Genomic DNA, 55352 nt, shown 5'->3' on the forward strand with positions numbered 1-55352 from the left:
CCGTCGGAGTACCGCGAGGCGCACCGGGTGATCGACAGCCCGCTGCCCACCCTGATCACCGTCGGCAACCACGACACCCGTGAGGGGTTCCGCGAGTTCGTGCTCGGCGAGCCCGGTTCGGCGCCGGTCAACTCCGCACGCCTGATCGACGGTGTGCTGTTCCTCGTCGTCGACAGCTCCATCCCCGGCCGCAACGACGGATTCATCGACGACGACACGCTCACCTGGATGTCGGCGCAGATCACCGCGGCCGGTCCGGACACCCGGGTGCTGGTGGCCTTCCACCATCCGCCCGTGGTGATCCAGATGACCTTCATGGACACCATCCGCCAGACCGGGGAGGAACGGCTCGCCGAACTCGTCGACCGGCACCCGAACATCGTCGGATTCCTGTGCGGTCACGCCCATTCGGCATGTGTCACCCGATTCGCCGGCCGCCCGCTGTGCGTGGCGCCGGGCGTCGCCTCCACCCTCAACCTGCCGTTCGAGGGCCAGGACATCGTCAACCGCGGTCAGCCGCCGGGCGTCGCCTTCCACATGCTCGACGGCGATCGGCTGATCACACACTTCCGCTCGGTCATGTTCTGACCCCACCCGGTACCCGAGGGGCTCGGTCGGTACCCGAGGGGCTCAGTCGGGCAGTTCGCCGATGAACGTCCGCATGTCGAGCAGCGTCGAGTCGTCCGGGGCATAGGAGAGCCCCTCCGCGATCCGGGCGTCGGCGGCCTGCCGGTCGTCCTGCTGGTACTCCACCCAGGCAGCCGACGCACAGGCGGCCACCACCAGCGGAATCCACCCGTTGTGCCGGGCGGCCTCGAGCGCGGCCGCGAGCAGCACCCGCGCACCATCGGGATCCTCCGCCGCACGGAGGTCCGCGGCGGCGATGTCGACCTGCGCGCGGGTGTAGACGGTCTCCGGGCCGTCGGGCAGCACGGCCAGGAGCCGGCCCGCACGGGCGAGGTGGGCCTCGGCGACGGCGACATCGTGCAGGGTGTGCGACGCCATCGCGGCCCGGCGCAGGGCATCCACCGCATCGACCACCGCCCCGATCGCCTCGAAGACGTCGGCGGCCGCGAGGTAGTCGACGATCGCGGCCGGCGCGTCGTCGACCGCATCGCGCTCGTCGGCCCGGAAGCGCAGCAGCCGCGCCCTGTCGTCCTCGGGGGAGTCCGGCGGGAGCGTCTCCAGCACCGCGGTCACCGTCATCGCGGCCTCGGCGTGCAGGCCCGCCCGCGATTGGGCGGTGGCCATCACCCGCCGGCCACGATCGGCGTGATAGTCGTCGCCGAGGGCGGTCATCCGGTCGGTGACCGGTCCGACGATGTCGATCACCGACTGCGCGTCGTCTCCCCGTTCCACCATCACCCCCGCCAGATCAAGGGCGACGCTGTCGGCGGTGTGGGCGAGTCCTTCCACCGTGAGGACCGCCCGCGCATGCTCGGCATCATCCACCGCGCCGCCGAGATCGCCTGCCGCGAGCCGGATCTCGTAACGATGCATGAGCACCTCGGCACGCTGGACGTAGCGGGAGTGGGTCAGCGCCTCGTCCAGCAGCGGTTCCACCCCGGCCGGGTCCCGCTGCTGCTGATCGGCCGATGCCAGCCGCAACGCCTCGACCAGTTCGGCCCGCGCCTCCATCCGCTGATCCGAACCGGTCGCCGACGCCACGGCGCGACGGGCCGCCGACACCGCGGCGTCGGCGTCGTCGGCGAACTCGAGATCCTGCGACCCGCGCAGATTGGCGCGGGCACGGTGCATCGTGGCCTTGAGCATCCAGGAGTCGGCCACCGGTGAACCCGCGCCCTCACGCAACCGGACAGCGGCATCGGGATCGGCGAGGACGGCCAGTCCCCGGTCGAGGGTCGCGATCGCCGCCGACGTGTCGGTGCCCGAGATCAGCATGGCCCGGATGTTCCAGATATTCGCCTGCCGTTCGGGTTCCCAGCCCGGATCGGGGACGGCATCGGCCGCCGGCAGCGACGACCCGGTGCTCAGATCGACCTCGAGTGCGTCGGCGAGCAACCTCGACTGCATCGCCCAGTGCGGCCGGCCGATCGCCGACGCCCGCTCCGCGGCGGCACGCAGTTCGGCGACCGACAGGTCGGGATCGGTACGCCGACGATCCCAGGCCAGAGCCTGTTCGGCACGGACCCGTTCCAGCTTGGTGAGATCGGAAAGCTTGTCCCGCAACAGTTCCGCACACTGTTCGGCACGACGCTCCGAGACCGGGCGGAAGACGAACATCCCCGACAGCAGGCCGGCGGCATCCCGCCGGGCCACCGGGACCACCTCGGACTCCGGGTATCCGCCGCCCCGCACGGCCAGCAGCCGCTCGGTGCGGTCGGAGATCGCGGTGGTGCGATTGCGGATGTCGAACCGCTGCGCCAGTTCGCGGGCGCGCGTGGCGAATTCGTCGGCGAGTTCACCGACCGGCCGGACACGGGCGGGCTGCGACGGCGAGATACGTTGCGCCACCACGGAATCCGGATCGATTGCGGCCACCGACGCGAACACGGCACCGATCGCCGTCGCCTGCTGCAGCTCGGCCATCGGACTGAACGCCTCGTCGATCCGGTCGAGGTGGCGCAGGACCAGCTGATGTGCGGTGGCGAGCTCGTCGACGTGCAACAGGCCGATCAGCGACTCGGCGGCACGGCCGATCATCGCCGGATGACGCCACGCCCGGTCGACGGCGCGGACCGCGGTGACCACGTCGTCGCGGCGGCCGGCGCGCGCATAGGGACCGACCAGCGGATACGACGGCTCGGCCGGGAAGAACCCGCACCGGTTCCCGTTGTCGGCGAGTCCGCCCTCGCCGAGCGACACCGCGTCGTGGTCACGTCCGGCCTCGGCGTAGTACCGCGTGAGGCAGGCCTCGATCCAGTCGTCACAGAATCCCGGTGGCGGCGGCGCACCCAGCATCGGTTCCATGATCTCCACGGCTCGCCCCGGATCGCCCTGGTGGAGCGCGATCTCGGCCTCGACGTATGCCTCGACGGCCGCCGGGTCGTAGCCCCCGGCGGTGGCGCGCACGGTCCAGTCGGCGACCAGGGCCCGGATCTGGCCGAAGCCCATCGCCGGCAATTCGATCGCGTTCATCACGACGTCGGCGACGTTGACGTACACCTCGAACATCTCGTACTCGTGCAGTCGGAGTTCGGGTCCGCGCGCGTCGAGGTCGGCAAGCATCCAGGCCACCAGCGTCAGCTGGTCCACCGAGGGACCCCACGACGCCGCCGCCATCGCCGCATCGAGCCGGGCGGTGAACATCGTCCGCCGATCCCCGAGCGCGTCGGCCCGGGCGATCAGCGACGGATACGGGGTGAAGTCGTGTTCCCCGGGCCCGCCGTGCCCGTGGCGGGCCTCCCACAGGTCGCGCTGCAACCGCTCGAGCTCGTCGTCATCCCTGGACGGGCCGGCCATCGTCACCTCTCGAGGTCTCCATTCTTCATGAGTCCGACTGTGGCGAAGGTGGATTCACCACATCAACGCTCCGCGCGGCGAGATCGGCGAGGATTCCGAGTGCCTCGTCGACCTCCGCGGCCACCACCCCGCTGACCGGTCGGCGGGTACGGATGGCGGCCTGGCCGTAGATGGTCCGCAGCACCGCCCCGCGGACGAGCTCATCGTGGATTCCGTTGAGCCGCTGGATCAGTGGATTGGTCGTGTTGAGCACCAGGGTCGGCCGTCCGTCCACCGGCTCGGTGTCGGTGACCAGGCCCGCCAACGCCGACAACCATGCGTCGGCCTTGCCCTCGACATTGGCCAGCAACTGCTCACGATCGCGGTCGAGTTGTGCCGAATCATCGGTGATCAGCAGCGCGGCAACCGATTCCGGGTCGAAGGCGCCGGTCTCGGCACGGCAGTCGAAACGCAGCAGGGCACGCCGGGCGGCGTCGAGCAGTACCGCGAACGTGTCGGCGTCGTCGGTGCCGGCCACCCCGATCTGGCCCAGCAGGTACTGCTGGGTGACCGGCTCACAGCTGACGTCGGGGTTCGCGTGGAGCAGTTCCCGGATGACGGCGGTCTCGAAGGCATGACCGGCATTGATCAGTCCCACACCACGATGGGTGAGGATGTCGGCGAGCACCCGGAAGTCGTCGACACTCGAGGTGTATCGCAGCGTGCCGAAGCGGGCGCGGAACGCCGACAACGACATCGGCCCCACATTGGTCTCGTACCGGCAGTGCCGGTCGACGAAGCGGAGCAGTTCCGGTGTCCGGTGGGCGATCGACTTGATCCCCAGTTCGTGAACGGCGAGGAACCGTTCGCGCGCCGAGGTGTGATCACCGAGTCGGACGAGCCAGTCACTCACCTGGGCGGCAAGGCCGTCACGGACCTCGGCGAACAGTTCGTCGCGCACCAGCCCCTCCCGGGATGCGGTGAGCGCCAAGCCCTGTGCGTCGATCACCACCCGCACGAAATAGGCCCAGTCGGGCAGGAGGTCGGCGAGGTCGCCGACGAGCAGCCCCTTGACGTAGCACCGGTGCCCGGCCCGCTGGGTGGGATCCGACGCCGACGGCCGCACGTAGGCCACGCCACGCAACCCGGCCTGGGGCACCGACAACTCGAAGGTCTCGAGCGGGGTGAATCCGAATTCGTCCTGGCAGAAGGCGATCCGCCGGGCCGCACGCTCGCCTGCGTTGAGATCGGCACCGAACGGATCGGCCACGGGGGTGATGGTCTCACCGTTCACCCGGACCGGGGTCCGGCGCAGACCGATGTAGTCGGTGACCAGCCGCCGCACCCGATGGGGATGCAACCATTTCTCGCTGCCGCGCCGGGCACGCAGCCGGATGGTGGTGCCGGGCTCGGCGCGGGTGCCGTCGGCCACCGTGAACCGGCCGGCCACCGACCCCGACCATCCCACCGGCTGCCCGCCGGGCGTGCGGGAGTCGACGTCGATGGCGTCGGCGACGAGGAAGGCGCTGAGCAGCCCCACCCCGAACTGTCCGATGGTGTCCTCGGCGGCGAATCCGAGATCGTCGCGTTTGGAACTGCGCCCGATGGTGCCGAGCAGGTCGGCGATCACCGACCGCGACATCCCGCAGCCGTGATCGTCGATGCGGAACTCCACACCGTCTGTCTCGATGGCGATCTCGGTGTCGGCGGTACCGGCGACGGTGTGTGCGTCGAGGGCGTTCTGCACCAATTCGCGAACGTAGACACCCGGATTCGAGTACAGGTTGGTGCCGAGCACGTCGATCAGTGAGCGCAGGTCGACGTCGTAGGCGCCAGGTGAGCTCATGGCGGTCATCCTACGGTGAGCAGGATTCAGCCTCCGGAAGACCCTCCACTGCGCAACTGTTCGAGCACCTTGCCGCCGATCTCACCGAGCAGACCCGGACCCACATCGGGCAGTTCGTCGGTGGACAACAGCGGTTTGCGGGAGGCGGGAAGTCCGGCGGTGCGGGTGGCCTCCACCCGGATACCGGTCTGCTTGTCCTTGGCCAGCGGGGTGGTGTACTTCGCCAGATCGGTGGGAGTGGTCACGGTGCTCACCACTTTCAGCCCGGTCGATCCGAAATCGGCTGCCGCCCTGCGAATGTGGTTGGGCGAGGTGACGAGGACGATGTCGGTGATGCCGCGGGGCCGCAGGATCGGGGCGGTGTTCTGCGCATTCGACACGGTGGAGACCGACTGCTCCTCGGTGACGATCCGCGTGGCGTCGACACCCTTGCGGATCAGCCAGGCCCGCATCGCGCCGGCCTCGGTCACCCCGTTCTGCGGTTTGCCGCCGGTGACGACGATCGGCGCCGACGGCAGCACCTGCGCCTGCGCGAGCCCGGCCTCGAGCCGTTTGACCAGTTCAGGGGCCATCTCACCCTTCGGACTCAACCCGAATCCGAGGATGACGATGGCCGGGTTGCCGGCCACCTGCTGCGGCTGGGTGGCGGGCACGATGGCCGCGGCGGCCGTCACCGCCTCGGTGACCGTTCGCGCGGTTCCGGCGAGCAGCGGGTTGACCACGGCGAGCCGCCTCAGGGCGGCGGACGCGGTGCTCGCATCGTCGACCTGATCGCTCCAGATCGCCTGCAGGGCCAGCGATTGGCCGTCGGCCGGCGAGAGCGTGACCGCCTGCCGGAGGGCATCCAGGCCACCGGTCACGTCGCCGGTGCCGAACTTCTGCTGGGCGTCGTTGTAGAGCGTCGCCGGATCGGTGGCCACGGCCACGGTCTGTACCCGCGGATGCTCCCCCACGGGAATCGAGCCCACCGCGGCACCGGTCACGGCCGACGCCACGATCACCCCGGCCGCCACATAACGGAATCGCTTCACTCTGGTCACACCAGTCACTGGCGTAACAGTAACGGTCTTCGGCAACAGCCCGGCACGCATCCGGTGACGGTCCGATAACGCCGACCGCCCCGAGGCCAGTGGCCCCGGGGCGGTCGGAGGGTGTGTACCGCTACCGTACTGCGGTCCTACAGCGCCTTCAGCTCTTCGATCACCGCGTCGACGGACTTCTTCGCGTCGCCGAACAGCATCGACGTCTGATCGAGGTAGAACAGCGGGTTCTCGATACCGGCATAACCCGAGCTCATACCGCGCTTGAGCACGATCACCGAGCGCGCCTGGTCGACGTTGAGGATCGGCATGCCGTGGATCGGGCTGCTCGGATCGTTCCGCGCGGCCGGGTTGGTCACGTCGTTGGCGCCGATCACGATGGCGACATCGGTGCGGTTGAACTCACCGTTGATGTCGTCCATCTCCTTCATCGCGTCATACGGCACATCCGCCTCGGCGAGCAGCACGTTCATGTGCCCGGGCATACGGCCGGCGACCGGATGGATCGCGTACTTGACCTCCACGCCCTTGCTCTCGAGCAGGCTGGCCATCTCCTTGACCGCGTGCTGCGCCTGCGCCACGGCCAGACCGTAGCCGGGCACCACGATGACCTGGTTGGCGTAGGCCATCTGGATCGCGGCGTCGGCGGCCGAGGTGGCCTTGACGGTGCCGCCGGCCGCACCGGCCGCACCCGCACCACCCTCGTCGCCGCCACCGAAGGCGCCGAACACGATGGCCGGGATCGACCGGTTCATCGCCTTGGCCATCAGGTTGGTCAGGATCGAACCCGACGCGCCGACGATCATGCCGGCCACGATCATCGCGGTGTTGTTCAGCGCGATACCCGCAGCCGCCGCGGACAGACCGGTCAGGGCGTTGAGCAGCGAGATGACCACCGGCATGTCCGCGCCGCCGATCGGGAACACCACGAACAGACCCATCACACCGGAGGCGATCAGCAGACCGACGATCCACCACACACTCGCGCCGCCGCCATTGGCGGCGTCGACCGCGAGGAAGATCGCGATCGCCAGCGAGATCACCATCAGCACGATGTTGGCGAGCTGGAAACTCTTGGCCGCCTTGACCAGCGACTTCTCCAGGTTCTTGTTCAGCAGTTCCTGCAGCTTCGCGAAGGCGACCAGCGAACCCCAGAACGACACCGAACCGATGATCGCGGCGATCAGCGAACCGGCCACCACCGGACCGGCCGGGGTGTCACGGAAGTGATGGAACCCGTCGGTCTCGATGAACTCCGCCCACGCGATCAGCGCGACGGTGCCACCACCGACACCGTTGAACAGCGCCACCAGCTGCGGCATGGCCGTCATCTTGGTCTTGAGCGCCGGCGGGATACCCAGTGCCACACCGACGATCAGACCGACGGCGATGAGCACCCAGTTGATGGTCGGCGTCGACGCATCCGACCCGGCCGGGCCACCCAGCTCACCGTTGCGGATCGGGACGTTCAGCATGGTCGCGATGATCGCGATGATCATGCCGATCGCGGCGATCCAGTTGCCGCGCACCGCGGTCTTCGGGCCGGTCAGACCCATCAGACCGTAGATGAACAGACCGAATGCCAGGATGTAGAGCCCCGACACCAGATAGCTCCAGCTCGACGGAGCGGTCTGGGTGGGGACGATGAAGACGTTGAAGATGTCGATGTTCACTTGTCACCGTCCTTCTTCGGTTCCGGACGGCTCTTGAACATGCCCAGCATGCGGTCGGTGACGAGGAAGCCGCCGACCACGTTGAGCGTTCCGAAGACCAGGGCGACGAACGAGATCAGGTACACGCCCCAGCCCGCATTCGGCGGCAGCGAACCGATGACGGCGATCGCACCGAGCACCACGATGCCGTGGATGGCATTCGTGCCCGACATCAGCGGGGTGTGCAGGGTGTTGGGGACCTTCGAGATCACCGCGAAGCCGACGAAGCCGGCGAGCACGAGGATCGCGATGTTGGCCAACAGGCCGGTATACATTCCGGTGACCATCAGGCAGACACCTCCGAATCGCGGGTGACGCAGGCGGACGCGACCACCTCGTCGGTGAAGTCCGGCACCAGCGCACCGTTGTCGTCGAGCATCAGATCGATCAGCGCGAACACGTTCTTCGAGTACAGCTCGGACGCATGCTCGGGCATCGTCGCCGGCAGGTTCAACGGCGAGGTGATCGTCACGTCGTGGCGCACGACCGTCTCACCCGGCACCGTCAGCTCACAGTTGCCACCGGTCTCGCCGGCCAGATCGACCACCACGCTGCCCGGCTTCATGCCCTCGACAGCCGCAGCCGTCACCAGCCGCGGCGCCGGACGACCCGGCACCAACGCGGTCGTGATCACCACGTCGAAGCCCTTGATCGCATCCTCCAGCGCCTGCTGCTGCTGGGCACGTTCGGCATCGGTCAGCTCACGCGCATAGCCGCCCTCACCGGCGGCGTCGATACCCAGATCCAGCCACTGCGCACCCACCGACCGCACCTGTTCGGCGACCTCGGGGCGAACGTCGTACCCGGTGGTCCGACCACCCAGACGCTTCGCCGTGGCCAGGGCCTGCAGACCCGCAACGCCCACACCGAGCACCAGCACCGTCGCCGGCTTCACCGTGCCCGCAGCCGTGGTCAGCATCGGGAAGAACCGTGTCGACAGATCCGCCGCCACGATCACCGACTTGTAGCCCGAGACATTCGCCTGCGAACTCAACGCGTCCATCACCTGGGCACGCGAGATACGCGGGATGGCCTCCACGGCATATGCCTCGACACCCGCGGCCTTCAGCGCACCGATCTTGTTGTCGGAGTTCCGCGGCGCCAGGAAACCGATCAGCTTCTGCCCATTGCGCAACCGCCCGATCTCGGCATCCGACGGCGGCGACACCCGCAGCACCACATCGGCGCTGTAGGGATCACCGATCGTCGCGCCCGCATCGACGAAGTCCTGATCCGGGATCAATGCCCCCAGACCGGCTCCCTCCTCGACGATCACGGGCACCTTCTTGCCCACCAACGAGGCGACCACCTTCGGGACGAGCGCAACACGGCGCTCCCCCGGGGCCGTCTCGCGAACGACACCCACACTCATTATCTTGTTGTCTCTCACTTAGTCGGTTTTGTCGGCAGCGGCGAGCGGCCCGGTCGGGTCACGCTTCGGCCATGCGACGAGGATGCGCCGGGCACGACGCGGTCAGCCGCCGGCCCGACATTCAAGAAAAACGTCCGACGAACATAACATGCGGACATCCGTGGGAGATCACTCAGTTGGTTTGGTCACTTTAGTCTTGACTTACCCGCTGGTACACCAGCGTCCTGTGTTCATCTCGACGTCACCGAATCGGCCCCGACCTCGCGTTATGGGCGGTCGTCGCGAGCCGTGTACGGGTCGGTGTGCGGGACCGACAAAACCGCCGACCCCCCGAGCGGGGGGTCGGCGGGGCGGCGTCGGATGTCGGGGATGCCGGGTCGGCGGGGCGACTCAGTGAGCGGGATCGGCGTCGGCGAGACCCAGCGACACCCCGCGTGCGCCGACGGTGAGCGTGATCCCCGCGATGCTCACCGAGGTCCCGGATGCGTCCTGACGCACGGTCGGCATCGCGCCCGGATTCCGCGGGACCGGATTCGGGGAGACCTCGGCCTGCGGGGTGGAATTCTGCGGGGTGGGATTCTGCTGAGTGGGATTCTGCGGGGTGTGATTCTGCGGGGCGGTCGCCTGCCGCTCATGGGCGACGGCGTCGGGATCGGTGACCGGTGCCTGCAGCCCGAGCGAGTGCATCCACTGCTGCTGGATCTCGCGCGGGGTGGCGATGCGTCGCCCGGCCGCATCGTGTGCGGCCTGCCCGGGCACGGGTACCGGGACGAGCCGGTCGAGGGTGGCGTCGAAGTCCTTCGGGAGCCGAACTCCGTTGCGCCGCAGCTCGACCCCCCAGGGGTTGCCGGCGTCGAGCACCACATAGGTGGTGTTGCCGACCGTCCACGTCCGCTCCACCGGATAGGTGTTGACCTGGTCGCCGAGCTTGCCGTGGATGGTGGCACCCGGGATCAGGTAGAACGCCGAGGCGAACGGGTCGGCGAGCGGATTTCCCATGCCGCACACCGCATCCCCGCGCACGCAGTACTGGATGACGTCGATGTCGCCGGTGGCGGACTCGTCCCGCGGACCGTTGGTGAACAGACCCGGGATCACGCTCGGCATCACCGCCTCCACCCCGGTCTCCGGGAACCGGGTGTCGGCACCGGAGATCACGACGAGGTGGTCGTCGCCGATGGCGCCGGGGACACCGGCCTGCGACTGCCGATGGAGCCGGTAGGCGGCGTTCATCGCCACCGGGGCGCTCTGCGAGTAGCCGTTGAGGATGACAGATCCAGCGGAACCCTGTGCAGCCCAGGCCTTTCGGGCATCCGAGATCGCCTCCCGGGTGCCGTCGTCCACCGAGTCGTTGTAGGTGCCCTCACCGAGCAGATCGATCGTGCGACCGAATGCGTTGAACCCGAATGCCTGCGGGTAGTTCACGAAGCGGACATCGGGCCGGAACGGGTCGTAGAAGCCGATCCCCACGGTGCGGCCGTACTGCGCACCGCCCACCGCCGAGCCGCCACCGACGATGTCGGCACCGGTGACCGCGACCTCGTCGCCGGTCCCGGGGGTCAGGATCACCGTCGCGTCGCGGCCCAGGTCTTTCGGCAGCCAGCCCGGCTGGGCGCGCACCACGGGCGTCGCGGGCTCGTCGGTGGCCGCTCCCGCCGGTGCCCACGAGGACGCCGGTGCCCACAAGGACACTGCCGCACATGCCGCCGCGGCCGCCGTCGTGATCCGGCGCATGTCGCGGCGCCTGTCCGCACATCGTCTTTCCACAGCTAATTGTTTAGCAAAACGATCTTTTGCCGAGCCGGTCAGCTCAGGTCACGGTGAACTGACGGGAGTGCAGACCGGTCGCGCCGTCGGGCACCGGGTCGGCGATCTGCGAGGTCTGCACCCGCCCGTCCTTGCCCACCGCACGGCAGGCGACCCGGTGCACACCGGGCGTCGCAGCCCAGTCGAAACGCCACAGCCGCCAGGTGTCCTCGCTGTAGTCCGCGGCGAGCGTCGCCGGCTGCCACGGACCGTCGTCGACGCGGACCTGCACCGCCTCGATCCCGACGTGCTGACACCACGCCGTGCCCGCGATCACCACATTCCCGGCCGGCAGGTCCCCCCTCGACGACGGCCGGTCGATCCGCGAGGCGATCTTGATCGGGCCGGTCGCCGACCACCCGCGATCGGTCCAGTAGGCGCGTGCCTTGGAGAAGGTGGTCAGCTCCCAGTCGACGACCCACTTGGTGGCCGAGACATAGCCGTAGAGGCCCGGCACCACCTGCCGAACCGGGTATCCGTGTTCGATCGGCAGCGGCTCGCCGTTCATCCCGATCGCCAGCAGCGCATCCCGGTTGTCGGTGATCGCCGAGACCGGGGTGCCACAGGTCCAGCCGTCCGAGCTGGTCGAGAGCAGCATGGAGGCGCCGGGCCGCACACCGGCACGCTCGAGCAGGTCGGCCATCCGCACGCCCAGCCACCGGGCATTGCCGATCAGGTCGCCACCCACCTCGTTGGACACGCAGGTCAGGGTCACCAGACGTTCGGTCATCGGCATCGCGACCAGGTCGTCCCAGTCGAGGGTGAACTCCTCGTCGACCATCCCGTGTACCCGCAGGCTCCACCCCTCGGTGGTCAGCCGCGGTACCTGCAATGCGGTGTCGATGCGATAGAAGTCGGCGTTGGGGGTGACGAAGCGGGTGGCGCCCGGCACGTGCAGATCCGCATCGGCGGGAACCGGCGGCGCGGGGTGCGCCGGGGTCGGCAGCAGCACCCGGGCACGGTCGGCGACGGTCGCGGCCGCATCGGCGATCAGGGCCCGCCCGATCGCACCGACGGCGGCCGCACCCGCCGCGATCGCCGCGGCGGTGATGACGAAACGCCGCGACACCCCGGCGTCGGCGGTCTCGGTGGTGTCGGTGCCGTCGGTGGCGGTGGCGGTGGCGGGCGTGGTCCCGCGAGCCCCGATCAGCCCGATCAGGACGCGCAGCACCACCACGCCGACGATCGCAGCGGCGATCGAGGGCACCGCGAACGACGCCGTCGATCCGGGACGGCCGAGTGCGGCGAGGACCCCGAGGAGACCGAAGACCGCGATCACCACCGAACCCACCGGCGGCCACCGGCGTTCGAGCAGCCCGCATCCGGCGGCGATCAGGGCGATGATCACCGCCATCCCGGTGAACAGGGCGACCTTGTCGGAGGTGCCGAAGGTGGTGATCGCCCACTCCCGCACCGCGGTCGGGGTGTGGTCGACGACGGTGGAGCCGACGGCGAGGAAGGGGGTCGCGTCGGGTGAGACCATCACCGCGACCAGTTCACCGGCGGCCAGCGCCGCACCCACCGCGATCAGTCCGGCGACCAGCGCGGCCACCGTCGACGCGCCGATCCCGGTGGGTGATCGACGGCCGGTCGCGGATGTCATGTCCCCTTGATACGCCTGCCCGGCCACCGCGGACAGGTGCACCGTCCCGGCGTCGATCGGACGCGCGACACCGGCCCGCCACCCCCGGGACAAAACTGCAACAAGTTCTAGAACAAGTTCTAGTTCTTGGTTACGCTGTCGGCATGGCAGCTGGCACCGAGATCCCGGACACCGTCGCCCTCGGCGACGTCACAGAATTCAGCGACGAGGTCGACGTCGTCGTCATCGGCCTCGGCATCGCCGGCGGATGCGCCGCGGTCGAGGCGGCCTCGCACGGCGCCCGGGTCGTCGTACTCGAGCGGGCGGCGCAGGCCGGGGGCACCACCGCCCTGGCCGGCGGACACTTCTATCTCGGCGGCGGTACCGCGGTGCAGCAGGCCACCGGCCACGCCGATTCCGCCGAGGAGATGGAGAAGTACATCACCGCGGTGTCGGCGCACCCCGACCCGGAGAAGATCCACGCCTACTGCGTCGACAGTGTCGACCACTTCGACTGGCTCGAGGCCCTCGGCTTCACCTTCGAGCGCAGCTACTACCCGGAGAAGGACGTCGTCCAGCCCGAGACCCAGGGGCTGATGTACACCGGCAACGAGAAGGTGTGGCCGTTCAACACGATGGCCGTACCCGCACCGCGCGGCCACAAGGTCCCGGTGCCCGGCGACACCGGTGGCGCCGCGATGATCGTCGACCTGCTGGTCAAGCGGCTCGCCGAGCTGGGTGTGGAGGTGCGCTACGAGACCGGTGCCCGCAACCTCGTCGTCGGCACCGACGGCTCGGTGGCCGGGGTGGCCTGGCGTGCCCTCGACGGCACCGAGGGGGTGATCGGCGCCAAGGGCACCGTGATCGCCGCGGGCGGCTTCGTGATGAACTCCGAGATGGTGGCCGAGCATGTGCCGTGGCTCGCCGAGAAGCCCTACGTGCTCGGCAACACCTACGACGACGGCCTCGGCCTGCGGCTGGGGGTGTCGGTGGGTGCCGTGCTCGAGCACATGGACCAGGCGTTCTGCACCGCCCCGCTGTATCCGCCGGCGATCCTGCTCACCGGGATCGCGGTGAACAAGGACGGCGAACGCTTCGTCGCCGAGGACTCCTATCACTCACGGACGTCGGCCTTCGCGCTCGAACAGCCCGAGTCCAGGGCCTACCTGATCGTCGACGAGGCCCACCTCAAGCGTCCGCGGATGCCCCTGGTGCCGCTGCTCGACGGCTTCGAGACGATCGCCGAGATGGAGGAGTCCCTGGGCATCCCGGCCGGAAGGCTGCAGGCGACGCTCGATCGCTACAACGCGAACGCCGCCCGCGGCGAGGACCCGGACTTCCACAAGGCGCCGGAATTCCTCGCCGCCCAGGACAACGGCCCGTGGGCGGTGTTCGACATGAGCCTCGGCAAGGCGATGTACGCCGGATTCACCATGGGCGGCATGTCCACATCGGTCGACGGCGAGGTGCTCGACGCCACCGGCACACCGATCGGCGGCGTGTACGCCGCCGGTGCGTGCGCCGCCAACATCGCCCAGGACAGCAAGGGTTATGCCAGCGGCACCCAGCTCGGTGAGGGCTCCTACTTCGGGCGCCGGGCGGGCCGGCACGCCGCCGCCCGTTAGGCCCGAGAGCACCGCCCGCCAGGCCCGAGAGCACCGGCAGCTAGGCCCGAGAGCACCGGCAGCTAGGCCTTAGAGCCGCCAATCTCGGATCGGAATCGCCTCAGCCGCAGACTGTTCGCCACGACGAAGACCGACGAGAAGGCCATCGCCGCACCGGCGATCATCGGATTGAGCAGTCCCGCGGCGGCCAGCGGCAGCGCAGCGACGTTGTAGCCGAACGCCCAGAACAGGTTTCCCTTGATCGTGGCAAGGGTCCGGCGCGACAACCGGATCGCGTCGATCACCTTGCGCAGATCGCCGTCGACGATCGTCAGGTCGGCGGCGGCGATCGCCACGTCGGTACCGGTCCCCATCGACAATCCGAGGTCGGCCTGCGCGAGGGCGGCGGCGTCGTTGATGCCGTCCCCCACCATCGCGACGGTGTGCCCCTGCTGCTGGAGCTCGACGACGGCGGCGACCTTCTCGTCGGGGCGGACCTGGGCGATCACCATCTCGATGCCGACCTGTGCGGCCACGTGCCGGGCGGCGCCCGGGTTGTCGCCGGTGAGCAGCACCGGGGTGAGGCCCATCCGCTTGAGCTCCGAGATCGCCTCTGCCGACGTGGGTTTCAGTTCGTCGCCGACGACGATCACCCCCTGCGCGGAGGGGACGCCGGAGCCGTCGGCGGTGTCGATGGTGACGATCACCGCGGTGGCACCCCGCTCGTGGGCGGCGTCGACCGCCGTCCGCAGGGCCGCCGGCAGGCTGTCGGCGAACTCGCGCGGACTGCCCACCCGAACGGTGGCACCGTCGACGATGCCGGTCACGCCCACACCCTCGGTACTGCGGAACCCGCTGACCGACCCGACCGGAAGATCTTGTGCGGCTTGGACGATCGCGGTGGCGATCGGATGCTCGGAGGCGGCCTCGACGGCGGCTGCGGCGGCGAGCACCCGGCTGGTGGTGGCGTCGTCGGCGGCGCCGGTGGCATCCACCGCATGGACCCCCGACACCTGCATGACGCCGGTGGTCACGGTGCCGGTCTTGTCCAGCACGATGGTGTCGACCTGCCGGGTCTGCTCGAGCACCTCGGGGCCGCGCAGCAGGATGCCCAGTTGCGCACCACGTCCGGTACCCACCATCAGCGCGGTCGGGGTGGCCAGACCGAGTGCACAGGGGCAGGCGATGATCAGTACGGCCACCGCCGCGGTGAACGCCAGGCTCACCCCGGAGCCGTCGGCGACGGCGGCACCGAGCCAGAAGCCCAGTGTGGCAACGGCGATCGCGATCACCACGGGGACGAACCAGGCCGAGATGCGGTCGGCGAGACGTTGGGCCGCGGCCTTGCCCGCCTGGGCGTCGGCGACCATCTTGGCCATCTGTGCGAGGGCGGTGTCGGCGCCCACGTGGGTCGCCCGCACCACGAGCCGTCCGCTGGTGTTGAGCGTGGCCCCCACCACGGTGTCGCCCTCGGTGGCCTCCACCGGCACCGACTCGCCGGTGATCATCGAGGTGTCCACCGCCGACGAGCCGTCGACGATGACGCCGTCGGTGGCGATCTTCTCGCCCGGCCGGACGACGAATTCGTCTCCCACACCGAGCTGTTCGATCGGGATGCGGGTCTCTACGCCGCCACGCAGCACCACCACGTCCTTGGCGCCGAGTTCCATCAGCGTGCGCAGTGCATCGCCGGCGCGACGCCGGGCCCGCTTCTCGAACCAGCGGCCGAGCAGCAGGAAGGTGGTGACGCCGGCGGCGGCCTCCAGGTAGATGTTGGCGGCGCCGTCACCGCGCTGCGGGACGAGGTCGAATCCGTGGGTCATCCCCGGTTCGCCGGCCGTCCCCAGGAACAGCGCATACAACGACCACCCGAAGGCGGCCAGGGTGCCGATCGACACCAGCGTGTCCATGGTGGTGGCGCCGTGGCGGAGGTTGATCCAGGCGGCACGGTGGAACGGGTAGGCGCCCCAGACGACGACGGGTGCGGCCAGGGTCAGCGACAGCCACTGCCAGTAGGTGAACTGCCAGGCCGGGACCATCGCCAGGATGATCACCGGCACCGTCAGCACCGCACTGATGACGACGCGTCGGCGCAGTTCGTCGAGCTCGGGATCGGTGTGGCCGGTGCCGTCGGCGGAGTCGTCGGCGCCCGGATGGTCGTCGACGGGATCTGCGTCGTATCCGGCCGACCGGATCGCGTCGATCAGATCGGTCGGGGTCAGCTCCGCCGGATAGTCGACCTGGGCGCGTTCGGTGGCGAAGTTGACCGTGGCGCTGACGCCGTCGAGCTTGTTCAGCTTGCGCTCGATGCGACCGGCGCACGATGCGCAGGTCATGCCCTCGATGTCCAGATCGATGCGGGCATTGGTGCTGGTGGTGGTCATGGGTGGCCCCCGTGCGGGTCGGTGGCGGGTCGGTCCCCGACGGTCGTCGGGGCCTGGTGGGTGCCCTGGTGCGGGGCGGTGTCGGTGGCCGGTCCGACCGTGTGGCCGATCGCGAAGGCGATGGCGAACACGGCGGCGAGCATCACCGCGAAGGCGGCGACCCGCACCGCCGTGTTGGTCGCCATCGCGTTCAGGGTCATGCCAGCTGGTATCCGGCCTCGGTGACGGCCTTCTCGACGTCGGCGCGCTCGAGTGGTGCATCGCTGCTCACCTCGACGAGCCCGCCCTCGAGGGTCACCTCGACACCGGTCACGCCGGCGATCTCCTCGATCTCCTCACGCACCGACGACGCGCAGTGGCCGCAGGTCATGCCGGTGACGGTGTAAGTCTGGGTTGCCATGTTGTTCTCCCTGTGGGATCGGGCCCGGAGTCGGCCTCCGGGCGGTGGTGGATCGGGTCGGGTCAGGACTTGACGAGCCGGGCGATCGCCTGGACTGCCTCGTCGACCTTGGCGCGGCCCTCGGCATCCCCCTCCTGCGCGGCTCGCACCACGCAGTGGTTCATGTGCTCCTCGAGCAGACCGAGGCTCACCGCCTGCAGTGCCTTGGTCATCGCGGACACCTGGGTGAGGATGTCGATGCAGTACTGCTCTTCCTCGACCATCCGCTGCAGACCACGGGCCTGCCCCTCGATCCGGCGCAGACGCTTCAGATAGTCGTCCTTGCGCTCGATGTATCCGTGTTCGGCGTGGTCCACGGCGCCTCCGTTCCTGGTACCCCCTACTGGTATACATCGGAGTACATGGAAACGCTACCCCCCTAGGGTATGCAGTTCGGGGGTGTGCGTCACCCACGGGAGACCGACGGGAGGACCTGGCGTCAGGCGCGCCGCATCACATCGGCGAGACGGCTCAGCGCCGCCGCGACGTCGGCGAGCGCATCGCCCACCGCGGTCAGACGCGCCGCGTCGGAGTCCGGGCCCGAATCCTGCGGAGCCGGCACCGGAAGTCCGCGTGCGGGCGTCGGCGTGGCGTCCGGTTGGAGATTCATCACCGAGGTCGCGTCGCCGAAGCCGTGATGATGCCCGCGATAGGGCACCTGATCGGCGGGCGGCACCGAATCGGTGGAACGCCGGCCACCGCGATATCCGGCATCCGCGGGTGTCCCGGCGGGTGCGCTCACCGGCGCAGCGGGTGCAGCGGGTGCGCTCACCGGCGGAGTGGTCTCCGGCGGCGGGCCCGGCTGCCGGTGATCGGGCAGCCGATGTGCGCCACTGGGTCCGCTGACCGGCAGATCCCCGGTCGAGGGACCCCGGTGGATCGGGGCGGCCGCATGCGGGAGCGGGGCACCGGAGCGTGAGGGCGCGGGTCCGGCCGGGCGTCCGGCGGCCGCTCCCGACATCGCGGTCGGGGCGTGGCCGTTGGACCGCGCGAAGATGTGCGGGCCACCGTGACCGTGGAAGAACAGACAGGCACCACCCTCACGGGTGCCCACCGGGCACGGATTGCGTTCGATCAGGGACTGGGCCCGCGGGTCGAAGTCGTTCCACTCCAACCAGAATCGGCGGCCCGGAACCGGATACGTGCCCCCGTCGGTGGCGTGATTGCCGTGGTGTCCGGCACCGAGGCGGCACTGCAACATCCAGCCCGCGGATTCCGGAAGCCCCAGCGCCCGTCGTTCCGTCGACGAGCTCACCACCGTCGACCAGCAACCCTCGCCGTCCATCGAGCCCTCCGTTCCAACGCCCCACCGCGCCGTCACCGCGCACATTTCGTACCGGATGTGAATCGGTCACCGTCAGACCGCCGGCGATCACCATCGCGACAATGGCGGAGCCCGCGGCCAGTCTACGAAGGAAGCGGTCGGGTTGCTACCCCGGGCTCACCGCGAGCTCGTCGCTGCCGATCTCGGTGACCACGCCCCCGGCGAGGGCGAAGATCCGAGAGCCGGAATGGTCGGCGGTGTGCGGGAAATCGGACCGTACATGCGACCCGCGCGACTCCGCACGAGCCGACGCCGCGGCCACCACCGCGCTCGCGACCAGGGTCAGCGAGGCGTCCTCGGCGTCGGCGACGGTGACCATCTCACGACGCGGTGCGTGCTGCAGCAGGGTCGCCACCTCGGCCAGCCCGGAGGCATCCCGGCGCAGTCCGACGTGACGTCCCATCGCGTCCTGCAGGGCGGTCCGCTCCAGGGCGGGCAACAGCTCCGGGACGGGTGCCACCGACGATGCACCATGACCGACCGGCCGGTCATGGTGCCCACCGGCCTGTGCGGCGGCCACCACCGCGGCACGCCCGCCCATCACCAGACCCTCGAGCAGACTGTTGGAGGCGAGCCGGTTCCCACCGTGCAACCCGGTGCGGGCCACCTCCCCGGCCGCGAGCAGACCGGGCACCGATGTACGGGTCTCGGTGTCGGTGACGACGCCGCCGCACAGATAGTGGGCACCCGGTACCACCGGGATACGCCCCGAGGTGATGTCGAGACCTGCCGCCCGCACCCCGGCGGTGACCGTCGGGAACCGGCGTTCGACGTCGTCGACGCCGGTGACGTCGAGGTATACGCAAGGTTCACCGGTACGGTCCATCGCCGCCCACACCGCATTGGCGACCACATCGCGCGGCGCCAGATCACCCAGCGGATGCACATCCGCGGTGACCGAGCGTCCCCCGGCGTCCACGAGACGTCCGCCCTCACCCCGCAGGGCCTCGGTGATCAGGGTGCGCCGGCCGCGCTCGCCACCGGTGAAGAGCATGGTCGGGTGGAACTGGATGAACTCCAGGTCGGCGACACGCGCCCCGGCGCGCAGGGCCAGACCGATACCGTCGCCGGTGGCGCCGGCCGGATTGGTCGTGGCCGGGTAGAGATGGCCGACGCCCCCGGTGGCCAGCAGCACCGTCGGGGCGGTGACCACCTCGTCGCGCACACCCCCGTCATGTCCACCCCCGTCACGTCCACCACCGTCACGTCCACCACCGGCGAGGATCGTCCGGCATGCCACCCCGGCCACCCGCCCGTCCCCGTCGGTGAGCACCCGCGTCACGAAGGTGTCGTCGCGGCAGTCGATCTCACCTGTCGCCCGCGCCGCGGTCAGGGCCGCACCCAGGGTTCGCTGCAGGTGCGCCCCGGTCGCATCCCCACCCGCATGCAGGATGCGGCGCACGCTGTGGCCCCCTTCCCGGGTGCGCGCATAGGCGCCGGTGTCGTCGCGGTCGAATCGCGCCCCCCGCCCGATGAGCTCGGCCACGGCCGCCCAACCCCCGGCGAGGATCTCACCGGACGCGGCGGCATCGGTCAGCCCGGCGCCCGCGGCGAGGGTGTCGTCGAGATGCCGGCGGACCGAGTCGAGCGGATCGTCCGGCGCGACGACTGCGACGCCGCCCTGCGCATAGAAGGTGGAGGTGGCCTGCTCGGCGCGGTCGGCGTCCCACCGCGGCCCCTTGTGCACGACGACGACGCGCAGACCCAGTGCCGCCGCCGACAGCGCCGCGGTCAGCCCGGCCACTCCCGCGCCCACCACGACGAGATCGGCACTCGTCGACACCGCGCCACCAGTCACGCCGCTCATCCCGTTCTCCGTTCGCCGGTTCCCCTCGGGACAACCCTCCGGGGGTGTTTTCGATTCCCAGTCGAAAACCTCCCCCGAGACTACGCCGACACACCCGTGGCCGACAGGGCCGGTTCTCGGCGGTCGTCGACCTCATCACTCTCATGTGCGCAGATGCGCACATGAGAGATACGATCCCCTGGTGCATCCCCTCCTGCGGAATCCGGTCTTCACCCGCCTCTACCCGGCCCAGGTGATCTCCCTGGCGGGTACCGGACTGATGACCGTGGCACTGGGCCTGCTGGCCTACGACCTCGCCGGCACCGACGCCGCCCAGGTCCTGGGCACCGCCCTGGCGATCAAGATGGTCGCCTACGTCGCGATGGCCCCGCTGATGCGCGCGCTGGTCACCCGGCTCCCGGCCACCGGCGTGCTGATCGGCGCCGACGTGGTCCGCGTGGGCACGGCCGCATGTCTGCCGTGGGTCACCGGCACCTGGCAGATCTACCTGCTGATCTTCGCGCTGCAGACCGCCTCGGCCACCTTCACACCCACCTTCTCCGCCGCCATCGCACGCGTCGTCCCCGACCGCGACCAGTACACGGTCGCGGTGTCGGCCTCCCGGATCGCCTACGACCTCGAGGCGCTGACCAGCCCGCTCCTGGCGGGCGTCGCACTGCTCGTGCTCCCTTCTTCCGCGCTGTTCGCCTTCACCGCAGCAGGTTTCGCCGCATCGGCACTCCTCGTCGCGGGCTCGGGTCTGCGTCGTCTCGACCGATCGGACCCGCCCGCGCTCCCCGACGACACCGGCACTGTCGCCGACCGGATCCTGCGAGGCATCCGGATCATGCTGTCCCGCAGGTCGCTTCGTGGTCTCCTCTGGATCGACGTCGCCGTCGCCGCGGCCACCGCGATCGTGCTGGTCGGCACCGTCGGCTATGTCCGCGGCGATCTCGGCGCCGGCGACACCGCGGTCGCCCTGGCCCTGGCCGCCTTCGGGATCGGTTCACTGGCAACCACATTCGCGGTTCCGATGATGCTGCGACGGTTCGGCCCGATGCGGGTGATGGTCGCCGGCGCGGCCCTGGCCACCACCGGATTGGCGATCACCACGGCATGGTCGTACACCGGCCCGCAGCCGACCGCACTGTTCGGCACCTGGGTGGTGCTCGGGGTGGCCACCTCGATGATCGGCACCACCATCCCGCGCACGATCCGCGACCACACCGACGCCGACCGCGACGACGTCTTCACCGCCCAGTTCTCCACCTCGCATGCGGCCTTCCTGCTGACCTATGCGATCGCCGGATGGGGACCCGCACTGATCGGGACCGCCGCCGCGGTGGGTGTGCTGGCATTGCTGGGCGCGGCCGCCACCGTGGGTGCGGCCCGCTGCTGGCGCCGGGTGACCGCCCCGAACGTCCCGGCCGCCGGGATCGACTCGCCTACGATGGACCCGACGGTCTGCGCACGGCAACCGGCGACCCGGTAGAGGCGGTGAACGCGGCGATCATGAGCGACGGCACCGACGCCCACCGCACCCCGGCCCCCGATCCCGCAGGTCCCAGCCTGCATCACCCGGTCCAGCCCGACCCGGACCGGCTGGCCGCTGCGTCGTCGACCTTCGGGATGCTCGCCGACCCCACGCGTCTGCACCTGCTCTGGCTGCTGACCACCGGCGAGTTCGACGTCACCGCCCTCACCGAGGCGGTGGGTGCGTCACGGACGGCGGTGAGTCAGCACCTGGCGAAGCTCCGATTCACCGGCCTGGTCGAAACCCGCCGGGACGGTCGCCGGGTGATCTACCGCATCCGCGACGGACACATGACACGCCTGATCGGGGAGGCGATCAACCTCGCCGACCACAAGATCACCGGTGAACCCGCCCACGAGTGAGCCCCGCGAGGCGCCCCGGTGTCGTTACACTGGCCCGCGGTGACCTCCATGCACAGTCCATCCGCGCGCAGCTCATCCGACCCCGAACCGACCGGACGCCCGACACGCCTCCGGCCGGTGTCGACGATCGCCGAACTCTCCCGGTTCGGGTCCACCGCGATCCATGCGGCGGCAGGACTCGGCCGATTCGCCGTGGGGACCGCCGTCGACGCCGTCCACCTGCGCCTGCCGAGCGCGCAACGCGCCGCACACGAGGTCCGCACCACCTTCGAACACCTCGGCCCCACCTACGTGAAACTCGGCCAGCTCATCGCCTCGAGTCCCGGGGTGTTCACCGAGACCCTCGCCGCTGAGTTCGAGTCCCTGCTCGACCAGGTCACCCCCGCCGACCCCGCCGCCGTCCGGGAGGTCTTCGTCGCCGAGCTCGGGCGTCCGCCCGAGGAGGTGTTCGCGACCTTCGATCCCATCCCGATCGCATCGGCCTCGATCGCCCAGGTCCACACCGCCACCCTCACCGACGGCACCGAGGTGGTGGTCAAGATCCAGCGGCCGGGCATCGGCGAGCGACTCGCCCCCGACGTCGCGATCCTGGAACGACTCGCCGGCCTCGCCGAACTGTCCGAGTACGGCCGGATGCTCAGCGCCCGGCACGTGGTGGAGGACTTCGCCGACGGCCTGGCCGCCGAACTCGACTTCCGCAACGAGGCGGCCACGATGCGCGAATGGTACGAGTGCCTGCGCGACGGCCCCTACGGCAGCCGCGTGCGGGTGCCCGAGGTGTACGACGAGTACAGCGGCGCACGGGTGCTCACCATGGAACGCATCTACGCCGTCCGGATCGACGACGCCGCAGCGGTCCGCGCGGCCGGCCACGACGGTGTGGCACTGTGCCGCAACCTGCTGCTGTCGCTGCTGGAATCGGCGTTCCACGGCGGACTGTTCCACGGCGACCTGCATGCCGGGAACGTCCTCGTCGACGACACCGGCACGCTGGTGCTGCTCGACTTCGGCATCGTCGGCCGATTCACCCCGCGGACCCGCCGCATCCTCCGGCAACTCGTCGTCGACCTGATCGTGCGCAACGACTACGAGTCGGCGGGCCGGGCCATCTTCCTGCTCGGCGCGGTACGACGCCCCGGATCGACCGTCCAGGGCGCGGCCGACATCCAGAAGGTCGCCGCACCGTTGTCGACCACCGATCTCGGGTCGATGAGCTACACCGACCTGGGCAGACAGCTCGCCGCGGTGGCCCGCGCGCACGACGCCCGCCTGCCCCGTGAGCTGGTCCTGGTGGGCAAACAGCTGCTCTACGTGGAGAAGTACATGAAGCTGCTCGCACCCCGCTGGAAGGCGATGAGCGACCGCGAGATCTACGGCTATATGGCCGGGATCATGAAGGAGGCCGAGCGCGATCGCCGATCCGCCACTCCCGACATCGACGGGCGTTACCCGAACAGTGGCCAGACCCCGGTTAGGGTGGTGCAACCAAATCGGGCAGAGTGACCGCCCGATACTGCCGAGCTGAGAGGCACAGGAGCCGACAATGAAGCGAGTCTTGCCGGCGGTGCTGGCGTTCTTCGGGATCGCCTGCATCACCGCGGCGATCGCCGTTCCCGCCTGGCTGGTCCCCCAGCTCCGGGTGGTCCCGCTCGATCTCGACATCACCTCCGACGCCACGACCGTCGCCACCGACGGTTCCCCCGGCGAGCGTTTCCCGGCGGTGATCTTCGACCGATGCTCGGTGGGTGAGGCCAAGGCGCAGACCTTCGGCGCACATCTGACCCAGCAGCGCCGATCGGTGATCATCGAGCCGTCCGACAGCCGGCAGGCGACGGTGCAGTCGGCGCAGACGGTCCAGATCGACCGGACCCGCACCGCCGACGGTGAAGAGGTCACCCCGCCCGGACCGAACACCTCCGGCGATCTCACCTGCGCGTCGGGGTTGCTCACCGCGACCATCGACCGGGTGTCGCTGAACCGTAAGACGTCGGTGCCCAACGGCACGGTCAGCTCACTGCAGCTCGAGGCCGCACCGGAGGGTGTGGACCCGAAGGACGTGTCGGTCCAGCTGACCAACCGCAAGGGGTTCCAGTACAAGTTCGGGTTCGACGTCCAGCAGCGCTCATACCTGTACTACGACACCAACACCCGCCAGGACACCGAGGCCAAGTTCGTCGGCGAGGAGACCATCAAGGGTGTCAAGACCTACCACTTCGTCACCGAGGTCCCCGAGACCGACCTGTCGAGCCTGCCCAACCCGCAGAACGAGGCGGCCCTGGGCACCATGCTGACCATGCCGGCCAAGTGGTGGGGCATCACCGGGACCGGGGTCAAGCCCAACGACTCGATCAACATGCACCGCTACGCCACCGCGACCCGCCACGTGTGGGTGGAGCCGGCGACCGGCACCATCGTCGACGGCCGTGAGGACCAGCACCAGTACTTCCGTTCACCGGACCAGAGCGAGGACACCGCCCAGCCGATCCGCGATTTCCGCCTGGACGCGCTGAAGGCCACCTTCAAGTGGTCCGACGAGACCGTCACCCAGCAGGCCGCACGCGCCGACAAGTACTACGGCCAGCTGCGTCTCGGCGGGTTCTGGCTGCCGTTGATCCTCGGCATCGTCGGCGTCCTGCTGGTGCTCGCCTGGCTGTTCCTGTTCTGGCGGGGCCGCTCGGCGAGGTCCGGCGAGCCGGGTGATGACGAACCGCTCGACGGCGACGCCTACGCAGCGGGTGCCGATACCGAAGGTGTCGCGGCAGACGAGTCGGCGACCGAGGTGGTCGAGCGTCCGGACGCACCCACCGTCGCCGAGCCGGCCGCGGGTGCCCCGACCGTCGTGCTGGGCAAGTCGCCGGCGCCCGCCGTCGGTGACGGTGCCGCCACCGACGACGGCTACATGTGGGACCGCCCGACGCAGCGCATCCCGAAGGTCGACGGTCCGGCGCCGCGGACCGACGGCGACTTCGGTCCGGTCGACCGCCCGGAACGCTGATCACACCGCGCGGGTAGCCGCGGCCATCAGACGACAGGGCCCGGGGCACATCATGTGCCCCGGGCCCTGTGTCGTCGGTACCCCCGGTGTCGTCGGTACCCCCTGTGTCGTCCGTACCCCCTGTGTCGTCGGTACCCCCTGTGTCGTCGGTACCCCCTGTGTCGTCCGTACCCCCGTGCCGTCCTGGGACCCGGTTCGTATCCCCGTGCCGTCCGGTGTGCGCCTGTGGCGTCCTCTGTGCCGTCCGGCGCCCTGTGCCTCCCCCTGTGCCGTCCGGTGCCCTGTGGCGTCCTGACGGGACGACCGGGACGTCCGGAGGGTGGGCCGGCTGCGCGTAGAGGCGGGCGCCGACACCGAACCGACGGCCACAGCAGACGACGAGGGCCGGTGATCATGTGATCACCGGCCCTCGTCGTGGATCTGGCGCCTCGTCAGAGGCCTACCCCGTGGCTCAGAAGAACGCCGGGGCGAAGGTGGAACGCCAGGACTGCTTGAAGTCGTCCTGCCAGTAGTCCCACCAGTGCGAACCATCCGGGGTGATGCGGGTGGTGAGCTTGACCGGCAGGGTCTTGAGGCGAGCGATGTAGAGCTGGCTGCTGGTCGACGCGGCGACCTCCAGCGGGATCATCTGCGCGAACTTGACCGCGTTGAATCCGGCGGCACCCGGGGTCAGCGACGAGTCGTAGCGGCTGCCGACACCGGTGCCGGCCGAGACGAAGACACGCTTGCCGGACAGGTTGGCCGCCGACAGGAACGGGTCGTTCTGGAACCATTCACCGGCCGGGTAGAAGCCCCACATGTTGGTGGGGTTGCCGCCCATCTCGATCACCGACGCCTGGATGCCCTGGGTGAAGCCCGGCATGGTGACGGTGGGGTAGCCGCTGTAGGATGCGACGGCCTTGTAGAAGTTCGGGTGGCGCGAGGCCAGGTTCAGCGCCGAGGTGCCCGACATCGACAGACCGGCGATGCCGTTGCGGCGGTTGTCGCTGCCGTGGTTCTTCGCCATGTAGGCGGGCAGCTCGCGGGTCAGGAAGGTCTCCCACTTGTTGACGCCGAGGGTCGGGTCGGTCTTCTGCCAGTCGGTGTAGAAGCTGCCGCCGCCACCGAACGGGATCACCACGTTGGTGCCCTTGCCGGCCATCCAGCCGGCGACGCTGGTGTTGATCAGCCAGCCGCTGTTGTTGGCCGGCGCGCGCAGGCCGTCGAGCAGGTACAGCGTCGGCTTGTTGGAGCCGCCGGCCGAGACGATGCACACCGGGACACTGCGGTGCATGGCGTTGGAGTAGACGCGCTCGACGTTGCAGCCGCGGGCTGCCTGAGCGGTCGGCGCGGCGACCATGGTGACACCGGTGGCAGCGACCAGCGCCACGAGTCCGGCGACCAGGCGCTTACGGGCGCGAGTCAGCATGTTTCAGTCGTTCCTTACGATCGGCGCCCGGGCGGGCTCGTCATTCGGCTGTTCCGGGATCTCGGCTCTCCACGGTCACGGCGATGCGCCGCCGGAGACCGATCCCCATCGCGGGTGATAGTAACGGCTGCATAACGCCTCGGCAAAGGCTGGCGAGCCCGTTCAGCGTAACCACGCCGCCGGTGACGGGCATCACCTGCAACGATCACGGTCGCGCGTCGAATTGATCACACCGCCGGGCTCGGACGGGCATGTCCGAAATGCCCTGACATGGGTTTCGCGTGTCGTCCCATCGATGTCGCCGCCACCGCGACGCACCACGATTAGTGTCTGTGCCAACGCTCCCGAGGAGGTCCCGCGTGACACAACAGCAGGCCGACGCCATCGTCGTCGGAGCCGGATTGGCCGGTCTCGTCGCCACCTATGAACTCACCCAGGCCGGCCGCAAGGTGATCGTGGTCGACCAGGAGAACCGCAACAATCTCGGCGGGCAGGCGTTCTGGTCGCTGGGCGGACTGTTCCTGGTCGACTCGCCCGAACAACGACGGCTCGGCATCCACGACTCCGCCGAACTCGCCCTGCAGGACTGGATGGGATCGGCCGGCTTCGACCGCGAGGACGAGGACTACTGGCCGCGGCAGTGGGCGCGCGCCTACATCGACTTCGCCGCCACCGAGAAGCGGCAGTACCTGCACGATCTGGGCCTGCGGATCACCCCCGTGGTCGGATGGGCCGAGCGCGGCGGCGGCTTCGCCGACGGCCACGGCAACTCGGTCCCGCGCTTCCACCTCACCTGGGGCACCGGTCCCGAGGTGGTCCGGGTGTTCGCCGAGCCGGTACTCGAGGCCGAACGGCGCGGGCTGGTGGAGTTCCGCTTCCGTCACCGCGTCGACGAACTGATCGTCGACGACGGCGCGGCCACCGGGGTCCGCGGCGCGCTGCTGGAGGCGAGCGACCTCGACCGTGGGGTGGCCTCGGGCCGCGAGGTGGTCGGCGAGTTCGAGATCCGGGCCGACGCGGTGATCGTGACCAGCGGCGGCATCGGCCACAACCACGACCTGGTCCGCAAGAACTGGCCGACCGATCGGCTCGGCCCCGCCCCCGAGAAGATGATCTCCGGCGTACCGGCCTACGTCGACGGCCGCATGCTCGCCATCACCGAGGACGCCGGTGCCAGTCTGGTCAACCGCGACCGCATGTGGAACTACACCGAGGGCATCGTCAACTGGGATCCGATCTGGCCCGACCACGCCATCCGGATCATCCCGGGGCCGTCGTCGCTGTGGCTGGACGCCAACGGCGACCGCCTCCCGGCACCGAATTTCCCCGGCTTCGACACCAACTCGACGATGAAGGCGATCCTGGCGACCGGCCACGACTACTCGTGGTTCATCCTCACCCAGTCGATCATCGAGAAGGAGTTCGCGCTGTCGGGGTCCGAGCAGAATCCCGACATCACCGGCAAGGACCTGAAGTTCGCCGCCAAGAGCCGTCTGGCCAAGGGCGCACCCGGACCGGTCGCCGCCTTCGTCGAGCACGGCGAGGACTTCGTGGTGGCCGACAACCTCGCCGAACTCGTCACCCGGATGAACGGGATCGCCCGCGGCCCGCAGCTGGATCTGCGCAAGATCGAACGGGTGGTGTCCGCACGCGACGCACAGGTCGCCAACAAGTACTCCAAGGACGCGCAGATGATGGCCATCACCAATGCGCGCCAGTATCTCGGCGACAAGGTGGTGCGGGTCGCCAAGCCACACCGCCTGCTCGATCCCGCGCACGGCCCGTTGATCGCGGTGCGACTCAACATCCTCACCCGCAAGACCCTCGGCGGCCTGGAGACCAACCTGGACTCGGCGGTGATGCGCACCGACGGCACCGTCTTCGACGGTCTGTACGCCGCCGGTGAGGTCGCGGGATTCGGCGGTGGTGGCGTGCACGGCTACAACGCGCTGGAGGGCACCTTCCTGGGCGGCTGCATCTTCTCCGGTCGCGCCGCCGGGCGGGCCGTGGCCCGACGCCGGCCCTGACCGAGATGCCGCCGACCGCACCAGCCCGGACAGAAGTACGCCGAAGGTCCCGGGTGAACCCGGACGAGAAGGACTAGGGTGGATCGGGTGCCGGTACCGCAGACGATCCTGACACGGAAGACCAAACAAGCCCTGTTCCTGGTCCTGACCATCGACACCGGTGGTGTGGACACCGTCCGGGATTTCCTGGGCGAGTTGGGGTCCCGCATCAACTCGGTGTCGTCACGGGCACCGGAGCAGGCCCTGACCGCGATCGTCTCGATCGGTTCGGACGCCTGGGACCGGCTGTTCACCGGTCCGCGGCCCCGTTTCCTGCACCCGTTCGTCGAGGTCGCCGGCGAGGTGCACACCGCCCCGGCCACCCCCGGCGACCTGCTGATCCACATCAAGTCCGATCAGGCCGACCTCTGCTACGAGCTGGGCCGGCTGCTGATGGCCGACCTCGGTGACGCGGTCACCACCGTCGACGAGGTACACGGCTTCCGCTATTTCGATCTCCGCGATCTGATCGGCTTCGTCGACGGCACCGAGAACCCGGTGGGCCAGGCGGCGATCGACGCCATCACCGTCGGCGACGAGGACCCGGCGTTCGCCGGCGGCAGCTACGTCGCCGTCCAGCGCTACATCCACGACTTCGCCGCCTGGAACGCACTGGGCGTCACCGGGCAGGAAAATGCCATCGGCCGAACCAAACTCGACAACGTCGAGATGTCCGACGAGGTCAAGCCGACGAATTCGCACATCGCCCTGAACGTGGTCACCGACGCCGACGGCGAGGAGATCGAGATCGTGCGCGACAACATGCCCTACGGCGACGTCTCCGGCTCCGGCGAGGCCGGTACCTTCTTCATCGCGTACTCGTCGTCGCCGGAGATCACCGAGACGATGCTGCGCCGGATGTTCGTCGGCGAGCCGGTCGGCAACCACGACCGGCTGCTCGATTTCACCACCGCGGTGACCGGGGCGCAGTTCTTCACCCCGACAACCGATTTCCTGGAGGACCTACCGGCGGCACCCGCGCCTGCCGACGACTCCGCCGACGAGGACACCGCCACCACCGACACACCTCCGGCGGTTCCCATCCCCACCCGCCCACGCCCCGCGGACGGGTCGCTGGGTATCGGCTCCCTGCACTGAACCGACCGGCCGAGACCGCACCGCACACCGACCCACCCCGCCGAAACACAAGGAGCGCATCATGAACAACCTGCATCGCGAACTCGCCCCGATCTCCGCGTCGGCGTGGGAGGCCATCGAGGAGGAGGCCGCGCGGTCGTTCAAGCGCAGCATCGCCGGACGCCGGCTCGTGGAGGTCAAGGGCCCGTTGGGCCTCGAGGCCTCCTCGGTCACCCGTGGGCACCGCACCAAGATCGACTCCCCCGCCGACGGCATCCTGGCGTTCAGCCGCAACGTGCAGCCGCTGGTGGAGCTCAAGGTGCCGTTCACCGTCACCCGTGAGGCCATCGACGACGTGGATCGCGGTGCGTCCGACTCGGATTGGGATCCGGTGGTCGACGCGGCCCGTCAGCTGGCCCTCGCCGAAGATCGCGCGATCTTCGAAGGCTATGCCGCAGCCGGGATCTCGGGAATCCGGTCGGAGGCCACCGCGAAGCCCATCGCACTACCCGAGGACGTCCGCGACTATCCGGAGGCCTTCAGCCAGGCCCTGTCGACCCTGAAGCTCGCGTCGATCGACGGACCGTACTCGATCGCCGTCTCCGCCCAGGTGTACAACCTGATCAACGAGACCTCCAACCACGGTTACCCGGTGAGCCAGCACATCAAACGACTGATCGACGGTGAGATCGTCTGGGCCCCCGCGATCTCCGGCGCCTTCGTGCTGTCCACCCGCGGCGGCGACTTCGAGCTGACCATCGGCCAGGACGTGTCGATCGGCTACGACTCGCACGACGCCGACCGCGTCAACCTGTACTTCCAGGAGTCGTTCACCTTCCTCGCCTACACCGGAGAAGCCGCCGTCGCCCTGACCCAGGCGTGAGTCCGTCCGGACCGGTCCCCGCGTCGAGGCTGCTCGATCACCTCGAGCCGGGGACGCAGGTGATCGCCCCCATCTTCGTCGGCTGCCCGGAGAGCCTGCTCGACGCCCTCGAGGAGGGCAACGAGCAGCTCACCGGCGTACGCGTGCACGGTATGGGCGAGTACGACGAGCGGGCCTACATCCGTGGCGAGTTCGGTGACCGGCTGCGTCATGTCGGCTACTACCTCGGGCCGGGCACCCGCGGCGCCTTCGCGCGCGGTGAGTGCGACCTGGTCCCGAACCACTTCTCCGAGATGCCGTTGCTGCTGCGTGCACTCGACGGCCCGAAGGTGGTCATCGCCGCGGCCAGCCCACCCGACCGGCACGGCTACTTCTCGCTGGGCACCAACGCCGACTACTGCGCGGCCCTGATCGGGGAGGTGCCGTTCTTCCTCGAGGCCAACCGGCAGATGCCGCGGTCCCACGGCGAGAACCAGATCCACATCAGCCAGGTCCTCGGCTGGACCGAGGTCGACCGCCCGCTGTACGAGCAGCCGCCGTCGGCCGGCACCGACCCGCGGGACCGCGCCATCGCCGAGTTCATCGTCGACCGGGTCCCCGACGGCGCATGCATGCAGTTCGGCATCGGCAGCGTCCCCGACACCATCGCCGGTCTGTTGCAAGGACATCGCCGGGATCTGGGCATCCACACCGAGGTGCTCACCGACGGGATCATGCGGCTCGTCGAGTCCGGGACCGCGACCGGCGCCCGCAAGACCCATCACCGCGGACTGGCGGTGGCGACCTTCGCACTCGGCTCGCGGGCGCTCTACGACTGGATCGACGACAATCCGGGCGTGGCGTTGATCCCGGTGGACCAGACCAACGATCCGCGCCGGGTGGGTGCCGAACCGCTGATGGTGTCGGTCAACGCCACCACCGAGGTCGACCTGATGGGTCAGGCGGCCAGCGAGACCATCGCCGGACGGTACTACTCCTCGTCGGGCGGACAGGTCGACTTCGCCCGCGGCGTGCTGTACTCCGAGGGCGGGCAGGGCTTCCTGGTCACCCGGGCCACCACGTCCAAGGGGCTGAGCAAGATCTCGGCGCGACTGTCCCCCGGCAGCGTCGTCACCACCCACAAGAACACCGTCGACCACGTCGTCACCGAGTACGGGGTGGCCCGGCTGCGCGGCCGGTCACTGCGGCAGCGGGCGTCTGCGCTGATCGGGATCGCCGCACCGGAACATCGTGACGATCTCACCCGGCAGGCCCACGAACTCGGCCTGCTGTGACCGCGGACCTGCGCGGTCGCCCGTGAGCCGGAATCCGATGGCCGGGCACCACCGGGAGTTGCTAGCGTCGATCGGGTGAACGCCGTATGTTGACCCAGCTGATCCGCACATACCTCGCCCGCTATCCCTTCCACGTGGTCGCGGTGATCGGATTGCAGGCGGTCGCCACCGCGGCCATGCTCTACCTGCCCACCCTCAACGCCGACATCATCGACAAGGGCGTCGCCCTCGGCGACACCGGCTACATCATGAACATCGGCGGGTGGATGCTGCTGGTCACGGTGGTGCAGATCGTGTGCACCCTGGCCTCGCAGTACTTCGGGGCGCGTGCGGCCCTCGGCGCGGGACGCGACATCCGCCACGATCTGCTGCATCGGATCAACACCTTCTCCGCCCGCGAGGTGGGGTCGTTCGGTGCGCCGTCGCTGATCACCCGCACCACCAACGACGTGCAGCAGGTGCAGCTGCTGATCGTGATGAGCACCGCGATCCTGGTGATGGCACCGATCATGTGTGTCGGCGGCATCGCGATGGGAATCCATGTGGCGCCGAGCCTCTGGTGGCTGCTGCTGGTGGCGGTGCCCTTCCTCGGCGTGACGATGTCGGTGATCATCGCGAAGATGATCCCCGGCTTCCGGGCGATGCAGGTACGTCTGGACGCGGTGAACCGCATCCTGCGCGAGCAGGTCACCGGCATCCGGGTGGTGCGCGCCTTCGTCCGGGAACGCCATGAGATGGACCGGTTCTCCGTCGCCAACGACCAGTTGTCGGCGTCGACGCTGCTCGTCGGCCGGCTGATGGCGATGATGCTGCCGTCGGTCATGCTGATCACCAACCTGGCCATCGTCGCGATCATCTGGTTCGGCGGGCATGCGGTCTCCGACGGCACCGTCGAGATCGGTGCGCTCACCGCGCTGATGAGCTACGCGATGCAGATCATGATGTCGGTGATGATGGCCTCGTTCCTGGCGATGATGGCGCCGCGCGCGGCGGTGTGCGCCGAGCGGATCACCGAGGTGCTCGAGACCGAGACATCGGTGCGCCCGCCGGTGCGGTCGGTGGGCTTCACCGACCGCGGGGCGGGTGTCGAGTTCGTCGGCGCCGGTTTCCGCTATCCGCGCGCGGATGAGAACGTGCTCGCCGACATCGACTTCCGGGTCACCCCCGGCACGACCACCGCGATCGTCGGGTCGACCGGATCGGGCAAGACCACCCTGCTCGGTCTGGTACCACGCCTGTTCGACGTCACCGACGGATCGGTGCGGGTGGGCGGAACCGACGTCGCCGAGCTCGATCCGGATGAGCTGAGGTCGGTGATCGGCCTCGTCCCGCAACGCCCGTATCTGTTCTCGGGCACCGTGGCCTCCAATGTGCGGCACGGCAAACCGGACGCCACCGACGACGAGATCTGGGACGCGCTGCAGGTCGCGCAGGCCGCCGACTTCGTCGCCGCGATGCCCGACGGTCTCGACACCCCGATCGCCCAGGGCGGCACCACCGTCTCCGGTGGCCAGCGTCAGCGCCTGGCGATCGCGCGGGCCCTGATCCGACGTCCTGCGGTGTATCTGTTCGACGACTCGTTCTCCGCACTGGACCTCACCACGGACGCGAAACTGCGTGCGGCACTGAAGCCGGCGACAGCGGACTCCTCGGTGCTGATCGTCGCACAGCGCATCTCCACCATCGTCGACGCCGACCAGATCGTCGTCCTCGACCGTGGTCGCATCGTCGGCCTGGGCCGGCACGATGCCCTGCTCACCTCCTGCGAGACCTACGCCGAGATCGCGCGCTCGCAGCTGTCGATCGGAGAACCGGCATGACCCGCGGCGGTACACCCGGCGGTGCGGGTACCGGCAGCCCGGGACCGGGCCGGGGCCCGATGATGGCCGGACCTGTTCTGGAGAAGGCACATTCGTTCGGGCCGTCGATGAAGCGTCTGGTCACCCGGCTGATGGCGTATCGGCTGCGGATGATCACGGTGTTGTCGGCGATCGTCGGGTCGGTGGTCCTGCTGGCCGTGGCGCCCCGCATCCTCGGCCATGCCACCGACCTGATCTTCAACGGCATCGTCGGCCGCGAGCTGCCCGCCGGGATCTCCAAAGCCGAGGCGGTACAGGGCCTTCGGGACCGCGGGCAGGACATGCTCGCCGACATGGTGTCGGCGATGGATCTCACCCCCGGTGTCGGCATCGACTTCACCGCGGTCGGACAGACGCTGCTGATCGTCGCGGTCTGTTATGCCGCATCGTCGTTGTTGTCGTGGCTGGCGTTCACCGTGCTCAACGTGGTGGTGGTGCGCACCATCACGCAGCTGCGTGCCGAGATCGAGGCCAAGGTGCACCGGCTTCCGTTGCGCTACTACGACGCCTCGGCGCGCGGTGATCTGCTCAGCCGTGTCACCAACGACCTCGACAACCTGTCGCAGAGTCTGCAGCAGACGATCTCGCAGTTCGTGAACTCGGTGCTCACCGTGATCGCGCTGCTGGTGGTGATGATCTGGATCTCGCCGCTGCTGGCGCTGATCGCGGTGGTGACGGTGCCGCTCGCGGTGGTGGCGACCGCGGTGATCGCACGACGTTCCAAGCCGCACTTCATCGCCCAGTGGTCGTCGACCGGAAAGCTCAACGCCCAGATCGAGGAGGCCTTCACCGGCCACGAACTGGTCAAGGTGTTCGGCCGGCAGCGCGAGGTGGAGGACACCTTCGACGAGCGCAACGAGAAGCTGTACCAGTCGAGTTGGCGGGCACAGTTCATCTCCGGCATGGTGATGCCGACGATCATGTTCCTGGGCAACCTGAACTATGTGGCGATCGCGGTGGTCGGCGGTCTGCGGGTGGCGTCGGGCAGTCTGTCGCTCGGCGAGGTGCAGGCGTTCATCCAGTACTCCCGCCAGTTCACCCAGCCGCTCACCCAGATCGGTTCGATGATCAACCTGATGCAGAGCGGTGTGGCGTCGGCGGAGCGGATCTTCGAGATCCTCGACGCCGAGGAGGAGATCGGCGACCCGGACGACCCGCAGTCCCCGGCGGTGTCCCGCGGCGAGATCACCTTCGAGGACGTGTCCTTCCGGTATGGGGAAGACCGGCCGCTGATCGAGGACCTGTCGCTGGTGGCGCGTCCCGGGCACATGGTGGCGATCGTCGGGCCGACCGGTGCGGGCAAGACCACCCTGGTCAACCTGATCATGCGGTTCTACGACGTCGACTCCGGCCGCATCCTGCTCGACGGGGTGGACACCCGGCAGATGACCCGCGACGACCTGCGCGAACGCACCGGCATGGTGTTGCAGGACTCGTGGCTGTTCGGCGGGACCATCTACGACAACATCGCCTACGGCGACCCCACGGCGAGCCGTGCGGAGGTACTCGAGGCGGCGCGGCTGAGCCACGTCGACCACTTCGTGCGCACCCTGCCCGACGGCTACGAGACGGTGCTCGACGACGAGGGCGGCGGTGTCAGCGCCGGTGAGCGGCAGCTGATCACCATCGCGCGGGCGTTCCTGGCCAAGCCGGTCATCCTGATCCTCGACGAGGCGACCAGCTCGGTGGACACGCGCACCGAGCTGCTGATCCAGCAGGCCATGGCCAACCTGCGCGCCGACCGCACCAGCTTCGTGATCGCACACCGGCTTTCGACGATCCGCGATGCCGACACCATCATCGTGATGGAGGACGGGCACATCGTCGAGCAGGGCGATCACGAACAGCTGCTCGCCGCCGAGGGCGCCTACTGCCGGCTCTACCGCAGCCAGTTCGCCGGTGCGATGGACACCGAGTAGCGCGTTCGATCAGGTGAGGCGGGCTCGGGAAACCGTCCCCTGCCCCGTCGCGGGATCTGGGTAGAGTTGTCTCGTGGACCAATTCCTCCACTTCGCGGGCCAGTTCTGGTGGCTGATCTTCCCGATCGGCGCGCTGACCGGTGGCTGGGCCAGGTCGCTTGCGCGGTACAACGAGAAGCGTCGCCAGGACAAGATCGAGCTGGCCCGGATCAAGGCGGCGGCGGCCACCGAACGGCTACGGATCACCCAGGCCGACGCCGCGCAGGTGAAACGCACGCTGGCGCGCCACGACGAGGTCCAGGCCACGTGGTTCGCCTACGAGCTCGACCTCGCCACACTCATCGAGTACCCGATGCTGATCGACATGCGCGAACCGCTCACCCGCGCCTTCCACGAGGCCAAGGTGCGCGCCGACGACCTCCGGCCCCACCCGGAGGCGACCCTCGACCCGGAGTCCTTCGCCGCCTACCGCGATGCCGTCCAGGCCTACGTCGTGGCCTTCGACGCCGCCGAACGTGAGGCACGCCGGCGCAAGCAGTCCGACTTCTCGCCGATCGAGCGGGAATCCCTCGACCGGGCCCGCAAACTGATCGGGATCGCCGCCGACGACGCCGCCACCCCCGCCGAGCGGCAGGCCGCCTACCGCCGCGCCCGTGCCGAACTCGACGGCCTCATCGACGTCCCGCCACCCGCCGCCGAAGTCCTCGAACGCGGCATCGCCGGCGAACTGGAACGCGGCCACGACTAGGTGCGCGGGCAGCTACCAGGTGCGCGGTAGATCTACCGCGCACCTGACAAGTGCGTGGGGATTTACCCGGCGGCCCTGAGAAATATCGCCGCAAGTGGCACCAGACGACGTCGCGCTGCGTCCAATCCTGCATGACCACGTTCCCGGCCGACACCCACGGCATCCTCCTGCGTCGCGAGGCACTGGCCTCCGGCATCACCGACAACCAGCTCGCCCGCGCCGCCAGGAGCGGTCAGCTGGTCCGCATCTGGACCGGCGCCTTCGTACCGAGGGACCGGCTCCCGGCCAAGGCCGTCGACCTGCACCGGCTCCGGGTCCGCGCCGCGATGGACCACTCCGGTGCAGATCAGGTGGTCAGTCATCAGTCCGCTGCGACGCTGCACGGCTTGGAGATGCTGCTGCCGGACCTCGGCCGCGTCCACGTCACCGACGGAGCCGCCAGGGGAGGGCGCATCGACGCACACAAACATGCCCACAACGGCGCCCTCGACGCCCAGGAGATCGTCGTCGTCGACGGCATCCGGGTGACCGGTCTGGAGCGCACCGCCGTCGACGTCGCCCGCAGTGTGGGTCAGTTCGCCCCGGCGCTGAGCGTCTGCGATTCCGCTCTGCGTCTCGGCGCCGACCGCGAACCCATGACGCAGATGCTCGCCGGTCGCGGCGCGGGTGTGAACCTCGCGAGATATGCTCTGGGACTTGCCGATCCGTTGTCGGAGAATCCGGCGGAGTCGTGGGGCCGGGCGCAGATGATCGCCGCCGGTCTGCCCGTCCCCGAGTTGCAGCACGCCTTCCACGATGACGACGGCAACCTCTTCGCCCGCGCCGACTACTACTGGGAGGGTCTCGTCGGCGAGTTCGACGGGTTCGTGAAGTACGAGAAACTGCTCGGCGCCGACCAGGATGCGTCGGCCGTCGTGGTGGACGAGAAGATCCGCGAGGACAAGATCCGACGATGCGGTGTGGTCGTGGTCCGGTGGATCTGGGCGGATCTGACGGCGAACCGCGTCGTCGGCATCCTCACGCCGGAGCTGACCCGGTTGGGGCTGATATGAATCCCCACGCACTTGTCAGGTGCGCGGTAGATCTACCGCGCAGGTGGTAGTTGCCCGCGCATCTGGTAGCTGCCCGCGCAGGTGACAGATCCTCGCGTATCAGTAGTCGCGGTCGGCTGACACGGTCGCGATCAGCGGTTCACCGGCGACGAATGCCTCGATGTTGCGGGCCACGAACGGCGCCATCTCCCGGGTCAGCCCGGATGCCGGGTTCGCCACGTGCGGGGTGATGATGACATTCGGCAACGACCACAGCGGATCGTCGTCGGCGGGCGGTTCGGGATCGGTGACATCCAGTGCGGCACCGGCGATCTCGCCGTCACGCAAGGCCTCGTACAGCGCCCGCTGATCGACCAGTGGTCCCCGCGCGACGTTGACCAGCCAGCAGTGCGACGGCAACGCGGCCAGGCTGGTGGCGTTGATCAGGTGATGGGTCTCGGCGGTGGCCGGGGCGGCGAGGATCACGTGGTCGGTCGCCGGCCACACCTCGTCCATCCGCGACGACGGCAACGTGCGCACCGCACCCTCGACGGGCCGCCCGGACCGGTTGACCGCCAGCACGTCGGCACCGCAGGCATGCAACCGCGGCATCAGCGACGCCCCGATACCGCCGGCGCCGATGATCGCCACCGTCGCACCGCGCAGGGTGCGCACGGAGGTGTCGATCGGTTCCTTGGCCCAGTGATCGCGCACCGCGGTGTGGATCTGCCGCAGCCCGGCGAGCAGCAGCGCGAGGGCGTGCTCGGCGACGTTCTCGGCGTAGAACCCCGACGCATTGGTCCAGATCCGCTTGTCGTCGATCACCCCGGCCGCGACGAATGCCTCGATCCCGGCGGTCTTGAGCGCCACCCACTCGATGCCGTCCGGCAGTGCCGGGAAGCCGTCGGGGCCGCCGAGCCAGATCAGTACGCGCGCCTCGTCGAGGCCGGTCACCCGTGCCCCGGTCTGTTCCACGGCGGCGACGATGTGCGCGTCGGAGAACGGTTCGACGGCGACCGCCAGACCCGCGGCACTCACGACTTCACCGTCCGGGCCGCCGAGGTGGCCAGCTGATCGGCGATCTCGTTGTAGTGGTCGCCGTTGTGGCCCTTCACCCAGCGCCACGTCACCTGGTGCCGCTTCTCCTCCTCGACCAGCCGGCGCCACAGATCCGCGTTCTTCACCGGTTTCTTGTCCTTGGTCTTCCAGCCGTTGGACTGCCATCCGGCCACCCACTTGGTGATGCCGTTCCGGACATAGCTGGAGTCGGTGTAGAGGACGACCGACGACGGGCGGGTCAGGGCGGCGAGCCCCTCGATGGCCGCGGTGAGTTCCATCTTGTTGTTGGTGGTGTCCGGATCGGCGCCGGAGATCTCGCGTTCGTGCCCCTTGTACCGCAGCACCGCACCCCATCCGCCGGGCCCCGGATTGCCCAGGCAGGCGCCGTCGGTGGAGATCTCGACGACGTCGTCGCCACCCTGTTCGTCGTCCGGACTGCCGTTGCTCACCATTCCATCGAGATTACCCAGGCGGGTGGTCACGCACGGAAACAACCTGGGTGCGCGCAGCCCTCCCACCGGTCGCCGAATCGCTCTAGGGTGGAGTCATGCCTGTCTGGGATCCAGCACGCTACCTCCAATACGCCGACGCCCGCGCACGCCCGTTCCTCGATCTGATCGCCCAGGTCCCGACCGACCCGGCCACCATCGTCGACCTCGGCTGCGGCCCCGGCCACCTGACCCGTCACCTCCGTGCGAGATGGCCCGACGCACAGATCCTCGGCATCGACTCCTCGGCGGAGATGATCGACGAGGCGCTGCGGGCCAACGCCGATGCGGGCGCCAACTACGACATCGCCGACGCCGACGACTGGGCCCCGTTCGAACCGGTCGACCTGATCCTGTCCAATGCGATGTTCCAGTGGGTCGACAACCAGTTCGAGGTGATCGGCCGGCTGCTCACCCACCTCAACCCGGGCGGCACCTTCGCCGTCCAGGTCCCGAGCAACGCCGACTCCCCCACCCGCACCCTGCTCGCCGACCTCGCCGCCACCGAACCGTATGTCACACATCTGCACGACGTCAGCCGGCTGAGCCTGACCGACCCGATCGACTACCTCGAGTTCTTCGGCGAACGCGGCTTCACCGTCAACGCCTGGGAGACGACCTATCTACACGTCCTGGTCGGCGACGACCCGGTGTACGAGTGGCTGTCGGGGACCGGAGCCCGCCCCTTCCTGCAGGCCCTGCCCGAGGACCTCGCCAAACAGTTCGCCGACGACCTCAAGACCCGCCTGCGTGAGGTGTTCCCGGAGCGGCCGTGGGGCACCACGATGCCGTTCCGCCGGACCTTCGCGGTGGCCACCGCCTTCGAGGGCTGAGCCGGGGGCGCCCGACGCACCGGCCGGTCAACGCGCCTGCGGGTGGACCCCGGTGTAGATGCCCTCGGGCCGGAACCGCAGTCGTGGCGCCCGGTACTCCTCGAGGGCGTGGGCGACCCAGCCGACCATCCGGGCGATCGCGAAGATCGTCTCGGCGGCGTCGGGGCGCATCCGGAACCGGAGGGCGAGCGCGGCCAACGCGAGGTCGGAGTTGACGAAGTCGCCCTCGGCGAGCGAGTCGACGACGGCGGCGAGGGCGGCCATCACACGCCGGTCACCGCCGCCGATCCGGCCGAGCATCGCGATCAGGCATTCCGCGCGGGGATCGTGGTGGCGGTAGACGACGTGTCCGGTACCGGGGATCGCCACATCACCGTAGTGCGCCTCGGCGAGCGCAGCAGTCGGGTCGTCGAGCGCACCGGCGAGGAATCGGTACGCCAAAGTGGTTGCGCCGCCGTGCATCGGTCCGTCGAAGGCGCCCAGACCGGCACCGAGCACCGCATACACACTGCCCCGTGCGCTGGCCCCGACGCGGGCGGCGACGGTGCCGGCGGACATGTCGTGGTCGGCGAGCAGGATCAGGGCGGCGTCGAGCAGCCGGGTGGTCGACACCGTCGCCGGCTCGTCGGTCAGTCGCGGCCACAGCCGTTGCGCCAGAGACCCTTCCGACGGTCCGTCACCGATCACGTCGACGGCGGTGCCGATCACGGCCGCAGCACGCCGCGTCACCGACTCGTCGTCGATCTTGTGTCGCAGCGGATCTCGTGCACCCAGGAGGTCGACGACGAGCCTGATCCGATCCAGTCCGCGACTCGCCGGCCCGGCGAGGGCACGCACCGACGCCGCGACCGCGGGATCGGCGCCACCGGTCCACCGGCGCTGCCACAGCAACGCGGCGACCCCCTCGAGGGTCTCGTCGCGGGCGAGGTCGGTCGCCGGCACACCGCGGTAGTGGAGCCGATCGTCGCGCAGCAGGGTGAGCTGGGTGGCGATCCGTTCGGCGACACCGGCGGGTGGCCGGTGACGGACGCCGTCGCGGAGCCGTTCCACCTCGTCGACGGCGAACACACTGCCGTCGTGGCCGCTGATCCGCTGACTGTGCAGTCGCCCGCGGCTGACATACGAGTAGATGGTGGATGTCTTGACACCCAACACCTTCGACACCTGATCGGTGGTCAGGTAGTCCCGGCCGTCGTGGCGGATCGGCGTCGGGAATCGGCGGCTGTGCATGCGGTCCACACATTGATTGAATCAACATTGACGCACCCTGATCAACCTCGTCATCGTGGGGCATACCCCGCCCCTCACCGGGCATCACGGGAACCGACGAGGAGGACCTGATGACCGAACCCCTGATCGCACCGCCGGGACTGCACGATGTGATCGTCGCCGACACCGAGATCGGTGACGTACGTGGCCGGGAGGGCTACTACCACTACCGCGAGCACTCGGCGATCGAGCTGGCGCGGACCCGCTCGTTCGAGGAGGTCTGGTATCTGTTCACCCACGGTCGGCTCCCCACCGCGGGCGACCTGTCGGCGTTCGTCGACGAGACCTCGGCATGTCGTGCGATCCCCGACGAGGTCGGCGCCATCCTGACCACCGCGGCCCTTCTCGGCGGTGAGCGCGAATCGCTGGCCGGGTTGCGCACGGTGCTGTCGGCGGTCGGCCCGGCCACCGGGGCCCGGCCGCTGTGGGATTGCGACGACGACGCCCGCCGCGACCAGACCATCCGGGTGGCCGCACTGACCCCGACCGTCCTCGCCGCACTGCACCGCATCCGCTCGGGCGAGCAGCCCCTGCAGCCGCGTCCCGACCTCGGGGTCGCCGCCAACTGGCTCTATCTGGTCACCGGCCACGTCCCCGGTCCGGCGCAGGTCCGGGCGATCGAGCAGTACCTGATCGCCACCATCGACCACGGGTTCAACGCCTCCACCTTCACCGCCCGGGTGATCGCATCGACCGGCGCCGACGTGTACGCCGCGGTCTGCGGTGCGATCGGCGCCTTCTCCGGCCCGCTGCACGGCGGCGCCCCCGACCGTGCACTCGATGCACTCGACGAGATCGCCGCCCACGGCGACGCCCACGCCTGGGCCCGGGAACAGGTGGCCGCGCATCGTCGGATCATGGGCTTCGGGCACGCCGTCTACCGCACCGCCGACCCGCGTTCGGTGATGTTGCGTGAGATCGCGCTGGAACTCGGTGGCCCGCTGGTGGATCGGGCAGTCGAGGCCGAGTCGGCGATCACCGAGGTACTCGCCGAGGCCCATCCGGATCGGCCGCGCCACGCCAACGTCGAGTTCTATGCGGGCGTGGTGATGGAATGCTGTGGGGTACCGCGGGCGATGTTCACCCCGACCTTCGCGGTCAGCCGTACCGTCGGCTGGTGTGCGAACGTCCTCGAGCAGGCCCGGGTCCGCAAGATCATCCGGCCGGCCGCACGCTACGTCGGCCCCGCACCGAGCGGCCGATGACCGGCCACCGGGCGTGTCACACTGGAACCCATGACACGCCAGGTGTTCCTGATCCGCGCGATCAACGTCGGCGGGGCCAAGCTCCCGATGGCCGAATTACGGGAGATCGCAGCCGATCTCGGCGCCACCGACATCGCCACCCACATCGCGTCGGGCAATCTGCTTGCCGCACCGCCGGACACACCCGAGCAGTTCGCCCGCGCCCTGGAGTCGGCGATACAGGAGCGTTACGGGTTCTACCGTGAGGTCATCGGACGTACCGCCGCGCAGTTGCGGGATGCGGTGGCCGCCTATCCGTTCGTGGTCGACGAGGAGAAGTTCGCCCACATCTACTTCCTCACCGGCACACCCACCGCCGATGCCTCACATGCCCTCGTGGACAAGGACTTCGGTGACGACGAGCTCGCCGTCATCGGCGCCGACCTGCACATCCGGTATGCGAACGGCGTGGCCGGCACCAAGCTCACCGCCCCGGTGATCGCGCGCACCCTCGGCGTGCAGGGCACCGGACGCAACCTGCGCACGGTGCGGACGCTGATCACACTGGTCGAGTGATGACAGGGTGATCAGGTCCGGAGGTTGGCGGTGGCCCACGCGGTGATCTCACGCAACGCCGGGAGCAGTGCCTCACCGGATGCGGTGAGGCTGTAGCCGACCGTGATCGGCGGCCCGTCGTCGACGACCCGCTCGACCAGTCCGGCCCGGCCGAGTTCACCGAGACGGTCGGACAACACCGAGTCGGAGATCCCGCCGACCGCGCGCCGTAGCTCGGCGAAACCCGCCGGCCCCGACAGCAGGGTCGCGAGAATCACTCCGTTCCAGCGCTTTCCGAGGAACTCGAAGGCACGGACCAGCGCGGCGTCACACTCGCGCGGTTCACGCTCCCCGGTTGCCATGCTGCCGAGCGTAGCAATCGTGCTAGCGTGACCCCAAGTAACTAGTTTTTTCGAAGCGTCATCTGATTCCCTAGTTGAACCACCGGATGGAGAGCACCATGACAGAGCTGGCCGAGAACCTGCCCGCAACCACGCCGCTCGACGGAAACGGCCGGTCGACGCTGTTCACCGCCGCCCGCACCGCGAACAGCTTCGCGCCCACGCCGGTCGGCGACGACGAACTCCGCGAGATCTGGGAACTCGCGAAGTGGGCCCCGACGGCCGCCAACACCCAGCCGCTGCGCGTGCTGTTCGTCCGGACCGAGGAAGGCCGCGACCGCCTGGTCCGGCACATGGCCGACGGGAACAAGGAGAAGACCGCGTCGGCGCCCGCGGTGGCCGTACTCGCCGTCGACACGCGCTTCCACGAGCACATCCCGGCCCTGCTCCCGTTCCGGCCGGAACTCGCCGATGTCTTCGCGACGAACGACGAGATGCGCAGCAGCACAGGATCTTTCAACAGCGCACTGCAGGCGGGCTACTTCATCCTCGCGGTTCGGGCGCTGGGCCTGGCCGCGGGTCCGATGGCCGGCTTCGACTCCGACGGCGTCGATGCCGAGTTCTTCGCCGACGGCCGGTGGAAGTCGATCCTCGTGGTCAACATCGGTCACCCGGGCGAGAACCCCTGGTTCGACCGCCTGCCCCGCCTCGACCCGGCCGACAGCACACGCTGGGCCTGACCGCCGGGCGCGGAGGCTACGTGCGGGCGATCGCCGCGATGACGTCGTCGATGTCGGAGCGCTGCTGCTCGAACGGGGCCTCCCACAACTGACGGGGGAGCTCCTCGAGGCGTTTGACGGCCGTCTCGAGCTCTTCGAGGCGCTCGTCCTTCTCCCCGCCGGCGAGATCCTGTACCGCGATCAGCGAGTCGTCGAGGGTGAACACCGCGTCGTCGAGACGGTCACGCTCGGCGAGGGTGGCCGGGTCGTGCGGGATGGCCGGGTTCTGGTGCACGTCGGCGATCGCATACCGAACCCGGCGGTGCAGCAAGGCCTCCGGCGAGGTGGCGGTGGTCCACGACTTGGGGGCCCGGCTCGCCTTGCCCGGGATGAGGTCGGTGGAGTGAGCGAAGGCGCGGATGCGCTTGTCGGAGTCCCAGGCGAACCACACGGCCCCGGCCAGGATGCTCACTGCGACGACGACGATCACGACGACCACGATGATCCCGATGGTTGACATACCCCGACCCTATCCCTCGACCGGGCTCGTCGATGCCGACACCGCGCCGATCCCCCGGGCCGTCACTCCTGTTCCCGCACGGCCCGGACCGCGGCCGCGTTGACCCGGGTGAGCACCGAGTGCAGTTCCTCGAGGTCGGGCAGACCCACCCCGAGTGCCTCGACCACCTGGTGCGGGATCGGCAGCGCCCGGGTGCGCAGGGCACGCCCCTCGTCGGTGAGCTCGACGTCGACATTGCGCTCGTCGTCGTCGCGGCGCCGCCGCACGATCAGTCCGTTGGCCTCGAGCCGTTTGAGCAACGGCGAGAGCGTCGCGGAGTCGAGTTGCAGCACCGTGCCGATGTCCTTGACCGCGCGTGGGGACTCCTCCCACAGCGCCAGCATCACCAGATACTGCGGATGGGTCAGACCCAGTGGTTCGAGCACTCGGCGGTAGATCCGCAGCACCGACCGGTTCGCCACGGCCAGCGCGAAACACACCTGGCGTTCCAGCAGCAGCGGATTGTCGGCGGTGGCCACCTCGGATTCGGTCATCGGCGTATCGCTCCTTCCCGCGTTCCCCATGGTAGGCGCCGCGGGTCCCGATTCCCCGCGACTCCCCTGCGATGTGCTCCCCCGGGCGACCGGGGTGGACGCTCAGGCCGACGGGGTGATCCCGGTGCGACGCTGCTCGATGATCAGGCACCGGTCCTCGACGTAGAGCAGGCCGGCCGATTCGGCGATCTCCCGCGCCTCGGGCGAACTGATCCCGAGCTGCAGCCACAGCGCGGTGGCACCGGCGGCGACGGCCTGGCGGGCGATCTCGGGGGTGTCGGCGGAGGGCCGGAACACGTCCACCAGCCCGACCTGTTCGGGGATGTCGGCGAGGGTGCGGTAGACCTTCTCGCCGACGATCTCGTCGGCGGTCGGGTTGACCGGGATGATCCGCCAGCCCAGATGCTGCATGTGGGCGGGAACCTCGTTGGCCGCCTTGGCGGGATTGGCACTCGCCCCCACCACGGTGATCGTGTCGTAGGTGCGCAGGATCTCTTCGACAACCGCGTCGGTGCTCATGACGGCCAGTCTAGGTCGCGGTGTCCGCACCCTTGAGGAGCGTCGTCCGCCGCCTGGGTTCGGCCGCGTCGTCGGTGGTGGTGGAACTGCTCGGGTCGTCGATGGTGGTCAGCCAGGCGACGGTCACCGCACCCACGATCGCGCCGACGAAGCCGACGTAGGCCATCCACTGCAGGCCGTCGACGGCCTTGTCGCCGAGGAACAACACCCCGATGATCGACGGTCCGCCGGTCTCGCCGACGACGAGCACCGCGGTCACGGCGTTCACCGGGCCCAGTTGCAGGGCCACGGTCTGCACGTAGAACGCGACCGCGCCGCCGATCGCGATCGTCCACGCGGCCGGGTCGGTGATCAGCGTGAGCAGATCGAAGGGGTGGATGCCCTCGAGGACGCGGGCGGCCACCGCGAGGGCGCCGTACATGACGCCCGACAGCGCGCCGCCGAACAGGGCGCCCCGTTCCTTGAGCAGGGTCAGGACCACCAGGCCCACCACCGCGAGGGCCGTGGTGATGCCGAACAGCCACCAGTGGAAGGTGAACGACGCCTTGGTGGTCGCCTCGTGGCCGGCGGAGGCCCCCAGCATGCACAGGGCGCCGACGACGAGGAAGATCGCCGCCCAGTCGCGTCCGCGCAGGGTGGTACCCAGCAGCACGGTGCCCAGGAGCGCGGTGATCACGAGGTTGGCCGAGACGATGGTCTGCGAGAGGAACAGCGGCAGCATGCGGGCCGCGACACCACCGCCGAAGAAGCCGATCATCACCAGCAGGGTGCCCATCAGGAATGCCGGGTCGGTGAACGCCGCCAGCGTCGACTTGGCCGACGCCGCCTCCCCCTGGGCGCGGGCGGCCCGCTGGGCCCCGAGCGCACGCAGGACCGTCGACAGCCCGTAGGCCACCGCCGCCAGGGATGCGGCAATGACACCGATCGCGAACATCTGGCCTCCTGAGCCCGAATTGTCGGGTTGTGCCCCGATTGTCTGTCATGACCGTAGTACGACTGCACGAGCGGTTCCGAACGAGGAGAATACGTCGGGGGACCTCGTGAGGAGACGAGATGGAATTACGGCACCCGACACATCGCGCATACTCGCGGGGTTTCTACCCCGACGACGGCCGTGACTTCGAGGTGCGGCTCCTGCTGGGCTACGCCGGCTCCGGCGGCTCCGACGCCGGCGAGGTGCTGGCCACCATCGACGGCCTCGACGACGGTCACCCCGACGCATGGGCGCACGCGTGGCTCGCACTGGGCCGGCGGGTGGCGTCGTCGGCGCGCGCCGCCCAGGCCGCAGGGCACACGATCAGCGCCGCGTCGGCGTATCTGCGTGCGGCGAACTATCTGTCGACCGCCTTCGACGGCCTCGACGGCGTCGGCACCGACAGTGCCCGGCTGGCGGTGTTCGCCGAGCACCGCGCCGCGTGGGACGGGTTCCTCGAGTGCGGGCCGTTCACCGCCCGCAGGATCGCGATCCCCTACGAGGACACGACGCTGCCCGGATGGTTCGTCCGGCCCGACCGGGCCACCGAGGGTTCCGCCACCGGGGGTTCGGCCGGCCGGCCGACGCTGGTGATGGTGAACGGCAGCGACGGATCGGTGTCGGGGGTGTGGTGCGCCGGGGCGCGCGCCGCGCTCGACCGCGGGTACAACGTCCTGCTGTTCGACGGCCCGGGCCAGCAGTCGATGCTGTTCGAGCACGGGACCGGATTCCGGCCCGACTGGGAGGCGGTGCTGACCCCGGTCACCGACACGCTGCTCGGGTTGCCCGGCGTGGATCCGGACCGGCTCGCGGTCTACGGCATCAGCCAGGCCGGGTACTGGGTGCCGCGGGCGCTGGCCGTCGAGCACCGGTACGCCGCGGCCGTCGCCGACCCCGGAGTGGTCGACGTCTCGGCGTCGTGGCTCGCGCATCTGCCGAAGCCGCTGGCCGCGATGCTCCACGACCCGACCGCCGCGGCGAAGTTCGACCGCGACATGAAGCTCGGCATGACCGGACAGAAGGCGTTGCAGCGGATGTGGGTGTGGCGGGCCCGGCCCTACGGGTGGGACGGCCGCTACTTCGATGTGCTGCAGAAGGTCCGGGAGTACACCCTCACCGACGAGATGGCCGCGCAGATCACCACGCCGATGCTGATCACCTCCCCCGAGGGCGAGCAGTTCTGGCCCGGACAGTCCGAGCGGCTGGCCGCGATGATGACCAGCGCCCGCACCGTCGTCGTCGAGTTCACCGCCGCCGACGGCGCGAGTGGGCACTGTCAGCCGATGGCGCGGGCGCTGACCGCCGAGCGCATGTTCGACTGGCTCGACGCCACCCTCACCTCGCGATGATTCGCTCCTTGTTGTCTCAGAACGACTTTCGTGCGGTCTGTGGATCTCCGTAGGTGATCGCCCGCTCCCGGCGGGTGTCGGTCATCAACGACGTCGCCCAGACCAGCACGGTGCCGGCCCGGTTGCGGACGCCGGCGAGGAAGGCGATGTGGATGGCACCCCACGCCAGCCAGCCCATCCGCCCCGACAGCCGGACCCGGCCGGCCTCGAGCAGGGCGTGGCGGCGGGCGATGTAGGCGGCGCTGCCCAGGTCGCGGTACCGGAATCCCGGCCGGTCGGCGCCACCGGCCACCAGGCCCGCGATCACCGCACCGGCATGCCGTCCGCCCTGCATCGCCACCTCGGCGACACCGGGTAGCCCCCGGTGCGAACTCATGTCGCCGACGACGAAGATCTCCGGGTGCCCGTCCACCGACAGGTCGTCGCCCACCGGGATGGTGCCGCCACGTGCCTGGTCGACGCCGAGTGCCGTGGCGAGCGCACCGGCGAACGGCACCGCCTCGACGCCGGTGGTCCACAAGGTGGTGCGTGCAGGGTAGGTGGTGACCGTGCCGGTCGCCTTGTCGGTGGTCTGGACCGCCTCCGCGGTGACATCCGTGACGTGTACGCCGAGGTGGGTTTCCACGCCGATCGCGTCGAGGGTCTCGCGGGCCCGTGCCGACAATGTCTCGCTGAACGACGGCAGCACCCGGTCGGCCCCGTGGAACAGCAGCACCCGCGCCTCGGCGGGGTCGATGGAGCGGAACTCGCGTTCGAGGGCGAGGGTGGCCAGTTCCCGGATCTGCCCGGCCAGTTCGACGCCGGTCGGACCACCGCCGGCCACCGCGAAGGTCAGCCACGGTTTGCGGGCCTCCGGGTCCGACAGGGTCTCGGCCACCTCGAACGCGGCGAAGATCTTGCGGCGGATCGCGAGTGCGTCGTCGAGGGTCTTCATCCCGATCGCGTGGTCCATCAGGTGCTCGTTGCCGTGATAGGAGGTCCGCATCCCGGCCGCGACGACGAGGTAGTCGTAGCCGACCTCGGCCACCGACGAATCCATCCGGGTGACGGTCACCGTCCTGGCGACCGGGTCGATGCCGGTCGCCTCGGCGCAGTAGACCTCGGCATTGCGCTGCCGGCGGAGCAGATGCCGGATCGGGGTGCTGATCGATCCCTCCGAGAGCGCCCCGGTCGCGCACTGGTAGAGCAGCGGCTGGAAGAGGTGACTGGTACCGCGGTCGATCACCGTCACCGAGACATCGGCGTCGCGCAGACGCCGTGCCGCGTTGATCCCGCCGAAGCCGGCACCGATGATGACCACGTGGGGACGGCCGACACGGCCGGGATCGGTTGAGCGCACGGCACCGATTGTGTCATCACAACCCGCCGATCGGGTGCCCGAACGCGTTCACGCCGGTGCGCCGGTCGCGCTACCCCACCACCGTCGCCAGACGCGGCAACTCCCGCAGCGGGTTCCCGCGTTCGATCTCCATCCGCTGTGCGGCGGTGAACACGTCGCCCAGTCCGGGTGCGGGATCACCGCCACCGTCGAGGTAGACGGTCTGGCTGAACGGCCAGTCCGAGCCGAAGACGATGTGTGATCGCGGCGCCACGGCGAGCACGCTGCGCATCGCGGCCGCCGAGGCGCTCAGTGCGGTGTCGAAGTAGAAGGTGCCGATCAGCCGTGCCACGTCGATCGCCGACGGGCGGGGCACCCCGGCGGGCCACCGAGTGCCGATCGGGGTCTGTGCGGCCATCCCGATCCGCCACGACAGGAACGGCAACGTGCCGCCGGCATGGGCGAGCTGGAACCGGATCCCGGGGTGACGGCGCAGGGTGCCCGCGGCCAGCATCAAGGTGGCCGCCCGGGTGGTGTCGAAGGTGAACTCCTCGAGGAAATCCGGCAGCGGCAGTTCGGGTTTGGCATCGGCCGGGACCATCGCCGGGTGGACGAACACGAATGCCCGACGCCGTCCGAGCTCGGCCATCAGCGGCTCGAAGCGCGGATCACCCAGGTACACACCGTCATATGCACTCAGCAGCGCCACACCGTCGAGATGCAGGGTGTCCAGCGCGTATTCCAACTCCGCGATCGACGCCGCCACGTCGGGCATCGGGAGCACGGCGAACGCCCCAAATCGTTGCCGATGTGATCGAAAGAGCTTGGCGGCGTAGGTGTTGCAGTATCTGGCCAGATCCACGGCGTCGGCGCCCCGGAGAAAGGACACGCCCGGATCCGACACCGACAGCACCTGCGCGGCGATACCCCACCTGTCCATGAAGTCGACGGCCGACTCCGGCGACCACTGCGGCAGCGGGTGGCCGCCGATGGTGAGATGTCCGTGCTCGATCAGCGCCGCACGGTAGTCCGGCGGCAGGAAGTGGGCGTGCAGGTCCACGCGATAGTGCCCTGCCGGTGCCGCCTGCACGCCCGCCGCCGTCCCCGACGCCAGGGCCGCGGCGCCCGCGCCGACGAGCAGCGAGCGCCGCGTGACCGGCCCGGTCACCGATCACCTGCGTGTTCGGCCAGACGTGCGGCGGCATCCAGGATCATCCGCCCGTGGAGTGCGAACAGGGCGTTCAGATCCACCGAGTCGCCGCCGAGCTCCTTGGCGATGAACAGTCCGTCGGCGCCGGCCATCGCATAGGTGACCAGCTGCTCCACCGCCGCGGCGTCGAGATCGGGTGCGAGCTCGGCGGCCGCCTCCCGCAACCGGACCAAGGCCTGCGCCCGGACCTCGACGAACATCTGGCGGGCACGCGGCTCCACCGGCCGCCGCTCCAGGGCGAGCATCAGACCCAAGCGGAGGAAGTCCGGCGACTCAGCCAGCGCCTTGGCCACGTTCAGGGCGAGGTCGGCAACGCGCTCGGGCACCGAACCCTCGTCACCGAGCGACCACGCCGACAGCCATCGCCCGAAGCTGCGCTCGATCACCGCCGCGATGAGGTCGTCCTTGTCGGCGAAATGCCAGTAGATCGAGCTGGCCGGCAGCCCACAGCGTTTGCTGACCACCGCGATGCTGGTGCCCTCGTATCCGCGTTCTGCGGCGATCTCGGTTGCGGCGTCGAGGATCTTGGTCCTCGACGCCTCGCCGTTGGCACGGGTGCGCCGTGGCGTGGAACCCATCCGATCCTCCTACGATCCGCCGGACTCTTTCTGTAGTGGTCGCTACGGTAACCCCTTGACGCCGATTCCGGCAAGCAATTACCGTAGCGATCACTACAGCAATGTTCGCGCCCGATGCTCACCGTCGGCGCATCCCGGTCGAGGGAGACCCATGCCCCACCATCCACACCGTGACCATCCGCGCCATGACCATTCACACCGCGACCATCCGCGTCATGACCATCCGCGCTATGACGTCGCCGTCATCGGCTACGGTCCCACCGGCGTCACCGCCGCCAACCTGCTCGGCCAGGCGGGTCTGAGAGTGGTCGTCCTGGAACGTGATCCGGACATCTACGGTCGGGCGCGCGCCATCTCCACCGACGAGGAGGTGCTGCGGATCTGGCAGCGTGTCGGACTCGACGAGCGGCTGCAGGCCGACATGCTGCCCGGCGGACTCGTCGCCTTCGTCGACGCCGACGGCCGGCCGTTCGTCGAGGTCGCCCCCACCTCCCGCGGAACCGGCCATCCCCCACAGCAGTTCATCTACCAGCCGGCCGTCGACACCACCCTGCGCGCCGGGGTGGAGCGGTTCCCCACCGTCACGGTGCTCACCCGGCACGAATGCCTCAAGGTGCTGCCCGGTCCCGACGACGTCGAGATCCTCGCCGCCGACCTCGACTCCGACACCTTCGTCCGGCTGCACGCCTCGTATGTGATCGCCGCCGACGGCGGCTCGTCGGCCACCCGCGGGCAGCTCGGCATCGGATACCAGGGCGAGACCTACACCGAACGGTGGGTGGTGATCGACACCGAGGCCACCTGCGACTGGGAAGGCAGTTCCCGCTTGCGATTCCACTGCGATCCGGCGCGGCCGACGGTGGACTGCCCGACACCGCTGGGCCACCATCGCTGGGAGTTCCCGGTCCGCGACGGGGAGGACGAGACCGAGCTCGTGCAGCACGAGGCCATCTGGCGGGTCCTGGCCGGCCAGGGCGTCACCCCCGACCACGTGAAGATCCTCCGGGCCGTCGTCTACAGCCATCACGTGCGGGTCGCGGATCGATGGCGGGTCGGCCGGGTGTTCCTCGCCGGTGATGCCGCACATGCCATGCCGCCGTGGATCGGACAAGGCATGGCCTCCGGGGTCCGCGATGTGGCCAACCTGTGCTGGAAACTCGCCGCGGTGATCGAGGGCAGCCTGCCCGCGTCGATCCTCGACAGCTATCAGATCGAACGTGAACCGCACCTGCGGGAGACCACCGCGCACGCGGTCTTCGTCGGCAAACTCATCACCGAACGGCGCCCGTGGGTGGCCGCGGCCCGCGATCATCTGGTCCGTCTGGCCTCCCGCTCTTCACGATTCGGCCGATGGATCATCGACGCCAAGTGGATTCCGCAGGCGCAGTACGCCCGCGGACTGCTCACCGGTGTCGCCCACCCCGCCCGCGGGTGGCAGCTGCCGCAGCCGCGGGTCACCGATGCCTCCGGAGAGATCGTCCGCTTCGACGACGTGCTCGACGGGCGCTGGCAGCTCCTGACCACCGATCCGTCGGTGTCACACCACCTCTGGCGATCGACCGGAATCGGCGTGATCACGATCCTGCCCGCGGGCTCGGCCGTACAACCCGATTCCGTCGTCGACCACACCGGGGCGCTCACCGCCTGGCTCCACCGGCACTCCGCGTCCGCCCTCGCGGTTCGTCCCGATGGATTCGTCTACGCCGCAGCAGAATCCGGACGATCACTGCCCGCACCGCCCATCGGCCTGCACCTGCCCGATCCGATCGAGAACTCCCCCGCAGCCCCTATCGAAGGACACCACTGATGTCGACCCCCGAGAGCACATCGAAGGCCGCGCTCACCGACAGCACCTCACCCACCGACGGCGTCTCCCAGATCGTCACCGTCAACGGCCAGACCGACATCTTCTACACCGATGTCGGATCCGGCACACCGGTCGTCCTGCTCCACGGCGGCGGGCCCGGGGCATCCGGGCTGTCGAACTATGTGCGCAACATCGACGTCCTGGCCCAACGGTTTCGGGTCATCGTCCCGGACATGCCCGGTTACGGGCGCAGCAGCAAGAACCTCGACACCACCGACCCGTTCGGGGCACTGGCCGACGCCGTCCGTGCCCTCCTCGACCATCTCGGTGTCGAGAAGGCGCATCTGGTGGGCAATTCCTACGGTGGTGCCGCCGCGCTGCGGCTCGCATTGGACACCCCGCACCGCGTCGACCGGCTCGTCCTGATGGGACCTGGCGGGATCGGCACCACCCGCGCCGTTCCGACCAAGGGCCTCAACGCATTGCTGGGCTACTACACCGGCACCGGACCCAGCCGCGACAAGCTCGAGGCGTTCATCCGCAACCACCTCGTCTACGACGCCGAGACCGTCCCCGCCGCCGTGATCGACGACCGCTACCGGGCGTCGATCGACCCGGAGACTATCGCCCATCCGCCGCTGCGCCGACCGTCGGGCAAGACAGCGCTGAAGACGTTGTGGCGCATGGACTTCACCCGCGACCCTCGCCTGTCGCAACTGCAGACCAGGACACTCGTGCTGTGGGGACGGGACGACAAGGTGAACCGGCCGGCGGGCGGCCGGCTGCTGGTCGACCGGATGCCCGACGCCGATCTGTTCGTCGTCGCCCGCACCGGCCACTGGGTGCAGTGGGAACGTGCCGAACTGTTCAACCGCGTCGTCGGCGACTTCCTCGACGGCACCTATGTCTGAGGAATCCCCCATGATCACGCCTCCACCAGATCCCGCCTCGGATGAATCGGTGTTCGGCAGCGTCCATCTCGGCTACGTCGTCATCGAATCCCAGCGTTTCGCCGACTGGCGTCGCTTCGGCAGGGATGCCATCGGCATGCACCTCGACGAGGTCTCCGCCGACGTCATCCGTTTCCGCCTCGACAGCCACGAGGCCCGATTCATCATCGTCGGCGGTCCGGCCGAGGACGTCGTCGCCCTCGGCTGGGAACTCGACGACCACGAATCCTTCGACCGGGTCGTGGCCCGCGTCGTCGACCGCGGTGTGCCCGTCGTCGACGGCTCCGACGAGGAGACCGCCGTGCGGGGTGTCGAGCGGCTCATCCGGTTTCCTGGACCCAACCGCCTCACCCAGGAGATCTTCACCCGTCCCCGGGTCACCGACCGGCCCCTGGCCATGGCCACCCGGGGTGGCTTCGTCACCGGGGCATCGGGGATGGGGCACGTCGCCATCACCACCCGACCCCAGCAGATGCGCGGCTACTACAACACGGTCTTCGACGCCCGCCTCACCGACTACATCGACGAGACCATCAGCGGAGCACGGCTCAAGATCCGCTTCCTCCGGGTCAACGAGCGCCATCACTCCATCGCCATCGCCAACGTCCGGGGGCTGCCGGTCAACCCGATCCGCACACGGGTGCAGCACCTCAACGTGGAGGTGGCCGCCCTCGACGACCTCACCACCGCCTACCAGCGCGTGACACAGCTCGGCTTCGGCATGGCGCTGTCGGTGGGGCAGCACACCAACGACAAGGAACTGTCGTTCTACGCGCAGAGCCCGTCCGGCTTCGAGTGGGAGGTCGGCTGGAAGCCGATCGTCGTCGACGAGTCCACCTGGGAACCGTCCACCCACCAGGGCATCAGCATCTGGGGCCACACCCCCGTCGGACAGACGATCATCGACAGACTCGACCGCTTCCGCATCGCCGCGGCGTCGTTACGCCACGACGAGGACGCGGTCCCGGCACTGGCCGGAACCGGCATCCCCGACAACTGAACGGGACCGGGACCTACTGGGTCAGGATCCCGGTGGTGGCCACCGCGGCGGCGGTGACCACGGCGACCGACGGCCAGGCGCCGATCTTCTTGGCCAGCGGGTGCGATGCGCCGAAGGCGCCGACGTAGGTGGCGAGCAGACCGGCGGTGACCGCGGGGCCACGCCGGCGCCACTGGTTGGCACTGTAGGCACCGGCCGCGGCGAGCACCACACCGCCGAGGGGGCGCTGTCCGGTGGCACGGGCGATGCCATAACCGCCGACCAGGCCGAGAGCGACTGCAGGAACCGAGGGATCGATACGCATGGGATCGAGCGTACGCGTCGCACGATCCGCCATGGATGGTAGAGCCGGGACCGAGCATCGCGAGGACCAGAGTCGAAACCCGGCGAGACGACAATGTCAGCGACCACCTCCGAGGTGGTCACCTACCGATGTCGGCCGTCTGAGGTTTCGACACGCCTCGTCAACGACCCGTTGATGATTGAGCCGGGACCGAGGCGAAACCCCGAGAGACAACAGACAACCACGCTCCACCATGGATGGTAGAGCCGGGACCGAGCCCGAAGGGCGAGGACCCGAGTCGAAACCCGGTGAGACGACGATGTCAGCGACCACCTCCGAGGTGGCCACCAACCGACGTCGGCTGACAGAGGTTTCGACACGCCTCGTCGCTACGCTCCTCATCGGCTCAAC

49 protein-coding genes (1 of these 49 only partly in view) are annotated in these 55352 nt (G+C 69.4%); 22 read left to right on the forward strand and 27 right to left on the reverse strand.

All coding sequences use genetic code 11. From position 1 onward, the window contains the following. Nucleotides 1–588 carry the 3' portion of a metallophosphoesterase gene (locus GD1_RS03860; protein WP_059035768.1) on the forward strand. It extends 150 nt beyond the left edge of the window, so the window shows 588 of its 738 coding nt (coding positions 151–738); its start codon lies off the left edge, out of view; the stop codon is at nt 586–588. A 42-nt stretch (nt 589–630) separates the two neighbouring features. Here the strand turns inward: GD1_RS03860 and GD1_RS03865 are convergent, their stop codons facing one another. From GD1_RS03865 to GD1_RS03900, 8 genes are all read right to left on the reverse strand, one after another. Further along, complete coding sequence (locus tag GD1_RS03865) at nt 631–3423, reverse strand: hypothetical protein (protein ID WP_059035771.1); 2793 nt, start codon at nt 3421–3423, stop codon at nt 631–633. Between the two features lie 25 nt (nt 3424–3448). Continuing rightward, nucleotides 3449–5248, reverse strand: a complete 1800-nt coding sequence (locus tag GD1_RS03870) for an HSP90 family protein (protein WP_059035835.1) — start codon at nt 5246–5248, stop codon at nt 3449–3451. 26 nt (nt 5249–5274) lie between these two features. Beyond that, the gene (locus tag GD1_RS03875; protein ID WP_053776308.1) at nt 5275–6288 is read right to left on the reverse strand and encodes a YdcF family protein; all 1014 of its coding nucleotides are present in this window, start codon (nt 6286–6288) and stop codon (nt 5275–5277) included. Nucleotides 6289–6425: 137 nt separating this feature from the next. Then, nucleotides 6426–7955: an NAD(P)(+) transhydrogenase (Re/Si-specific) subunit beta gene (locus GD1_RS03880; protein ID WP_053776366.1), complete on the reverse strand. Its 1530-nt coding sequence runs from the start codon at nt 7953–7955 to the stop codon at nt 6426–6428. A 2-nt stretch (nt 7956–7957) separates the two neighbouring features. Next, nucleotides 7958–8275, reverse strand: a complete 318-nt coding sequence (locus GD1_RS03885; protein ID WP_053776365.1) for an NAD(P) transhydrogenase subunit alpha part 2 — start codon at nt 8273–8275, stop codon at nt 7958–7960. A gap of 11 nt (nt 8276–8286) precedes the next feature. Further along, nucleotides 8287–9372 (reverse strand): NAD(P) transhydrogenase subunit alpha, encoded by a 1086-nt coding sequence (locus GD1_RS03890; RefSeq protein ID WP_053776307.1) that lies wholly within the window; start codon nt 9370–9372, stop codon nt 8287–8289. Nucleotides 9373–9762: 390 nt separating this feature from the next. Continuing rightward, nucleotides 9763–11106, reverse strand: a complete 1344-nt coding sequence (locus GD1_RS03895; protein WP_059035773.1) for an alpha/beta hydrolase family protein — start codon at nt 11104–11106, stop codon at nt 9763–9765. 76 nt (nt 11107–11182) lie between these two features. Beyond that, nucleotides 11183–12781: a molybdopterin-dependent oxidoreductase gene (locus GD1_RS03900; protein ID WP_059035837.1), complete on the reverse strand. Its 1599-nt coding sequence runs from the start codon at nt 12779–12781 to the stop codon at nt 11183–11185. A gap of 143 nt (nt 12782–12924) precedes the next feature. On the opposite strand from GD1_RS03900, the gene GD1_RS03905 reads away from it, so the two are divergent. Then, on the forward strand, nt 12925–14385 hold the full coding sequence (locus tag GD1_RS03905; protein WP_059035775.1) for an FAD-binding protein: 1461 nt from the start codon (nt 12925–12927) through the stop codon (nt 14383–14385). 62 nt (nt 14386–14447) lie between these two features. On the opposite strand, the gene GD1_RS03910 is transcribed toward GD1_RS03905, so the two are convergent. From GD1_RS03910 to nadB, 6 genes are all read right to left on the reverse strand, one after another. Further along, nucleotides 14448–16748 (reverse strand): heavy metal translocating P-type ATPase, encoded by a 2301-nt coding sequence (locus GD1_RS03910; protein ID WP_059035777.1) that lies wholly within the window; start codon nt 16746–16748, stop codon nt 14448–14450. Beyond that, entirely contained in the window at nt 16745–16933 is a 189-nt protein-coding gene (locus GD1_RS03915) for a hypothetical protein (RefSeq protein ID WP_162128740.1), read from the reverse strand. Before GD1_RS03915 ends, GD1_RS03910 begins: the two co-directional genes overlap by 4 nt. A gap of 11 nt (nt 16934–16944) precedes the next feature. Beyond that, nucleotides 16945–17148 carry a heavy-metal-associated domain-containing protein gene (locus GD1_RS03920; RefSeq protein ID WP_020793900.1) on the reverse strand — a complete coding sequence of 68 codons (204 nt, stop codon included), beginning with the start codon at nt 17146–17148 and terminating at the stop codon, nt 16945–16947. A 62-nt stretch (nt 17149–17210) separates the two neighbouring features. Next, the gene (locus GD1_RS03925) at nt 17211–17504 is read right to left on the reverse strand and encodes a metal-sensitive transcriptional regulator (protein ID WP_020793899.1); all 294 of its coding nucleotides are present in this window, start codon (nt 17502–17504) and stop codon (nt 17211–17213) included. A gap of 122 nt (nt 17505–17626) precedes the next feature. Further along, on the reverse strand, nt 17627–18472 hold the full coding sequence (locus tag GD1_RS03930; RefSeq protein WP_059035779.1) for a hypothetical protein: 846 nt from the start codon (nt 18470–18472) through the stop codon (nt 17627–17629). Between the two features lie 145 nt (nt 18473–18617). Then, entirely contained in the window at nt 18618–20318 is a 1701-nt protein-coding gene (gene nadB / locus GD1_RS03935) for an L-aspartate oxidase (RefSeq protein WP_059035781.1), read from the reverse strand. A 181-nt stretch (nt 20319–20499) separates the two neighbouring features. On the opposite strand from nadB, the gene GD1_RS03940 reads away from it, so the two are divergent. From GD1_RS03940 to pgfA, 4 genes are read left to right on the forward strand one after another with little or no spacing between them, the layout of a single operon-like run. Beyond that, nucleotides 20500–21789, forward strand: a complete 1290-nt coding sequence (locus GD1_RS03940; protein WP_059035783.1) for an MFS transporter — start codon at nt 20500–20502, stop codon at nt 21787–21789. A gap of 20 nt (nt 21790–21809) precedes the next feature. Continuing rightward, nucleotides 21810–22193: an ArsR/SmtB family transcription factor gene (locus GD1_RS03945; RefSeq protein WP_053776363.1), complete on the forward strand. Its 384-nt coding sequence runs from the start codon at nt 21810–21812 to the stop codon at nt 22191–22193. A gap of 48 nt (nt 22194–22241) precedes the next feature. Then, nucleotides 22242–23696, forward strand: coding sequence for an ABC1 kinase family protein (locus GD1_RS03950; protein ID WP_083533846.1), 1455 nt, complete (start codon nt 22242–22244; stop codon nt 23694–23696). Nucleotides 23697–23736: 40 nt separating this feature from the next. Continuing rightward, the gene (gene pgfA, locus GD1_RS03955; protein ID WP_059035785.1) at nt 23737–25188 is read left to right on the forward strand and encodes a cell envelope lipid trafficking protein PgfA; all 1452 of its coding nucleotides are present in this window, start codon (nt 23737–23739) and stop codon (nt 25186–25188) included. A gap of 451 nt (nt 25189–25639) precedes the next feature. On the opposite strand, the gene GD1_RS03960 is transcribed toward pgfA, so the two are convergent. Then, nucleotides 25640–26596 (reverse strand): alpha/beta hydrolase, encoded by a 957-nt coding sequence (locus GD1_RS03960; RefSeq protein ID WP_053776301.1) that lies wholly within the window; start codon nt 26594–26596, stop codon nt 25640–25642. 359 nt (nt 26597–26955) lie between these two features. On the opposite strand from GD1_RS03960, the gene GD1_RS03965 reads away from it, so the two are divergent. From GD1_RS03965 to GD1_RS04000, 8 genes are all read left to right on the forward strand, one after another. Then, the gene (locus GD1_RS03965; protein WP_053776300.1) at nt 26956–28623 is read left to right on the forward strand and encodes an FAD-binding dehydrogenase; all 1668 of its coding nucleotides are present in this window, start codon (nt 26956–26958) and stop codon (nt 28621–28623) included. A gap of 87 nt (nt 28624–28710) precedes the next feature. Next, nucleotides 28711–29760: a Dyp-type peroxidase gene (locus GD1_RS03970; RefSeq protein ID WP_053776362.1), complete on the forward strand. Its 1050-nt coding sequence runs from the start codon at nt 28711–28713 to the stop codon at nt 29758–29760. A 61-nt stretch (nt 29761–29821) separates the two neighbouring features. Continuing rightward, nucleotides 29822–30622 (forward strand): family 1 encapsulin nanocompartment shell protein, encoded by an 801-nt coding sequence (locus GD1_RS03975; protein WP_020789423.1) that lies wholly within the window; start codon nt 29822–29824, stop codon nt 30620–30622. Then, the gene (locus tag GD1_RS03980; protein ID WP_059035786.1) at nt 30619–31896 is read left to right on the forward strand and encodes an acetyl-CoA hydrolase/transferase family protein; all 1278 of its coding nucleotides are present in this window, start codon (nt 30619–30621) and stop codon (nt 31894–31896) included. The genes GD1_RS03975 and GD1_RS03980 overlap by 4 nt, the downstream gene beginning before the upstream one ends. A gap of 86 nt (nt 31897–31982) precedes the next feature. Continuing rightward, entirely contained in the window at nt 31983–33716 is a 1734-nt protein-coding gene (locus GD1_RS03985) for an ABC transporter ATP-binding protein (RefSeq protein WP_059035788.1), read from the forward strand. Further along, nucleotides 33713–35674 (forward strand): ABC transporter ATP-binding protein, encoded by a 1962-nt coding sequence (locus GD1_RS03990; protein WP_059035790.1) that lies wholly within the window; start codon nt 33713–33715, stop codon nt 35672–35674. The genes GD1_RS03985 and GD1_RS03990 overlap by 4 nt, the downstream gene beginning before the upstream one ends. A gap of 73 nt (nt 35675–35747) precedes the next feature. Beyond that, a complete protein-coding gene (locus tag GD1_RS03995) occupies nt 35748–36422 on the forward strand; it encodes a hypothetical protein (RefSeq protein ID WP_059035792.1) in 675 nt (224 codons plus the stop codon). 131 nt (nt 36423–36553) lie between these two features. Beyond that, entirely contained in the window at nt 36554–37474 is a 921-nt protein-coding gene (locus tag GD1_RS04000; protein WP_059035794.1) for a type IV toxin-antitoxin system AbiEi family antitoxin domain-containing protein, read from the forward strand. Between the two features lie 99 nt (nt 37475–37573). Here GD1_RS04000 and GD1_RS04005 read toward each other — a convergent pair whose 3' ends face one another. Both GD1_RS04005 and rnhA read right to left on the reverse strand, forming a co-directional pair. Next, nucleotides 37574–38491 (reverse strand): NAD(P)-dependent oxidoreductase, encoded by a 918-nt coding sequence (locus GD1_RS04005; RefSeq protein WP_174519005.1) that lies wholly within the window; start codon nt 38489–38491, stop codon nt 37574–37576. Beyond that, entirely contained in the window at nt 38488–38964 is a 477-nt protein-coding gene (gene rnhA / locus GD1_RS04010; RefSeq protein ID WP_059035795.1) for a ribonuclease HI, read from the reverse strand. Before rnhA ends, GD1_RS04005 begins: the two co-directional genes overlap by 4 nt. Before the next feature lie 95 nt (nt 38965–39059). Between rnhA and GD1_RS04015 the strand changes: the two genes are divergently transcribed. Beyond that, nucleotides 39060–39833, forward strand: a complete 774-nt coding sequence (locus GD1_RS04015; RefSeq protein ID WP_059035798.1) for a methyltransferase domain-containing protein — start codon at nt 39060–39062, stop codon at nt 39831–39833. 27 nt (nt 39834–39860) lie between these two features. Here the strand turns inward: GD1_RS04015 and GD1_RS04020 are convergent, their stop codons facing one another. Next, complete coding sequence (locus GD1_RS04020) at nt 39861–41072, reverse strand: citrate synthase (RefSeq protein ID WP_059035801.1); 1212 nt, start codon at nt 41070–41072, stop codon at nt 39861–39863. A gap of 101 nt (nt 41073–41173) precedes the next feature. Here GD1_RS04020 and GD1_RS04025 point away from each other — a divergent pair, with 101 nt between their 5' ends. Then, nucleotides 41174–42307, forward strand: a complete 1134-nt coding sequence (locus GD1_RS04025; protein ID WP_059035803.1) for a citrate/2-methylcitrate synthase — start codon at nt 41174–41176, stop codon at nt 42305–42307. A gap of 30 nt (nt 42308–42337) precedes the next feature. After that, nucleotides 42338–42862: a DUF1697 domain-containing protein gene (locus GD1_RS04030; protein WP_059035805.1), complete on the forward strand. Its 525-nt coding sequence runs from the start codon at nt 42338–42340 to the stop codon at nt 42860–42862. Between the two features lie 11 nt (nt 42863–42873). Here GD1_RS04030 and GD1_RS04035 read toward each other — a convergent pair whose 3' ends face one another. After that, nucleotides 42874–43203, reverse strand: coding sequence for a winged helix-turn-helix transcriptional regulator (locus tag GD1_RS04035; protein ID WP_020792056.1), 330 nt, complete (start codon nt 43201–43203; stop codon nt 42874–42876). 98 nt (nt 43204–43301) lie between these two features. Between GD1_RS04035 and GD1_RS04040 the strand changes: the two genes are divergently transcribed. After that, a complete protein-coding gene (locus tag GD1_RS04040; protein WP_053776360.1) occupies nt 43302–43922 on the forward strand; it encodes a malonic semialdehyde reductase in 621 nt (206 codons plus the stop codon). Nucleotides 43923–43938: 16 nt separating this feature from the next. Here GD1_RS04040 and GD1_RS04045 read toward each other — a convergent pair whose 3' ends face one another. From GD1_RS04045 to GD1_RS04060, 4 genes are all read right to left on the reverse strand, one after another. Further along, on the reverse strand, nt 43939–44421 hold the full coding sequence (locus GD1_RS04045) for a hypothetical protein (protein WP_059035807.1): 483 nt from the start codon (nt 44419–44421) through the stop codon (nt 43939–43941). A gap of 62 nt (nt 44422–44483) precedes the next feature. Then, nucleotides 44484–44954, reverse strand: coding sequence for a MarR family winged helix-turn-helix transcriptional regulator (locus GD1_RS04050; RefSeq protein ID WP_020792057.1), 471 nt, complete (start codon nt 44952–44954; stop codon nt 44484–44486). A 102-nt stretch (nt 44955–45056) separates the two neighbouring features. Next, the gene (locus tag GD1_RS04055; RefSeq protein WP_059035809.1) at nt 45057–45473 is read right to left on the reverse strand and encodes a CoA-binding protein; all 417 of its coding nucleotides are present in this window, start codon (nt 45471–45473) and stop codon (nt 45057–45059) included. Between the two features lie 10 nt (nt 45474–45483). Beyond that, on the reverse strand, nt 45484–46407 hold the full coding sequence (locus tag GD1_RS04060; protein WP_238403514.1) for a hypothetical protein: 924 nt from the start codon (nt 46405–46407) through the stop codon (nt 45484–45486). A gap of 119 nt (nt 46408–46526) precedes the next feature. On the opposite strand from GD1_RS04060, the gene GD1_RS04065 reads away from it, so the two are divergent. Then, the gene (locus GD1_RS04065; RefSeq protein WP_059035811.1) at nt 46527–47795 is read left to right on the forward strand and encodes an alpha/beta hydrolase family protein; all 1269 of its coding nucleotides are present in this window, start codon (nt 46527–46529) and stop codon (nt 47793–47795) included. A 16-nt stretch (nt 47796–47811) separates the two neighbouring features. On the opposite strand, the gene GD1_RS04070 is transcribed toward GD1_RS04065, so the two are convergent. The 3 genes from GD1_RS04070 to GD1_RS04080 all read right to left on the reverse strand — a co-directional run bounded on the left by GD1_RS04070 (nt 47812) and on the right by GD1_RS04080 (nt 50901). Beyond that, nucleotides 47812–49134: an NAD(P)/FAD-dependent oxidoreductase gene (locus tag GD1_RS04070; protein WP_059035812.1), complete on the reverse strand. Its 1323-nt coding sequence runs from the start codon at nt 49132–49134 to the stop codon at nt 47812–47814. Nucleotides 49135–49204: 70 nt separating this feature from the next. Next, nucleotides 49205–50281 carry an amidohydrolase family protein gene (locus GD1_RS04075; protein WP_059035814.1) on the reverse strand — a complete coding sequence of 359 codons (1077 nt, stop codon included), beginning with the start codon at nt 50279–50281 and terminating at the stop codon, nt 49205–49207. Then, entirely contained in the window at nt 50278–50901 is a 624-nt protein-coding gene (locus tag GD1_RS04080; protein ID WP_059035816.1) for a TetR family transcriptional regulator, read from the reverse strand. Before GD1_RS04080 ends, GD1_RS04075 begins: the two co-directional genes overlap by 4 nt. A gap of 151 nt (nt 50902–51052) precedes the next feature. Between GD1_RS04080 and GD1_RS04085 the strand changes: the two genes are divergently transcribed. From GD1_RS04085 to GD1_RS04095, 3 genes are read left to right on the forward strand one after another with little or no spacing between them, the layout of a single operon-like run. Then, nucleotides 51053–52708, forward strand: a complete 1656-nt coding sequence (locus GD1_RS04085) for a bifunctional 3-(3-hydroxy-phenyl)propionate/3-hydroxycinnamic acid hydroxylase (protein WP_083533842.1) — start codon at nt 51053–51055, stop codon at nt 52706–52708. After that, nucleotides 52708–53619: an alpha/beta fold hydrolase gene (locus GD1_RS04090; protein WP_083533843.1), complete on the forward strand. Its 912-nt coding sequence runs from the start codon at nt 52708–52710 to the stop codon at nt 53617–53619. Before GD1_RS04085 ends, GD1_RS04090 begins: the two co-directional genes overlap by 1 nt. A 10-nt stretch (nt 53620–53629) precedes the next feature. After that, nucleotides 53630–54658 (forward strand): VOC family protein, encoded by a 1029-nt coding sequence (locus tag GD1_RS04095; protein ID WP_059035818.1) that lies wholly within the window; start codon nt 53630–53632, stop codon nt 54656–54658. 13 nt (nt 54659–54671) lie between these two features. Here the strand turns inward: GD1_RS04095 and GD1_RS04100 are convergent, their stop codons facing one another. Further along, complete coding sequence (locus GD1_RS04100) at nt 54672–54962, reverse strand: hypothetical protein (protein ID WP_059035820.1); 291 nt, start codon at nt 54960–54962, stop codon at nt 54672–54674. Between the last annotated feature and the right edge of the window lie 390 nt (nt 54963–55352).

Source organism: Gordonia desulfuricans NBRC 100010 (genome assembly GCF_001485495.1).
In the GTDB taxonomy this organism is placed as follows: Bacteria; Actinomycetota; Actinomycetes; order Mycobacteriales; family Mycobacteriaceae; genus Gordonia; species Gordonia desulfuricans.

Bases quoted from the DNA above. Each gene is read 5' to 3' on its own strand.
- GD1_RS03865 (WP_059035771.1), bottom strand. From the start codon at position 3,423: ATGGCCGGCCCGTCCAGGGATGACGACGAGCTCGAGCGGTTGCAGCGC.
- GD1_RS03870 (WP_059035835.1), bottom strand. From the start codon at position 5,248: ATGAGCTCACCTGGCGCCTACGACGTCGACCTGCGCTCACTGATCGAC.
- GD1_RS03885 (WP_053776365.1), bottom strand. From the start codon at position 8,275: ATGTATACCGGCCTGTTGGCCAACATCGCGATCCTCGTGCTCGCCGGC.
- GD1_RS03890 (WP_053776307.1), bottom strand. From the start codon at position 9,372: ATGAGTGTGGGTGTCGTTCGCGAGACGGCCCCGGGGGAGCGCCGTGTT.
- GD1_RS03895 (WP_059035773.1), bottom strand. From the start codon at position 11,106: ATGCGCCGGATCACGACGGCGGCCGCGGCGGCATGTGCGGCAGTGTCC.
- GD1_RS03900 (WP_059035837.1), bottom strand. From the start codon at position 12,781: ATGACATCCGCGACCGGCCGTCGATCACCCACCGGGATCGGCGCGTCG.
- GD1_RS03905 (WP_059035775.1), top strand. From the start codon at position 12,925: ATGGCAGCTGGCACCGAGATCCCGGACACCGTCGCCCTCGGCGACGTC.
- GD1_RS03910 (WP_059035777.1), bottom strand. From the start codon at position 16,748: ATGACCACCACCAGCACCAATGCCCGCATCGATCTGGACATCGAGGGC.
- GD1_RS03915 (WP_162128740.1), bottom strand. From the start codon at position 16,933: ATGGCGACCAACACGGCGGTGCGGGTCGCCGCCTTCGCGGTGATGCTC.
- GD1_RS03920 (WP_020793900.1), bottom strand. From the start codon at position 17,148: ATGGCAACCCAGACTTACACCGTCACCGGCATGACCTGCGGCCACTGC.
- GD1_RS03930 (WP_059035779.1), bottom strand. From the start codon at position 18,472: ATGGACGGCGAGGGTTGCTGGTCGACGGTGGTGAGCTCGTCGACGGAA.
- nadB (WP_059035781.1), bottom strand. From the start codon at position 20,318: ATGAGCGGCGTGACTGGTGGCGCGGTGTCGACGAGTGCCGATCTCGTC.
- GD1_RS03945 (WP_053776363.1), top strand. From the start codon at position 21,810: ATGAGCGACGGCACCGACGCCCACCGCACCCCGGCCCCCGATCCCGCA.
- GD1_RS03950 (WP_083533846.1), top strand. From the start codon at position 22,242: ATGCACAGTCCATCCGCGCGCAGCTCATCCGACCCCGAACCGACCGGA.
- pgfA (WP_059035785.1), top strand. From the start codon at position 23,737: ATGAAGCGAGTCTTGCCGGCGGTGCTGGCGTTCTTCGGGATCGCCTGC.
- GD1_RS03960 (WP_053776301.1), bottom strand. From the start codon at position 26,596: ATGCTGACTCGCGCCCGTAAGCGCCTGGTCGCCGGACTCGTGGCGCTG.
- GD1_RS03975 (WP_020789423.1), top strand. From the start codon at position 29,822: ATGAACAACCTGCATCGCGAACTCGCCCCGATCTCCGCGTCGGCGTGG.
- GD1_RS03985 (WP_059035788.1), top strand. From the start codon at position 31,983: ATGTTGACCCAGCTGATCCGCACATACCTCGCCCGCTATCCCTTCCAC.
- GD1_RS03990 (WP_059035790.1), top strand. From the start codon at position 33,713: ATGACCCGCGGCGGTACACCCGGCGGTGCGGGTACCGGCAGCCCGGGA.
- GD1_RS04000 (WP_059035794.1), top strand. From the start codon at position 36,554: ATGACCACGTTCCCGGCCGACACCCACGGCATCCTCCTGCGTCGCGAG.
- rnhA (WP_059035795.1), bottom strand. From the start codon at position 38,964: ATGGTGAGCAACGGCAGTCCGGACGACGAACAGGGTGGCGACGACGTC.
- GD1_RS04015 (WP_059035798.1), top strand. From the start codon at position 39,060: ATGCCTGTCTGGGATCCAGCACGCTACCTCCAATACGCCGACGCCCGC.
- GD1_RS04025 (WP_059035803.1), top strand. From the start codon at position 41,174: ATGACCGAACCCCTGATCGCACCGCCGGGACTGCACGATGTGATCGTC.
- GD1_RS04030 (WP_059035805.1), top strand. From the start codon at position 42,338: ATGACACGCCAGGTGTTCCTGATCCGCGCGATCAACGTCGGCGGGGCC.
- GD1_RS04035 (WP_020792056.1), bottom strand. From the start codon at position 43,203: ATGGCAACCGGGGAGCGTGAACCGCGCGAGTGTGACGCCGCGCTGGTC.
- GD1_RS04040 (WP_053776360.1), top strand. From the start codon at position 43,302: ATGACAGAGCTGGCCGAGAACCTGCCCGCAACCACGCCGCTCGACGGA.
- GD1_RS04045 (WP_059035807.1), bottom strand. From the start codon at position 44,421: ATGTCAACCATCGGGATCATCGTGGTCGTCGTGATCGTCGTCGTCGCA.
- GD1_RS04050 (WP_020792057.1), bottom strand. From the start codon at position 44,954: ATGACCGAATCCGAGGTGGCCACCGCCGACAATCCGCTGCTGCTGGAA.
- GD1_RS04055 (WP_059035809.1), bottom strand. From the start codon at position 45,473: ATGAGCACCGACGCGGTTGTCGAAGAGATCCTGCGCACCTACGACACG.
- GD1_RS04060 (WP_238403514.1), bottom strand. From the start codon at position 46,407: ATGTTCGCGATCGGTGTCATTGCCGCATCCCTGGCGGCGGTGGCCTAC.
- GD1_RS04065 (WP_059035811.1), top strand. From the start codon at position 46,527: ATGGAATTACGGCACCCGACACATCGCGCATACTCGCGGGGTTTCTAC.
- GD1_RS04080 (WP_059035816.1), bottom strand. From the start codon at position 50,901: ATGGGTTCCACGCCACGGCGCACCCGTGCCAACGGCGAGGCGTCGAGG.
- GD1_RS04085 (WP_083533842.1), top strand. From the start codon at position 51,053: ATGCCCCACCATCCACACCGTGACCATCCGCGCCATGACCATTCACAC.
- GD1_RS04090 (WP_083533843.1), top strand. From the start codon at position 52,708: ATGTCGACCCCCGAGAGCACATCGAAGGCCGCGCTCACCGACAGCACC.
- GD1_RS04095 (WP_059035818.1), top strand. From the start codon at position 53,630: ATGATCACGCCTCCACCAGATCCCGCCTCGGATGAATCGGTGTTCGGC.
- GD1_RS04100 (WP_059035820.1), bottom strand. From the start codon at position 54,962: ATGCGTATCGATCCCTCGGTTCCTGCAGTCGCTCTCGGCCTGGTCGGC.